The sequence below is a fragment of the Streptomyces sp. HUAS 31 genome, from assembly GCF_028198125.1.
GTDB classification, from domain to species: domain Bacteria; phylum Actinomycetota; class Actinomycetes; order Streptomycetales; family Streptomycetaceae; genus Streptomyces; species Streptomyces chartreusis.
Window position 1 is genome coordinate 5,236,536 of record NZ_CP116353.1, and the last position, 55,614, is coordinate 5,292,149.

The window sequence follows — 55,614 nt, forward strand, 5'->3', positions numbered from 1 at the left end:
GGCGGGCTCTCCGACGAGGTCGCCTACAAGCTGCTGCGCGGCAACGCGATCCGGATGCTCGAACTCCCCTTTGATCAGCAGAAGTAGGAGGGCCGTCACCGGCCGGCGGGCGGGTGGCGCCAGCCGAACGAGCTCAGCGCTCGGGCCCTGGCTGCCACCACCGCCATCCGTGCGGCCCGTTCGGCGGGGTCGATGTGCGCGGCCTGCCCCGTGACCTGGCCGTCCCATTTGCGGTAGAGCAGGCCCGTGCGTGCCGAGAACCAGCCCCGGCTCACGGAGTTCAGCGCCAGCAGCAGGCCGGTGTCCTCCGAGGCGGGCAGGGCCATCCAGCCGCCGAGCGCGAGCAGCAGGTCCCGGCGCACGCACAGGGTCGCCGGATGCACCTGGGCACGGAAGTCGTTGGCCTGCCAGAAGTCGACCACCGCGCCCGGCTCGATCGGCCCGTCGTCGGGGTCGCCGGGGAAACCGGCGGTGCTGCCGTCGGGCAGGAGGTCCAGGGCCCGGGAGGTCGTCCAGCCGACGGTGCGGTCGGCCTCCAGTACGGCGAGGTCCCGGGCCAGCGTCCCCGGGGTGAGCCGGTCGTCGGCGTCGAGGATCTTCACGTACTCGCCCTCGGTGTGCGCCAGCGCGAGGGTGCGGGCCACCCCCGGGCCGCCGGGGCGTCCCTGACGGAAGGTCACCCGGGGATCGTCGGGGACGTGGGGGCGGACGTAGTTAGTGTGGCCGTCCTCCTGTATCACCCAGTGCCACTCCCAGCCGGGCGGCAACTCCTGCGCGCACAGCGACTCGTGGGCCTCGGGCAGAAACCTCGCCGAAGGGGTGTGGACAGCGGTGACGACGATGACGCGCCGGGACACGGCGGCGTTCACCACCCTTCCCTCGTGACTCATCACGTCGAACGGCATCGGACATGAGAAGACCCGATCGCTGGCGACGGGGGATGCACCAGCGATCGGGCTGGGGCCAACAGTAACAAGGCTGCCTGCCTCACGGGAGCCGCCTCATCGGCTGTGAGGAGGCGTTGTGATCGGGATCACGGAAACCGCTGTCCGCAGAGGCCGTTCCGCATCACTTGCGTCGCAGCCCGGTCACGGAGCGCTCCGGACTACCGCGAGCAGGGCGGTTCGTACGACAGCCGGGGCAGGTACTCGTGCCATCTGTCCCGGGTCAGCACGCCCTGGGTCGTCGAGCAGACGCGGCTGATCGCCTGGTCCACGTCGAGGTTCCACAGCCGCACGGTGTCGGTGCCGCTGGAGACGCCGAGCATGTGGCTGGTGGGGCTGAAGGAGAGGAAGTTGCCCGTCTTGGCGTTGGGGCTCATCGCCTGGCCGATCGCGGAGGCGTCGGACGGGGCGGAGACGTTCCACAGCCGGACGGTGTTGTCGTTGCCGCCGCTGGCGAGATAGCGCCCGCCCTTGCTGAACGTCAGCGACACGACCGCCTCGGTGTGCCCGGTGAGCGGGGAGCCCAGCAGGCTCGCCGCGCGCCGGTCGGTGATGTCCCACAGCCGTACGGTGTCGTCGTCGCTGCCGCTGGCGAGCGTGTGGCCGTCCGGGGTGAAGTCGAGCGCGTTGACCGGCCCGGTGTGCCCGGTGAGCCGGGCCAGCGCCTTCGGATGGTCGGGCGCGGCCACGTCCCACAGCCGGACCGTGGAGTCCGCGCTGCCGCTGGCGAGCGTGCGGCCGTCCGGGCTGAAGTCCAGGGAGTTGATGTAGCCGGTGTGGCCGGTGACCGGTTCCCCGAGCGGCACGACCCGGGAGGGGTCGGCGACGTTCCACAGCCGGATCGTGCGGTCGTCGTAGGCGGTGGCCAGGGTGCGGCCGTCCGGGCTGAACGCCAGCGCGTCGGGGCCCATGAACCGGGTGCGCAGGGTGAGCGGCGGGCCGAGCGGGAGCGGCCGGGCCGGGTCGCCGATGTTCCACAGATGGACCTCGCGGCTGCCGGTCAGCACCGCGAGGGTGCGGCCGTCGGGGGAGAACACCAGGGAGCGCTGGCCGCCGTCGCCGGGCATGAAGGGCCTGTTCAGCAGGACGGGCCGGGCGGGCTTCGCCACGTTCCACAGCCGGACGCTGCCGTCGCGGGCCGCGGTGGCGAGCACCTTGCCGTCCGGCCGGAACGCCCCGCTGCGGCCGATCATGTCCGACGTCGGGATCGACCACAGCCGCACCTTGCTGTCGCCGCTGCCGGTTGCCAGGGTGCGGCCGTCGGGGCTGAAGCCCAGCGCGTACATCTCGCCGCTGGCGCCCGCGAGAGGCTCGCCGACCTGCGAGGGATACGCCGGATCGCTGACGTTCCACAGGCTCGCGGTGCTGTCCGCGCTGGCGGCGGCGAGCGTGTTGCCGTCGGGGTTGAAGGCCACCGACCAGATCGGGCCGGTGTGGCCGGTCAGCGGCGCGCCGAGCTGCCGGCCGCGGCGCGGGTCGGCCACGTCCCACAGCCGGATCGTGTCGTCCGCGCTGCCGCTGGCGAGCGTGCGGCCGTCCGGGCTGAAGGCGACCGAGTGCACCAGGTCGGTGTGGCCGGTGAGCGTGGCGAGCCGCTTCGGGCGGCCCGGCGCGGCCACGTCCCACAGCCGGATGGTGTCGTCGTCGCCCCCGGCCGCGAGGGTGTCGCCGTCCGGGCTGAACGCCACGGACCGTACGGCGGCGTCGGCCCCGGCGAGCGTGGCGAGCGGCTCGGGCCGGCGCGGATCGGCGAGGTTCCACAGCCGTACGGTGCGGTCCTCGCTGACGGAGGCGAGGGTGCGGCCGTCCGGGCTGAAGGCGACCAGGTAGATCGTGCCCTCGTGCCCGGTCAGCGGCGCGCCGATCGGCCGCGGCCGGCTCGGCCGGGTGACGTCCCACAGCCGGACCGTGCCGTCGTCGGAGGCGCTGGCGAGAGTGTGGCCGTCGGGGCTGAAGACCGCGCTGCTCACCCAGCTTCTGTGCCCGGTCAGCGGTTTGCCCAGCGGCCTGGGCCGGTCCCGGTCGCTGACGTCCCACAGCCGTACGGTCCGGTCGTAGCTGGCGGTCGCAAGGAGCCGTCCGTCAGGGCTGAAGGAGGTGAGGTAGACCGCGCCGGTGTGGCCGCGCAGGGGCGTGGCCAGCGGGGCGTTCACGATGGAGATCAGCCGGCTGGTGGTGTCCTCGTCGTCCGGGCGCAGCCGGTGCGCCACCAGGTCGAGCTGGGCGGACAGCGAGGGGTCGGTGTACTGGAAACGGTCCGCCTCGGCGAGCACCTGCGCGAACATCGCGTCGTTGCGCTGGTCCCAGGCGACCACCGCCGCGCCGACGGCCAGCATCGCCAGCGCGACCAGCGCCGCGACCGCGCTGCGCAGTATCCACACGGTGCGTCGGCGCAGCCGGACCGAGGCCGCCAGGAACTCCACCGCGCCCCGGGTGAGGAAGGTGTCCCCGGCCGACCGGGCCCAGCCGCGCGCCTGCTCCAGCCGGGAGCCCCGGTACAGCAGCGACGAGTCGCGGTTCGAGGCTTCCCAGGATCGGCCGTCCTCCTCCAGGCGCTGGCGCAGCAGGTTGCCCTGCCGGTCCTCGTCGATCCAGTCCCGCAGCCGGGGCCAGGCGTGCAGCAGCGCCTCGTGGGTGATCTCCACGGTCTCCGCGTCCAGCGTGACCAGCCGGGCGCGCACCAGCGCCTCGAGGGACTCCTCGGTCTTGCCCGGGTTCGTGGACTCGGCCGCGAGCTGGCGTCGGGTCCCGCGGCGCCGGGTCGTCTGGGTGTCCTCGCCGAGCCGGACCAGCCGGAGCAGCAGCAGCCGTGCGGCCGTGCGGGCCGCCGGGTCGAGGCCGGACCAGGCGCGTTCGGCGGTGGCGGCGACGGCGCCCTGGATGCCGCCGGCCGCGCGGTATCCGGCCACCGTCAGCCGGCCGCCCTTGCGCCGCTGCCAGGTGGCGAGCAGCGCGTGCGACAGCAGGGGCAGCGCGCCCGCGTCGTGCTCCCCCACAGCCCTGAAGGCGTGGGAGGTGCCCCCGACGCGCGGCCCGTCCGCGCTGACCTCCCGCACGATCAGCTCGGCCAGGCCCGGCTCCAGCTCCAGCCCGACCGCCTTGGCCGGTCCGGTGACCGCCTCCCGCAGCTCCGTCGTGGTCAGCGGACCGAGCACCATGTGCCGGTGCTGGAGGGCGTCGGCCAGCTCCGGGTGGGCGAGGCACCGCTCGTAGAAGTCGGCGCGGATGCCGAGGACGACCAGGACGGGCGGTGGGTCGCCGGGGTCGGCGGGGGTGCAGGCGGCCTGGAGCAGTTGGACGAAGGTGCGGCGGTCGGACTCGTCCGGGCAGAGGGTGAAGATCTCCTCGAACTGGTCGACGATCAGGACCGCGGGGGCGGTGCCCGGGGCCTCGCGGCGGGCCCATGCGCCGACGGCCTCGCGGGCCGCGCGCACGAAGCCGGCACAGGGCTCGCGGGCGTCGGCGTCGTCGGGCCCCAGCGCGGTGCCGTCCCGGTCGTGCGTGTCCTCGGGCCGGTCGGGGCCCGCCGAGGTGACGACGTCGGAGAGTTCCGGTATCCGCCGGACCAGCTCGGCCAGCGGATCCCCGCCCGGCACGAGCTGCACGACCGAGCCGGACCCGGCGCTCTCACCGCCCAGCGCGCCGTCCCGCAGCGCGGGCACCAGACCGGCGTTCAGCAGGGAGGACTTCCCGGCGCCCGAGGCGCCCACCAGCATGACCAGGCCGCCGCTCTTCTCCACCGCGCGCAGCTGGGCGACCAGGGACCCGGTGCTGCGCTCCCGGCCGAAGAACCACCGGGCGTGCTCCTGCCGGTAGGAGGCCAGTCCCCGGTACGGGCACACACCGCCGGACAGCGCGGTGTCCTCGACCGGAGCCTGCTCCTCCTCTTCCCCGGCCGTCGCCCGCTCCCACAGCCGCTGCCACTGCCCGAGGTCGTAGAGCCCGGCGGACACGGGGGCCGGCCGCTCGCGTCGGGCCTGGGGGATCAGTACGTGCAGGACGGCGGACAGGGCGGCGAACTGGGCGGGTACGTTCCGGGCCCGGCGCCAGTCGCTGATGCGCTGTGCGGAGACCCGTACGGGACGCCCCCGCTCGTCGACCCGATGGAGCCGGACGACCGCCTCGGCCACGCTCTTCAGGGGCGGATTCCCGGCCTCCTTGTAGAGCAGAGCGAGCCGTTCCGCGAAGGCTGTGCGCGCCGACGAGTCGGAACTCAAGGCCTGCACTCCTTTGCTCAGCCGCACTTGGGCATCCGGACCGGAAAACTCACCTTATACGGCTGACCTGCGGTTAATGGGGTCTCCGGAGGCCGGAACCTCCTCGTCGGCACCGTCGGCTGGCAGGATCACGACGCACATGCGCAGCTCTCGCGCGTCGCTCAGGCAGGCCACCAGCCAGGAGCTCGGAGACACCACTCATGGCGCCGAACGTTCTCGGACACCTTTCACCGGATCAACTTCCGCAAGCGCCGAAAGCGCGTCGCGCCGTCCAAGTCCTGCTCGATCCGCTCTGACCCGTCGGCCATCCGGCCGGCAGGTCATGGATCGACGCCGCCCCGCCGTTCGGCACCGGTCCCCACGAGGGGAGGGACCGGTGCCGGACGATGCGGTCAGGAGCCCTGCCGGGGAGTCCGCTTCAGCTCGCGGGTGATCTCCCACGCGTCGGCCACCGGACCCATGTGCGCCAGCTTGTCGGGGTTGAGCACGGCGCGGATCGTCTGGATCCGCCCGTCGAGCACATCGAGCACCAGGGTCTGGAGCACCCTGCCGTCCCGGTCGCGGTACACGGCGCCGGGCTGGCCGTTGATCTCGTGCCGCTCGAACGACACCTCGACCCGGGCCAGCCGCGGGACGACGGAGGCCAGCAGCCGGGCCACGTTCTCCGCGCCGACGACCGCCCTGGCCAGCTGCGGGGCCTTGCCGCCGCCGTCCCCGACGAGCTGCGCGTCGGCGGCCAGCAGATTCCGCAGAGCGCCCACGTCACCGTCCTTCAGCGCCTCGAAGAAGCGGCTCGCGAGCTCCTGGCGCTCCTGCCGGTCGGCCGCGAACCGGGGTCTGCCGGCCGCCATGTGCCGCCGCGCGCGGACCACCAGTTGACGGCACGCCGGCTCCGACCGGTCCACCGCCGCGGCGATCTCGTCGAACCCGAAGCCGAACACCTCCCGCAGCACGAACACCGCCCGCTCCAGCGGACTGAGCCGCTCCAGCAGCAGCAGCGCGGCCATCGACACCGAGTCCGCCAGCTCCACCGCCCGCGCCGGATCCTCGTACGGGTCGCTCAGCAGCGGCTCCGGGAACCACGGCCCGGTGTACTCCTCCCGCCGCACCCGCGCGGAACGCAGCACGTCGATCGAGATCCGCGTGACCGTGGCCGACAGATACGCCTTGGCCGAGGCGGGCCGGGTCGAGGAGCCGTCGTAGCGCAGCCAGGCCTCCTGCACCGCGTCCTCGGCCTCGGCCACGCTGCCCAGGATCCGGTAGGCGATCGAGAACAGCAGCGGCCGCAGCGCCTCGAACTCCTCGACCTTGCTCATGGCATCCCCCTGATGTCGCTGATGTCGCTGGTGTCCCGGCCGGTCAGTGGAACTGGCCGACCTCATAGGCGCCGGCCGGCTGGCGGGTCATGACGTTCAGCCGGTTCGCCAGGTTCATGAACGAGATCAGCAACAGCAGCGCGCCCAGTTGTTCCTCGTCGTAGTGCCGGGCGGCACGCTCCCACACCGCGTCGGAGACCCCGCCCGCCCCGTCCGCGACCCGGGTCCCGGCCTCCGCCAGCTCCAGCGCGGCCCGCTCCGCCTCGGTGTAGACCGTGGCCTCCCGCCAGGCGGCGACCAGGTGCAGCCGTACCGCGCTCTCCCCGGCCGCGGCGGCCTCCTTGGTGTGCATGTCGATGCAGACCGCGCACCCGTTGATCTGGCTCACCCGCAGCGACACCAGCTCCTGGGTCGCGGCCGGCAGCGCCGAGTCCTTGACGACCCTGCCCGCCGCCATGACGTGCTTGAGGGCCTTGCCGGTGACCGGGTCGGCGAAGAAGTTCAGACGCGCGTCCATGGGTGCTCCCTTGGCTGTCGTAGTGGCTACACCCACGGGACGAGATGGACCGAGCCCCTGTGACATGGGCGGATGTGACCTGCGTCTCCTTGCCGTCTGCTCGCCGGAAGGCCGAGGTGGGGCGGCTTTCGGACCTTGACGAGCAGGAATCCGGCAAAGCTGTGATGGTGGTGGGGGGAGCGAATCCCCGATCGCGCAGGGCGGTGAGCGTGGTGGTGGTGAGCGATGAAATCCCCGACGAATCGACCGCCGACCACGTCGATCCGCTGGGCGACCCGTACCTGCGGACCCGGTTCGCACTGCCGGCCAGGCCCGGCACCTTCCTCCGGCGCGAGCGCCTGATCGAGCACCTCGACCAGGCCCTGCGGACTCCGCTGACGATGGTCAACGGCGCCGCCGGAGCCGGCAAGACCCTGCTGGTCGCCGACTGGGCGGCCGGCATCGGACAGCCGGTCGCCTGGCTCACGCTCGACCCGGCCCTGAAGAACCCCGGCATGTTCTGGGCCCATCTCCTCCAAGCCCTGCGCACCCGCGGGGTGCCGGTCGCCGACGACATCCGCTGCCCCGCGACCGGCGTGAGCCGCACCCTGCTGACCCGGCTCGCCGCCCAACTCGGCGACAGCGGCCGCGATGTGACCGTGGTGCTCGACGAGTACGACCGCGTCAGCTCACCGGAGCTCTCGGAGCAACTGGAGTTCGTGCTGCACCACGCCGGGCCCGGGCTGCGCCTGGTCATCGTCACCCGCACCGAGCCGCTGCTGCCGCTGCACCGCTACCGCGCCGCCGGCACGATGACCGAGATCCGCAACGCCGAGCTGGCGTTCACGCCCGAGGAGACCGTCGCCCTGCTGGAACTGCACGGGCTGCGCCTGCCCGTCCACGCGGCGGACGCCCTCGTGGGCCGCACCCGGGGCTGGGCCGCGGGCCTCAGGCTGTGCGCCCTGGCCGCCGGGCAGCAGCCGGACCCGGAGGGCTATCTGAAGGAGTTCGAGGCCGGGCACAGCACGGTCGCCGACTTCCTGCTGGCGGAGGTGCTCAAACGGCAGCCGCCCCCCACCCAGGACCTCCTGCTGCGGGTCAGCGTCCTGGAGCGCTTCTGCGTCGGGCTGGCCAACGAGTTGACCGGGCGCACCGACGCCGAGCCCATCCTCGCCGGGCTGCACCGCGAGAACGCCTTCGTCGAGGACCTGGGGCACACCTGGTACCGGCTGCACCCGCTGTTCCGGGAGATCCTCCGGGCCCATCTGCGCGAGCGCCTGGCGGACCTGGAACCGGAGCTGCACCTGCGGGCCGCGCGCTGGCTGGGCCGCTCCGGGCTGCTGCCGGAGGTGCTGGCCCACGGCGCGGCGGCGGGCGAGTGGGACTTCACCGCCGGCGCCCTCGTCGACGACCTGGCGATCGGTCAGCTCTTCACAGGGCTGCGCTCCGACGAACTGACGGAGCTGTTCTCCGGTATGGGCCCCGGGACCACCAGCCCCGCTGCTGACCTCGTGCGCGCGGCACGCGACCTGTCCCAGTGCGATCTGGACCAGGCATTGGCCCATCTCCAGCACGCCGAGGAGCAACTGGCCGCCGACGACTCACGCCCCGCCGCCGCCCAGCTGAGCTGCGCCTTGCTGCAGGCCCTGGCGGCCCGCCTCGCCGGCTCCCCCCGCCGCGCGGAACAGGCCGTACGGACCGCCCGTGAGCTGGAGGGGGAGGTCCCCGCCCAGCTGCTGGACAAGCACCCGGAGCTGCCCGCGCTGCTGCTGACCCACCTGGGCTCGACACGGCTGTGGGCCGGGCGCTTCGACGCGGCACGGGACGCCCTCGGCACCGTCGCCGACACCACCGCGGGCGCCGCGACGGCCCTGCCGAGGGAGGAGTCCCTGGAGCATCTCGCGCTCATCGACTACCTCGACGGCTGGCCGACCCGGGCGGAACGCAAGGCCGTCGCCGCGCTGACCGAGACCGAACGGTTCAGTCTGCCGCAGGCGTCGGCCTCCGCCCTCGGACGCCTGGTCCTGGCCGCCGTCGCCGTGGACCGGGGCGAGCTGACCGAGGCCGAGGAACTCCTCGACCAGGCCGGCGGATGCGAGGACCGCGACCCGGTCACGGCCGCGGGCCGCTCCATCGCCACCGCCCACCTGCTGCTGGCCCGGGGCAAGGCGCGCGCCGCCCTCACGGCCGCCGAGGCCGCCGTGACCGCGGACGTCGCCTCCCCCTGGGAGCGCAGCCACGCCGCGCTGGTCGCCTCGGCCGCCCATCTGGCCGAGGGCCGCCCGCGCGAGGCCGCCGAGGTCCTTGAGCCGGTCGCCGACCGGCAGCCCACCTGCGCGGTGGGCGCGGCGCGGGCCCACCTCGCGGCGGGCGACCCGGCAACGGCCCTCGAACTGCTCGACGTCGTCGGCACCGAGGAGCGCACCGGCCCCACGCTGCTCGTGCGGGCCACGCTGCTGCGGGCAGAGGCCGCGAACACGGCCGGCGACGCCGCGACCGTGCGCAGGCTGCTGGCCCGGGCGCTGACGGAGGCCCGGCGCGAGCGGCTGCGGCTGCCCTTCCTGGAGGCGGGGGCGTGGGTCGGGCCGTACCTGGCCGCCGCGCCGCTGCGCGGGCTCGCGGCGGGCTGGCTCATGCCGGGGGCTGCCGTCGACGAACCGGCACCGCTGCTCGTGGAGCACCTGAGCGGGCGGGAGCGCGACGTGCTCCAGCGGCTCGCCCAGATGATGTCGACCGAGGACATCGCCGCCGATCTGTACGTCTCCGTGAACACGGTGAAGACCCACCTCAAGAGCGTCTACCGGAAGCTGGCGGTCAACCGCCGGAGCGACGCCGTACGCCGAGCCCGCGAGCTGCACCTGCTGTGACGCACGTGCGCCGACCCCGAGAGGCGGCCATGTCCCGACCCGACTTGCCCACGGCGCGCGAGCGCCGGGCGCAGCATCGAGTGCACGCCGACTACACCGGTGGCGTCTACGGCTCCATGCTCGCCGCCTCCGTGATCATCGGCGCCGGCGCCCTCGGGGACTACTCCCGGGCGGAGCTGGTCGCGCTGTTGCTGGTGACCGGACTGGTCTTCTGGGTTGCGCATGTGCACGCCCAGCTGTTCGGCGCCCGCCTGGCACAGCACCCCCTGAACCGGCGAACGGTGCTGCACGTGTGCCGCGACGAGTGGCCGATCGTGAAGGCGGCCGTCCCGCCGGCCGTGGCGGTGGCCGTCAGTCCGCTGCTGGGGCTGGACGTGTCGGGGGCGGCGTGGCTCGCCCTGTCGGTGGCGGTCGCCGGACAGGTCGGCTGGTCGCTGGCCGCGGCCCGCCGGGCGGGCGCCTCCTGGCCGCTGATGGCCGTCACCGCCTCGGTCAATCTGCTGCTCGGTCTGCTCATCATCGTGTTCAAGCTCGTCGTGACGCACTGACGCCCTCGTCGGAGGTGGGTCACCTGCACCGGGTGAGGTGGCGACCCCCGCCGCGGCGGGACCATGGCGGGGCCAGGTCTGCCAGCGGCTGTCGGCGGGAGGCAGCACATGCGCTACGAGATCCGCGTCGAAGGACATGTTTCGAAGACCCTGGCCAAGGTCTTTCCGGAACTGGATCACGTGGTCATGTCCGGACAGACCGTACTGTTCGGACCCGTCATCGACGACGCCCACCTCTACGGCCTGCTGGCCCGCTGCCAGTCGCTGGGGCTGCGGGTACTGGAGATGCGTCAGTTGCCCGACTGAGCCGCCCGCACCGGACCGCCGACCCGACACCGAACCGCCGACCCGACACCGAACCGCCGACCCGACACCGAACCGCCGACCCGACACCGAACCGCCGACCCGACGCCGAAGCGCCGGACCGGCGGTTGCCTTTTGCCTCCTCAGAGGTCCTTCGCCTGTACCCGTCCCGACCGGGCGGCCACGCGCAGCGCCTCGAAGTCCCGCTCGTTCTGATCGGCGTAGGCCTGTGCGAAGTCGGTCAGCGCACGGTCGAAGCGGTCGCTGCCGCCCAGGTACGCGGAGATGGCGACGGGGTCGCCGGAGCGGGCGTGGGCGCGCGCGAGGCTGTCGCCGCAGACCTTGCCGAACATCCGCAGCAGGTTGGGGTTCCAGGTCTCCGGCCGGGCGATGCCCTTCCAGTCCCGCAGCTGACGTACGTAGAAGTCCCGGTCGCCGCCGTCGAGACCGCTGACGATGTGGGTCCAGCCCAGGAAGATGTCGCTGGTCGTCTGGATCAGCCGCTGCCCCGTCACCACGCGGCGGCCCTGGTTGTCGAAGCGCACGCTGCCGTCGGTGTGCGCGGCCAGGACCGACTCCGTGGCCTCCTTGGCCTGGAGCAGCAGGGGATCGTCGTCGTCCCGGCCCAGCAGCAGGATGATCCAGCAGCGGGTGCCGACGCTGCCGACCCCCACCACCTTCCGGGCGATGTCCACCAGGTGGTAGTGGCTCAGCAGGTGCCGGCGCTCGGAGGACAGGGTCTTCACGTACTCCTCGAAGACGGTCTGGAGCTCCTTCGCCTCGTCGCCCGCGCCGGAGCCCGCCACCAGGTCCCGGAGCGGGATGATCAGCGGGGGATCCGCGGCGATCCGCAGGCCCTCGCCGGTGACATGGGTGAGCTTCTCGAAGGCCTGGACATAGGTGCGGGTCCGTGCCTTGGCGGTGGCCTGGGCCGTGCGGCGCCTGGCCTCCTTGCTCATCGAGGACGCCATCAGCTCACGCATGCTGTCGGCGTCGTCCTGCGCGTACCAGATGTCCAGGGTCCGCATCCCGGCGAACTCCCGCATCCGGGTCCGGTACGCCCGCAGGCACTCCCGTACGGCCGCGTTCTGCTCCGCGGTGGAGAACCCGTTCGCGCGGCCCGCGATCACGAAGCTGGCCGCCAGCCGCTTGACGTCCCACTCGAACGGGCCGGGGAACGTCTCGTCGAAGTCGTTGATGTCGAAGACCAGATGGCGCTCGGGGGAGGCCAGCAGCCGGAAGTTCAGCAGATGGGCGTCTCCGCACAGCTGCACGGTGAGGTCCGTGTGCGGCATCCGGCCCAGGTCCATCGCCATGATGGCCGCGGCGCCCCGGTAGAAGCGGAACGGCGACTCCAGCATCCGGCCGTAGCGGATCGGGACCAGCTCCGGTACCCGCTGGGCCGACTGGCGCTCGATGACCTCGATCGGGTCGGTCCGGTCCCCTCCGTCGTACCGGCCGTGGCCGGAACGCGAGACGCGCCCACGGGCGCTTCTGCCGTAGGCCGCCCGCTGGCCGGGCGACAGCGAGGCCGCGAACGCACTCGGTATCGACATGTCTCACCCTCCACCTCCGGGCGACCGCCGCGCCCCTTCCGCGCGGAACCGGCAGCCCCATCCACCCCACCTCAGCGCCGGCGCCCCGTCCGCGGATCACCCGTGAGGGGTGACCCGGCCCGCCGGGGCGGGCGTGACGCTGGCCCGGTGAGGGTGCCGCACACCGGTCCGTCGGTGGTCCGGTGGCCGTCGGCCGCATCACGCGAGGAGGAGCAATGACCGTGCCGCATGGTCCGGGGCCGGACACCGGACCCGATCCTCTGACCGACGGAACGGGCCCCGCCGCCGATCAGGACGCCGAGCGGCTGCTCGCCGACCTCGGCGGTTCGTGGCTGTGGCTGCTGGGGTCGGCGGTGGCCGCGCTGGTGCCGGGCATCCTCGCCCTGGCCTGGCCGGACGCCAGCCTGCACGTCCTGGCCGTGATCATCGGGCTGTATCTGCTGGTGACGGGCGCCTTCCGGTTCGTCTCGTCCTTCGCCCGGGAACAGGGCGACCGCCATCTGGGGCTGCTCGCCGCGGCCCTGTACGTCCTGGCGGGGGTGCTGTGTCTGCGCAACCCGCTCCAGACGATCGCCGCGCTCTCCCTGATCGTGGGTGCCGTCTGGGTCGTGACGGGCATGCTGACCGCCTGGACGGCCCTGGCGGCCAAGGGCCTGCCGCACCGCGGGTTCGTCCTCGTCGCCGGACTGCTCGGTGTCGTCGCGGGCATCGTGGTGCTGGCCACCCCCAACCAGTCCGCCGTCGTCCTGACCAGGCTGGTCGGCCTGTGGCTCGTGCTGCTCGGGCTGACCGAGCTGGGGCTCGCCCTCGCCTGGCGGTCGGCACTGCACCGGGCAGGCTTCACCCGCCCAGGGTGAGGCCGTTCCTGTTGAGCATGGGCACGCTGAAAGCGGCGGGGACGGCAGCCGAGTACCCCGCTCGGACGGAGGCAGACGATGAGCACACACACGTACCTCGCCTACGACTATCCGCTGTTGAGCATGTTCTGGACGCTCCTGTGGTTCTTCCTGTGGATCATGTGGTTCGTCCTGCTCTTCCGGATCATCGGCGACATCTTCCGCGACGACAGCCTGAGTGGCTGGGGCAAGACCGGCTGGCTGGTCTTCTGCATCGTGCTGCCGTTCCTCGGCGTGTTCGTGTACCTCATCGCCCGCGGCAAGTCGATGGGCCAGCGCGAGATCGAGCATGCCCAGAAGCAGCAGCGGGTGTTCGACGACTACGTCCGCGACCGGGCCGGTGAGGCCAAGAAGCCGAGCAGCGCCGAAGAGCTCGCCAAGCTTTCCGAGATGCGCTCCCACGGCGACATCACCGACGACGAGTTCCGCCGTGCCAAGGAGCTCGTCCTGAGCGGCGCCGGATCCTCGGCCCGCAGCGACTCCGCCACTCCGTCCTGACGCAACACCCGTACGAGCACGCAGAAGGAAGCGAGGTACAACCATGGCCGCCATGCAGACCAATCAGGCGCACGAGACCAAGTACGCCTGGGCCGGGGGCCTGACGGTCTTCGCCGCCGTCATGCTCACCATCGCCGGACTCATCGCCGTCTTCCGCGGCATCATGGGGATCGCCGAGGACGACGTCTTCGTCACCACTCGCAACTACGTCTTCGAGTTCGACCTCACCGGCTGGGGCTGGGTCCATCTCATCCTGGGCGCGGTCGCCGTGATCATCGGCATCGGCCTGTTCCAGCCGGCGATGTGGGCCCGGATCGGTGGTGTGGCCATCGCAGGTCTGATCATCATCGCCAACTTCCTCTCGCTGCCGTACTACCCGGTGTGGTCGGTCGTGATGATCGCGATGTCCGGCTTCATCATCTGGGCACTGTGCGTCGCACGGAAGGAAGACTTCCGCTAGTCCCGTCGCCGAACGCGCCCCGCGGCGGCAGGCGGGCCGGCACACACGCGAGTGCGGGGAGCACGGCGGAGATCCGCTGATGCAGGCCGTCCGGGTCTCCGTCCGCCCACCGTAGGAGGGGCTCGTGAACCAGTACCCACCCATCGCGGACCACGGCATGGTCGGCGATCTCCAGACCACCGCCCTCGTGTCCTCCGAAGGCACCGTCGACTGGTGGTGCACCCCCCGCTTCGACTCGCCCAGCCTGTTCGCCTCGCTGCTGGACAGCGAGCGCGGCGGGCACTGCCGGCTGGCGGTGGAGCTGCCCGACGACGGGATGAGCGTGCGCCAGCTGTATCTGTCCGACACCGCCATCCTGGTCACCCGGTTCATGGCGCCGGGCGGCGTCGGCGAGGTGGCCGACTTCATGCCGCCCGTCGAGTCGCCCGCCGCCACGGACCGGCACACCCTGATCCGGCTCATCCGGGTCGTGCGCGGCAGCCTGCCGTTCGCGCTCGACTGCCGCCCGCGCTTCGACTACGGACGGGCCCCGCACACCCTCAACCGGCCCGACGACCACCGGGCCGTGCTGCGCGGACCCGGCACCGACCTGCATGTGCAGACCAGCGGTGACATCGCCCTGAACGCCGACGGGGACGACGTCACCGCCCGCTTCACGCTCTCGGCCGGGCAGATCGCGGCGGTGGTGCTGACCAGCACGGCCGACGGCGCCGCCGCGCCGCCCCCGCCGTCCCTGGACGGCATGATCGGGCAGCTGGAGCACTGCCGGGCCTTCTGGCTGTCGTGGCTGCGGTCCTGCACCTACCGGGGACGCTGGCAGGACATGGTGAACCGGTCCGCCATCACCCTCAAGCTCCTCACCTACGCGCCCACCGGGGCCCCCGTCGCGGCGGCCACCATGGGCCTGCCCGAGCAGGTCGGCGGCGAGCGCAACTGGGACTACCGCTACACCTGGGTCCGCGACGCCTCGCTGTCGGTTCGCGCGCTGATCGACCTGGGCTTCCAGGACGAGGCGTACGCCTTCCGGCGCTGGCTGCGCGACCGCATCGAGGCCGGCGCCGCCGGCTCGGGGGATCCCCTGCAGATCATGTACCGCGTTGACGGCGACCCGCTGCTGACCGAGGAGATCCTCGACCACCTGGAGGGCTACCAGGGTTCACGGCCCGTCCGGGCCGGCAACGCCGCCGCCGACCAACTCCAGCTCGACATCTACGGCGAGGCCGCCGACGCCCTGATCGTCGGCCGGGACATCGGCGCGCTCCGCGGCTGGAAGACGCTGAGCGGCGTGCTGGACTGGCTGTCCGACAACTGGGACCGGCCCGACGAGGGCATCTGGGAGACCCGCGGCGGACGGCAGAACTTCACCTACAGCCGGCTGATGACCTGGGTCGCGTTCGACCGCGGCATCCGAGCCGCCGTCTACAGCTCCCGCCCCGCCGACACCGAGCGCTGGACCCGGGCCCGTGACGCGGTGTTCCGGCAGATCGTCGAGCGGGGCTGGCACGACAAACGGCAGGCGTTCGTCCAGCACTTCGACACCGACGTCCTGGACGCCTCGCTGCTGCTGATGCCCCGGGTCGGCTTCGTCTCGGCGCACGATCCGGACTGGCTCAGCACCCTCGACGCCATGGAGGACGAACTCGTCAGCGACAGCCTGGTCTACCGCTACGACCCGGCGGCCTCCCCGGACGGCCTGCGCGGTTCCGAGGGCACCTTCAACCTGTGCAGCTTCTTCTACGTCGAGGCCCTCGCCCGCAGCGGCCGGCTGGCCAAGGCCCGGTACGCCTTCGACAAGATGCTGACGTACGCCAACCATGTCGGCCTGTTCGCCGAGGAGATCGGCCCCTCCGGCGAGCAACTCGGCAACTTCCCGCAGGCGTTCACCCACCTCGCGCTGGTCACCGCGGCGATGGCGCTCGACGAGGAACTCGGCAGGGCGGGCACCGACCCGCGAGCGGCCGACCACCTCGACCACCTGCACGTCACCGTCCAGGGCCTGGTCACCCGCCGCGGCTCCAGAAGCTGAGATGCACCCGCCCGTCACTGCCGGGGCTGCTGAGTCCCCTGGCCCTTCGGCTCGTCCGTGCCCGGCGGGACCGTCTCGCCCGGGATCACCCGGGGCGTGGCCGGGTCGTCCTCGTCCTTCATCGCCCTGGCCTCGGCCTTGAGGATGCGTGCCGACTTGCCTGCCGAACGGGTCAGTTCGGGCAGCTTCTTCGCGCACAGGACGGCTATGACGACGATGAGGATGACGGCGAGTTCGCTCAGTCCGAACATGGGGTCCTGTCCTCCAGGTGAGCAGGGACGCTGGGGTGCCGCGGGGGCCGGGTCCGGTCAGACGTTGACGCCGAAGTCCGCGGCGATCCCGGCCAGGCCCGAAGCGTAGCCCTGGCCGACCGCGCGGAACTTCCACTCGGCACCGCTCCGGTACAGCTCGCCGAAGACCATCGCCGTCTCGGTCGAGGCGTCCTCGGACAGGTCGTAGCGGGCGAGCTCGGCGCCGCCGGCCTGGTTGACGACCCGGATGAACGCGTTGCGGACCTGACCGAAGCTCTGACCGCGGTTCTCGGCGTCATGGATGGAGACCGGGAACACGATCCGCTCCACGTCGGCAGGTACGGCCGCCAGATCGACCTTGACGGCCTCGTCGTCGCCCTCGCCCTCCCCGGTGAGGTTGTCGCCGGTGTGCTCGACCGAACCGTCCGGGCTGGTGAGGTTGTTGTAGAAGACGAAATGCCGGTCGGAGGGGACCTTGCCGGCGGCGTCGAGCAGCAGGGCGGAGGCGTCGAGGTCGTAGTCGGTGCCGGTGGTGGTGCGCACGTCCCAGCCCAGTCCGACCAGGACGGCCGTGAGGCCCGGCGCCTCCTTGCTGAGCGAGACGTTGCCGCCCTTGGACAGGGAAACTCCCACTGGTGCACTCCTCTTGCGTCGGATGATGGCGTTGCCGTACCCCTGAAATCTACATCACTGTAGAAATCAGGGAAGGGCGTCCGTGCCGGGCGGCCTCTGCTTTCCTTACGATGTACGGCCCGATGTATCGCACATGACGTGCATGTCAGCGGAAGGGAGACAGGGCATGGCGGATCACCGGCAGGGATCCCGGCGCCGGGGGCAGGGCGAGCTGGAGGCCCTGATCCTGTCGGCGCTGGCGGAGGCGGACGGCCCGGCGACGGCCGGCTGGGTCCAGGAGCGCCTCGGCGGGGACCTCGCCTATACGACGGTGATCACGATCCTGACCCGGCTGCTGGCCAAGGGCGCGGTGACCCGGGAGCGGGCCGGCCGGTCCTTCGCGTGGACGCCGGCCTCGGACCAGGCGGGTCTCGCCGCGCACCGGATGCGCAGGGTGCTGGACGCCGAGAGCGACCGGGAGGCGGTGCTGGCCAGCTTCGTCACGGGCCTCGGACCGGACGACGAGCGGCTGCTGCGCGAACTGCTGGGGCAGACCGGCGTGGCCGAGCACGGCGGCGCGGGTCGGTCCCGGGGCGAAGGGGAAGACTGACGCCTCATGGGGGTCTTCGTCTTTCTGCCGCTCGTCCTGCCGCTCTCGGCATGGCCGATCGCGCGCCTGGCCGAGCAGCATCTGCATCCCCGCACTGCCACCCGGCTGCTCACCGCGGTCGCCGCGGTCATGGCGACGTGCAGCACCGTGTGCCTGGGCCTGGCCATGGTGGTCGGCACCGCCCAACTGCCCGGCAACCCGCTGCCCGACGGCTGGTCGGACCCCGAGGTGCGGGCGGCCGTGCCCTACGACGAGATCGTCGGCAAGGCGGCGATCCCGGCCCTGTGCGCGGTGCTCGTGGCCTGCGCCAGGACCCTGTGGCGGCACGCCCGGGTACGCCGCCACGCCCACCGGGCGCTGACCGGGCTGCCGGGCACCGGTGTGGCCGTACTGCCCGACGCGCTGCCGTACGCGTACGCCCTGCCCGGCGGGCGACGCGATCGCGTGGTGGTGACCACCGGTCTGCTGGACCACCTCCAACCCGCCGAGCGCCGGGCGCTGTTCGCCCATGAGCGGGCCCATCTGACCGAGCGCCACCACCGCTTCCTGCTCGCCGTGCAACTGGCCGCCCGCGCCAACCCGTTCCTGCGCCCGCTGCGCACGGCGGTGTCGTACACGGCGGAACGCTGGGCGGACGAGGCGGCCGCCCAGGCGGTCGGCAGCCGCCGGACGGTGGCGCACGCGATCGGCAGGGCGGCCCTGGTGTCCCGGGGCGCGCCGGTCGCGACGCTGGCCGGTTTCGCGGCGCCGGGGCCCGTGCCCCGCCGGGTCGCCGCGCTGCTCGGGCCGGCCCCGGTGGTGCGCCGCTGGCCGTCGCTGTTCACCTCGGTGGGGCTGGCGGCGTGGTGCGCGGCCGCGGGGACGGCCGTATCGGCGATGTCGTCGGCGAACTCGGCGGTGACGATGGTCCTCATCCTGCACGCGGCCACGCCCCTGTGACCCAGGACCCGATCGGCCGGTCCGGGCAACGCAAGTGAGGGAATTCGCCGTCTGTTCATGGGGGAGACGGCCGGGGCGAGGGGGAGGGACGCTGATGAGCGGACATGGGAAACGGCGGCGCATGTCGGCCGGTACCGGGACGGGCCCGGCACGGCTGACCCGGCGGGGCCGGATACTGGCCTGGAGCGCGGGGGTGACCTCGGTCGTCGTCCTCGGCGTGGCCGGCGTCGGCGCGTGGGTCTACCAGGACCTGAACGACAACATCAGGTCGGCCGACGTCGACGACCGGATCGGCGGTGACCGGCCGGTCAACCTCAGCCCCGGCTCGAAGAACATCCTCGTGGTGGGGTCCGACAGCCGTGACGGCGCCAACGCCAAGTACGGCAAGGACCTGACCACCATGCAGTCGGACACGCTGATGGTGCTGCACGTGCCGGCGAACCGTGAGTGGGCGACGGTCGTGTCGTTCCCCCGCGATTCCTGGGTGGGCATACCGGCCTGCGACAAGGGAGACGGCGGCACCTCCGCCCCGCACCACTTCAAGATCAACGAGGCGTTCGCGATCGGCGGCAGCGGTGGCGAGGTCGCCGGGGCGGCCGCCTGCTCCATCAAGACGGTCGAGGCCAACACGGGCCTGCGGATAGACCACTTCATGTCCGTCGACTTCCAGGGCTTCAAGGGCATGGTCGACGCCCTGGAGGGCATAGAGGTCTGCCCGAAGGAGGCCATCCACTCCGAGAAGGCCCGGCTCGACATGGAGCCCGGCTGCCAGACCGTCCGCGGCGAGCAGGCGCTCGGCTATGTCCGGGTCCGCTACGGCGTCGGGGACGGCTCCGACATCGGGCGCATCGGACGCCAGCAGGAGTTCATGGACGCCCTGGCCGCCAAGGCGAAGGACAAGCTCACCAGCCCGAAGGCCCTCTACGGCTTCCTCCAGTCCGGCACCAAGTCCCTGACCACGGACCCCGATCTGGCCGGCATCAAGCCGCTGTACGGACTCGCCTCGGAGCTCAAGGGCATCCCGAGCGACCGCCTGACCTTCCTCACGGTCCCCAACTACCCGCGCGAGGCGGACATAGCGACCGACAAGGCCAACGTCGTCTGGCAGTACCCGCAGGCCACCGACCTGTTCACCGACCTGGCCAAGGACAGGGAGGTCGACAAGAAACGGCTGGAGGCGGGCGCGAAGAACCCGCTGTACGCCTCCGCCGTGCGCGTCCAGGTCCTCAACGGCACCCCGGTCCAGGGCCTGGCCGGCACCGTCGCGGAGCAACTGCGCACGGCCGGCGTCACGGTCACGGGCACCGGCAACGCGCCCGCCCACGCGGGCGCCACCGAGGTCACCTACCCGCCCGGCCTGGAGAAGCAGGCGAAGGCGCTCGCGGCACGGCTGCCCGGGGTCAAGGCCGTGCAGGCGGCGGACGCCACGGCCGGGGTGGTCACCCTGGTCGTCGGCAAGGACCTCGACCCCGAACGCATCCGCTGACCGGCCCCCTCGTCGAGAGGGGCCGCTCAGGCGCCGGTCGGCTCAGAGGTCGAACTCGTGCGGCGGCAGGCCGAGGGCGTAGCACGCCTCGCGGACCACGGCCTGCTCGTCCTTGTCGAAGTCGCCGTCGGCGCCGCCGATGACGATGCCGATCTGGATGACGGCACGCGCCTCGGCGGGCTTCTTCTTCGCCTTGGCGACCTCCTGCATCACGCTCACCTTGCCGAAGTCGAAGTCGGTGGTGAGCCGGTCGAGGTTCTCCTCGAAGCGGCGGCGCAGATCGTCGGCGGGGAAGTTCTGCAACACCTCGTTGCCGGCGATCAGCTGGGCCACGCGCTGCCGCTCGGAGGGGTCGACGGTGCCGTCCGCGGCGGCGACGAGCGCGCACATGGCCATGCTCGCGTCGCGGAAGGCACCGCTCTTCAGGTCGTTCTTCTTCGCCACCAGCTGGGTCTGCATCGTCGATGCGGACTCCTTGATGCGGTCCCACAGGGCCATGAGAACTCCATACGATCGATAGCTTCTACAGCACTGTAGAAGCTATCAGGTGCGGGCTCGGCGGGATCAGCCCTCCTCGTCCTCCTCCTCGCCCTCGAAGAAGTCCCCGACCTCGTCCACGACCTCGGCCGCGACCATGCCGCCGACCACACCGACCGCGAGCCCGGCAGCACCCGCGGCGACGGCGGTGCCGACGCCGGGCCCGGAGCGGTGCCCGTCGTGATGGTGGCCGTGGTGGCCGTGGTGGTCGTCGTGTCCGTGGCCGTACGCGGCGTGCGATCCGTGCGGCGCCCGGTGCTCCACCAGCCGCTCGATCCAGCCCTCGACCTCGGCGTTCCAGTCGCGGGAGTCGTGGTGGCCGACGGTGAAACTGGTCAGCGCGTCGTGGCCCCCGGAGAACAGCCCGCCGCGCTTGTCGGCCTCCAGGACCACCTCGACCCCGGCCGGGCCGGCGAGGAAGGTCACCTCGATCTCGTTCACCTGGTGCGCGTACCGCGGCGACGGGGTGATCTCGATCTCCTGGTAGAAGGGCAGCCGCTGCCCGGTGCCGCCGATGCGGCCGTACTCCAGGTCGGCGGAGCGGAAGCCGAACCCGAGCTGCCCGAGGGCCTCCAGGACCGCCTCCTGCACGGGCAGCGGGCCGACGGCCAGCCGGTCGAGGTCGCCCTTGTCCTTCGCGCCCGCCACCGACAGCTCGGTGCGCACACCGAGGACGACGCCCAGCGCCTGGCCGTACAGCTCCGTGACCGGCGTCTCCCAGGGCAGCGTCACGCTGAACGGCACGGAGTGCTCCTCGCCCTCGGCGAGCCGGAACCCGCCCCCGACGGCGAACCGCTCGAAGGTGACGGCGCCCTCGCTCTCGCCCTCCTCGTGCTCGGCCTCGACCCGGGCCACCAGTTCCAGGGTGATCGACTCGATCTCGAAGTCGGCGCCGCCGCCCCTGAGTCGGACCTGGCCGGTGAGCGCGCCGCCGGGCAGCGCGGGACCGGGATCGAGGACCGTGTCCACCGTGGGGCCGCCCACGCCGAGCGAGCCGAGCAGTCGTTTGAACACCATCGTGGCGTTCACTCCTTCACGTGCGTACGTGCGTGTCCGTGGGAACAACCGGGGATTCCGAGCCGTTCTCTACAAGCGAGTAGAAGAATAGGATGGCCAGAGCCGCCGGAACCGGTGTCCCGGCCCGCGCTGCGGGAAAGTCCGAAAACGGTCGATGCCTTCCGGCCCACGGGGACGGACGTCGGCCCTCCGGCCCACCGAAGACAGAAGGAGACACGAGCCGCCGATGGGTGAGCCTCCCAGTACCAGCCGTGCCGATTCCCGCCCGCACGAGGGAAGGGGGGCGGCACGGTGACCGAGGTCCTCCTGCTCCTCACGGCCCTCCTCCTCACCCTGGCCTGCGCGCTGTTCGTCGCGGCCGAGTTCTCGCTGACCACCGTCGAACGCGGTGAACTGGAGCGCGCCGCGGCGGCGGGCGAGCGGGGCGCCGAGGGCGCGCTGCGGGCCGTACGCCGGCTGACCCTCCAGCTCTCCGGCGCCCAGCTAGGCATCACCGTCACCTCACTGGTGATCGGCATGCTCGCCGAGCCGTCCCTCGCCGCGCTGCTGCGCGGGCCGTTGGAGGCGGCCGGCCTGGCCGGCGCCGCCCCGACCGTAGCCACCGTGCTGGGCGTGGCGCTCTCCACCGTCGTACTGATGGTCGTCGGTGAACTGGTGCCGAAGAACTGGGCGATCTCCCGTCCGCTGGCCGTCGCCAAGGTGGTCGCGGGCCCGCAGCGCGGCTTCACCGCCGCCTTCGGCCCGTTCATCCGCCATCTGAACGACACCGCGAACCGCTTCGTACGCCGCTTCGGACTGGAGCCCGCCGAGGAGCTCGACTCCGCGCGCAGCCCCGAGGAACTCGTCGCGCTGGCCCGGCACTCGGCGGCCAAGGGCGCCCTGGAGCCGGACTCCGCCGAGCTGTTCGTGCGCACCCTGCACCTGGGCGAGCTGACCGCGGAGAACGTCATGACGCCACGGGTCGACGTACAGGCCCTGGAGGCGCACGCGACGGCCGCCGACGCGGCGAACCTGTCGTACGCCACCGGCCTGTCCCGCTTCCCGGTCTACCGCGACAGCCTCGACGAGGTCATCGGCACCGTCCACATCCGCGACGTGCTGGCCCTGGAGCCCGAGCGGCGCCTGACGACCCCCGTCACCGAACTGGCCACCGAACCTCTCCTCGTCCCCGACAGCCTCACCGCCGACCGGCTGCTGGAGCGCCTGCGGGCCCACCGCACCATGGCCGTCGTCATCGACGAGTACGGCGGCACGGCCGGCGTGGCCTCCATGGAGGACATCGTCGAGGAGGTCGTCGGCGAGGTCCGCGACGAGCACGACCCGGTCGAGGTCCCCGACCTCCAGCCCGCCCGTGCGACCCGCGACGGGCGTGCGGTGTGGGAGGCGGACGGCGGCGTACGCCTCGACGAACTCGCCGGCATAGGACTGACCGCGCCCGAGGGGCCGTACGAGACGATCGCCGGCCTGATCGCCACCCGGCTGGCCCGGATCCCCGCCAAGGGGGACGTGCTCGACCTGGACGGCTGGCGGCTGGACGTCGTGGACGTGGACCACCACCGCGCCGACCGCGTCCGCATCACGCAGCCGGCGCCTGTCGCCGCCCCCGCGGCCCGGCTCACGGAGGACGCCCGATGACCGCGCTGCAACTGGCCATCGGCGCCCTGACGCTGCTGACCAACGCCTTCTTCGTGGGCGCCGAGTTCGCCCTGATCTCCGTACGCCGCAGCCAGGTCGAGCCACGCGCGAAGGACGGCAACAAGCGGGCGCGGATGACCCTGTGGGCCCTGGAGCACCTCTCCGCGATGATGGCCACGGCTCAGCTCGGCATCACCGTCTCCTCGCTGGTGCTGGGCGCGGTGGCGGAGCCGGCCATCGCGCATCTGCTGGAGCCGGCGTTCGAGACGGCCCACGTCCCGCACGCCCTGGTCCACCCGATCGCGTTCGTGATCGCGCTGACGGTGGCCACGTACCTCCACATGCTGATCGGCGAGATGGTCCCGAAGAACATCGCGCTGGCGGCCCCCGTCCCCACCGCGCTGCTGCTCGGCCCGCCGCTGGTCGCCCTCACCCGGGCGCTGCGGCCGTTCGTCTTCGGCATCAACGCCTTCGCCAACGCCCTGCTGAAGCTGCTGCGCGTCGAACCGAAGGACGAGGTCGAGGCCGTCTTCACCGACGACCAGCTCGCGCGCATGGTCGTCGAGGCGGGCGAGGCCGGACTGCTCACCCCGTCGGACGGCGAACGCCTGCGTGACGCCCTGGAGCTGGGCACCCGCCCGGTCGGCGAGATCCTCGTCCCCTCCCAGCGGATGCGGACCGTGGACGCGTCGATCACCCCGGCCCGGCTGGAGCGGGTCGCGGCCGAGGCGGGCTACTCCCGCTTCCCGGTCACCGCACCCGACGGCACCGTCCTCGGCTACCTGCACATCAAGGACACCCTCGGCACGACCGACCGAGACCGCCCGTTCCCGCCGGCCACTCTCCACCCGGTCACCCGGGTCCGCATCGACACACCCCTGGACGACACACTGACGGCCCTACGAGCCGAGGGCAGCCACCTCGCCGCCGTCCTCGGGGAGGGCGGCAAGGTGATCGGTTTCGTGACGATGGAGGACGTCCTGTCAGAACTGGTGGGCCCGGCGCCGGCGGGGGTGTGAGGGGAGGACGGGGCCCTGTTGTGATTCCCGTTGGGGGGAGGGCGGGGCCGTGCCGTGATTCCCGTCGGGGGGAGGACGGGGCCCTGTTGTGATTCCCGTCGGGGGTTGAGCGAGGGCCCGCCGATGTGTTTAGGGTGCTGGCAATGCTGCTCCCCACACACGCCACACCGGTACCAGAGGCCACTGCCGCACCGGAGGGACGACAGGACTCCCTGCCGTCCGCGGAGGCGGGGGAGAGACGGGCACCGACGGGGCAGCGGGTGCCGGGACCGGCACTCGCACCGGCACCGGCATTGACACAGGCACCGGCACTGACACCGGCACCGGTTGCCGCGTCGGGACCGACGGGGCGGGACCCTTTCCTGGACAACGCCAAGTACCTGGCGATCCTCCTGGTCGCGGTGGGCCACGCGTGGGAGCCCCTGCGCGAGGGAAGCAGGACGATCACCGCCCTGTACACGCTCGTGTACGCCTTCCACATGCCGGTGTTCGCCCTGATCGCGGGCTATTTATCGCGAGACTTCGAGGCGACCCCGAGGAAACTCGCCGGCCTGCTGAAGCGCACGGTGCTGCCCTACGTGGTCTTCGAGACGGCGTACACCTGCTTCACCCGCTGGAGCAGTGAGGACCCCGACCGCCCGATCACCCTCCTGGACCCGCTCTACCTGACCTGGTTCCTGGCGGCGTTGTTCATCTGGCGCCTGACCTCACCGCTCTGGCGAACCCTGCGCCATCCACTCCCCCTGGCCCTCACGATCGCGGCCCTGGCGACACTGTCCCCGACCGACGGCAACGACCTGGACCTGCAACGCGTCCTGCAGTTCCTGCCGTACTTCGTACTGGGCCTGTGCCTGAGGCGGGAGCACTTCCGCCTGCTCCACCGCCGCGAGGCCCGCCTCCTGGCAGCCCCGCTCTTCGCCTGCGCGTTGCTGCTGGCGTACTGGGCGGTGCCGAGGATGAACTACGCCTGGTTCTTCCACAACGACAGCGCGACGGCCCTGGGAGCACCGGCCTGGTCGGGCCCGATCATGACACTGGCCACCTTCGGCTGCTCGGTACTGCTGACGGCAGCTTTCCTGGCCCTGGTCCCGAGGGACAGAAGGTGGTTCACCACGCTGGGCTCAGGCACCCTGTACGCCTACCTGCTCCACGGCTTCATCGCCCAGGCAGCCGAACACTGGGGCTGGTACACCTCACCCTGGCTCCACCACCCGACGGGCGTGGCAACGGTCACGCTGCTGGCGGCGGCAATCATGACCCCACTGTGCGCACCGCCGGTGACGCAGACCCTCAGCACAACGCTGGAACACCCAACAAGACGGGTTGCCCGCCGCTGAGCCCCTACCGGGCGGCCCCGCCTTTTCGAGGCTTCCCGTGCACCCTCATTCCCTGGGAGACCGCGACCTTGTTGTCGGAGGGCTCGGCTAGGTTGCGGGGATGACTGCTACGGATCCGCTTGTGCCGGCCCTCGCCGGGCTGGTCGTCGACGCCGTCTGGTTTCTCGAGAGTTGTGGTGATGACGAAGTCGACCCCGACTCGGCCGTGAAGATGATGGAAGGCGTGGGCGGCGAACTACTGCGACTGCCTCTGGACCAGCGTGACCGTCTCTTGCAGGTCCTCACCGACCTGGCCGAAGTAGAGCCGGATCCCGCGCGACGGGAGTTCTTGGAATCATTCCCCTCCGCCTGCGGCCTTGTCGAGGAACAGTAAGGCTGAGCCCAACGTCGTCTGGGAGAGCACCGCTTCAGGAGCGAGGTGGGGAGGGTGCGCCGTGAGCTGCGGCTTCCGGGCCACGGGCGATCGCTTCGAGTTGCCTGCCGCTCGCCGCTGTTCCCCGTGGTTTCCCGCTCGATCCGGCACGGTGGCACGGCACGTAACTCTGTGGCCGCGTTGCGGCGTCCCGCCTGATGATTGGTCCCATGGATGTTGTTGTTCAGCGGATACGCACGTCGTGGACGAAGAAGTCGCGCGGCGGCCCTGGAGCTGCTCGCAGAAACGCCGCACCAACGGCCTTCTCGCTGCCCCCGCGCTTGAATGCCGCCCTTCACGAGGTCGCCATGCAGGAGTCCGACTCCTTCGAACCTCACGTCCAAGTACGGGATCTGTCGGCACCCGGGACGATCCTTCGCGAGGTTGACGGGCTGCTGCGAGTGGACCCGCCAGAGGTGAGCATGTTCGCCATGCCACGACGCGATCGGCGCCCGCCTGGCGTTCGCCTGGCTCCCGGCCAGTGGCTGCAATGGCAGATCAACCACCGGTTCGTCGGCCGTTGTGACGGTGCCTGGTTCTATCGACTGGAAACGTTCAACATCGTTTATGGCTCTGCGGCGCCCGACGTGTTTCTGGGTGTGCCGTCACGCCGTGTAGACGAGCGTCGGGCTCTGCGCTGAACTCTGCGGCGCCGAATCCCCCGTTGCCCACGGACGGCACGGGACGAGAGCCCGAGCCGTCTCATGGTGGCGGGACCTTCTGATCCGTAGCTCTACAGAGATCGGTCACACTGGTCAAGCGGGCGCCCGCGCACGGGTCAAGAGGTCAGGGAACGTTGGTGACGGACTCGCAGCGCCGGGCGACGTCGTGGTTGCCGGCTTCGCCGTCGCAGGAGTCGGTGTTCGCGCCGCCGTCCAGGAGATCGTTGGCGGGGCCTGCAAAGATGGCGTCGTTGCCGGTGTCGCCGCGCAACACGTCCCGGCCGCCGGCCGTGCCGACGCTCGTGTCTCCGTCGAAGTTCACGTTGTCGCCGAAGAGGATGTCGTCGCCGCCGCGTCCGTGGATCACGTCCTTGCCCGCGACCGTCCGGGAGGCATCGCCGACCGAGCTGTCCCCGAAGAGGAGCTCGTCCGCCGTGCCGCCGGTGATCCGGTCGTTGCCCGCCCCGGTCGCCCGCCCGCCCGCAGGGTCGCCGATGTTGTGGTCGCCAATGGCGAAGATGCCGCCGTCGGCGCCGAGATCGATGATGTCGTCGCCGCCGTTTCCATGGACGCCGTCGATGCCTTCGCTGTCCCCGATGATGTTTTCGGCGGTACCCGGTCCGGAACGCAGTACGTCGTCGCCCGCTCCGGTTCCGGAACCCTGGAAGGGCGCGGCCGAGTCGCCGAGCAGGCCGTCGTTGCCGTTGCCGCCGTCCAGATAGTCCCGGCCGCCGCCCTTGGCATTGCCGCCGAGGGCCACGCTGTCGCCGGTGATGTGCTCTTCGTCGCCGTCTTGGCCGTAGATCCGGTCGTTGCCCCCGCCCTTGGCGTTGCCGTCGGCGTCGCTCTCCGAGTCGCCCACCATGAAGTCGGCTCCGTCACCGCCGTACATGACGTCGTCGCCGCCTCCTTCGGCGTTGCCGTTGTCGCTCTTCGAGTCACCCACCATGTCGTCGTCGCCGCCACGGCCGTACAGGACGTCCTTGCCGCCGCCCTTGGCATTCCCGCTCAAGACGGAGACGTCACCGCGGATCGCGTCGTCGCCTTCACCGCCGTCGATCCGGTCGTTGCCGTGGCCGCCGATCAGGCGGTCGTCGCCACCGAGGCCGCAGATGAGGTCGTTGCCGCCGCGTCCGTCGATCACGTCGGCCCCTGTCGAGCCGACGATGACGTCACGCCCCGGCGTACCGGTGAGGGTGCCTGCGCCGGTGAGCGTCGCCCGAATGCCGAAACAGGTGGAAGGAGCGCCTACAGCGGTGGCCGCCGGAATTCCCAGCGTGATCAGAGCCGCCGAGACGATGCCGGCCGTGAGGAGCCGAACCATGCAGGACCTCCGGGCTTGAAGGGGTGACAGGAGGAGGTCTGCCTCACCTCACAACGCTTCGGACAGACGTGAATCCGTTTGCCGCACGCCGTCCCTCGAACGGTCCAGCGGGCATGGCACGGCCGTGATCACAGCAAGAAGCAAGTTCTTCCGGAAGTGAAGGGCCGGGTCTCTGACCTGCTGCCGTGTAATCGATCAACGCTGCGACCTGTGACTCAGCTGTCGGTGGTTGTCAGCGGTGGTCGTCGCCGGGCATCCCCGCACGGCCCGGAGACGGCCCGAACGGGGGTGCCTGCTGGCGGGCCGCCTGGAATCAGCGCGCGAGGCGACCTGGTGGAAGTTCGGGAGTCCGCCAGAACTCAGGGCACTCCCGCCGGCCCCGGCTCCGGAGCCCGGTGAAGTCTTCAGGAGGGCTTATGCGGGTGAGCCGGATCGCTGAGCAGGTCGCGGATCCAGTCGTGCTTGTTGCCCGGGTCGAGATCAGCCAGGAATTCGGGGCGTGTGCCTTCCCAGCTTCGGGTGGCACGGGGCGCAGCCTGGGTAGCGACGTCTGTTCGAGTCTCGTCGTTCTTGCAGCGAACCAGGAGGATGGCTGCGTCCGGGCCTGCTCCGGCGAGGATCGCATGAGCGGCTTCGTCATCCGATGCGACCCGGCCCTTGCGCGTGCGGGCGGCGTGACCTCCACGTACGACAGCCTTCAACATCGACATAACGCCTAGGAACCCGACGATCAGCGCAAGGAGGACGGTGAGGAGGGCGCTTACGACGCCCCCCGCCGTCACCACCCGCGACTGCGTGACTTTCAGCGAATCGTCCTTGTTCCGGCTGATCACGAAAGCGGCCACGTCGCCCCGCCGCGCCTTCTTACGGAACTCCCGCCCGAGTGACGCGAGCATCAACTCGGCGGCGTGGCGGCTCTCGAAACTGGCCACCACCACCGATTCGTGCACGGCGGAATGTGCTGCGGACGCCATGGTTCAAGTATCGCCCCGGTCTGCAGCGGGTGAGCCGGGCCCTGCGCCGCCGCTCGTCCTCGACCACCTCGGTCCCCACCGGGATGGGAGCTCCCTACAGACACCACGACGAGCCGGCACCCGCCAACGGAGCCCTCTTGAATCGCTCGGTCAAGCGGGCCATGGGCGTCCATCCAAGGCGCTCGCCTTCGTCCAGGCTGAGACCGCCCTGAAAGGGGCCAAAGGGACCTCGATGTACGCGTACATCGTCGTCGCACTGCTGACCGGAGCACGTACCGAAGAGCTGCGAGCTCTCACCTGGGATCACGTCTTCCCGAAGGGACGTCCCGAGTTCGATCCGCCGCAGCCCCCGCACATCGCCGTGTGGCGATCGATCCGGCGAAGTGGGGACACCAGGACCCGGAAGTCCCGGCGCACGCTCGCCCTGCCGACGCGCTGCGTCGAAGCTCTCTGGCAGCAATTCGAAGATCAGGGATGGGATCGGCTCACTCTGGGACGGCGGTCACGGAGGAGCTCTACCGGAAGCAAATCCGGCCTGTGATCCAGATCGGGGCCGTGGTCATGGACGGCATCTTCAAACAGGGCCCGGAGGAGAGTCACGCAGATAGACACGCACGCAGAAACAGGTCGAGCACCTACGGAATTCGTAGGTGCTCGACCTGGTGTTTCAGCTGTCGGGGTGGCGGGATTTGAACCCACGACCTCTTCGTCCCGAACGAAGCGCGCTGCCAAGCTGCGCTACACCCCGATGTCGCTGCTTGTCGCGGCGACGACGTTTACTTTAGCCCACTGGTGGCTGGAGACGAAATCCGGTTTTCGGGGCGTGGTGGGCGCGGTGGCGGAGTGGGTTTGGGCGGGCGTGGTCGAGGACCACGAGGAGGATGGCCAGGGCGTAGATGGCGAGGCCGATGAGGAGGGCGTTGCCGAGAACGCTCTTGTAGCCGTGCCGGGCCACGTCGAGGAACGGGTAGAGGTAGCGGGCCGGCGTTCCCGGGACGAGGTACTCGCCTCGGGCGAGGGTGAAGGTCAGGTAGGCCAGGGGGTACAGGAGCCACGTCGTCGCCTGGCGCAGGTGCAGGTGGCCCGACGGTGTGAGGAGCAGCCAGTCCAGTAGGGCGGCTATGGGAGTAACCGTGTGCAGGACCTGGGTGGTGATCGCGTGCCAGCCCGTGGGGGCGGTCGCCGTGCCGGTGAGGACGCCTGGCAGGGCGTAGGAACTTCCCTCGTTCGCCAGGAGCAGGTGGTAGACGAGGCCGGTCGTCACTGCGTAGAGCAGCGTGGCGCCCGTCAGGGTCGAGGGGAGCGGGCGGCGCGCGAACCACGCGAGGCGGGCCGAGAGCGCGAAGACCAGGGCCAGCAGGATGTTGCTCTGGATCGCGAAGTGGCTCAGGGTGCGCAGGGGGCTGCCGAGGACCAGTTCCACGGTCACCGCCGCGGCCGCCACGAGGGCCACCAGCAGGCGGAACACTGCGGCCGGGCGGCGGGGGGTGGGAGCCACCACCGCCGTGGCGGGGACGTGGGAGGGAAACAGGACGGGTATGCCCGGTATCGCGGGTATCTCCGGGATGTCCCTGGGTATCGGGGCGGTCATGCCCTCACGCTAAGCAGCGTGGGCGAAATGGGCGATATGGATGGTCTGGGTGGGTTACGGCGGCGAGGGTGAGGGTGAGTGCGCAGCCCCGGCAGCCCGGCAGCCGCGGTGGACTCGCAGGTACGGCATCCACGGCATCCACGGCAGGTACGGCAGCCCACGGTGGGCGCGCGGGTACGGGACTTGCGGCAGTCTCAGCTTCTGCGTTGCCGCGCGGCCTACCGGCTACCTCCGGCCCGCCGGCCTTATCCCGACCTGCTCCCGGCCTGCCGACCTGCTCCCGGCCCCCCCGGGCACCACTCCCGGCCCACCGGCCCCACTCCCGGCCCGTCGACAGTCCCGACGCACCGATGACCCTCGACGCACCGGTGACCCTCGACCCACCGATGACCCTCGACCCACCGATGCCCCTCGACCCACCGATCACTCCAGGCCCAGCAACTACTCCCGCCCCACCAACGTCAGCAACGTCGCCTCCGGGGGACAAGCGAAGCGGAACGGTGTGTAGCGGCTGGTGCCGCAGCCTGCGCTGACGTGGAGGTAGGACCTACGGCCCTCCGCCGCGTGCCTGGACAGCCCCCTCGCCCGGTCCGTGTCCAGGTCGCAGTTGGTGACCAGGGCGCCGTAGAAGGGAATGCGGAGCTGGCCGCCGTGGGTGTGGCCGGCCAGGATCAGGGGGTAGTCGTCCGCCGCGAACGCGTCCAGGACCCGCAGGTACGGCGCGTGCACCACGCCCATCGCGAAGTCCGCTGCGCCCGACGGACCGCCGGCCACCCGCTGGTACCGGTCCCGCTTGATGTGCGGGTCGTCCACGCCGGTCAGCTCCACCGACATGCCCTCGACCTTCAGCGTGCCGCGGGTGTTCGTCAGGTTCAGCCACCCCGCCGCGTCGAAGCCGTCGCGCAGGTCCTCCCACGGGTTGTGGACCGCGCCGACGACGGGCGCGTTGCCGTTCAGGCCGTGGCGGCCCTGGGCCTTCTCCAGCAGGTACCGGGCCGGGTTGCGCAGCGTCGGGCCGTAGTAGTCGTTCGAGCCGAAGACGTACGCGCCCGGGAACTCCATCAGCGGGCCCAGCGAGTCCAGCACCTCCGGCACGCCCTCGGGGTCCGACAGGTTGTCACCCGTGTTGATCACGAAGTCCGGGCGCAGGCCCGCCAGCGAACGCAGCCAGCGCTGCTTCTTGCGCTGGCCGCCGACCATGTGGATGTCGGAGACCTGGAGCACCCGCAGCGGCCGCATCCCCGCCGGCAGGACGGGGATCGTCACCCGTCGCAGGCGGAAGGAACGGGCCTCGAAACCCGCCGAGTACAGCAGTCCGGCGGCCCCAACCGCCGTGATTCCCAGGGGTACTCCGTATCGCGCGCGCATACGACCATCGTGTCAGACCGGCGCAGCGCTCCGTGCCAGGCGGCCGCCCCCTCCTGGCGGGCCCGCCGCCTTCCGTACGGCGTCCTCCCGCACGCCCCTTGAAATCAACGGGCGTTCCGCGTGCCACACCTGCGACAATCGACGTCATGACCACGCTCAAGTCGAAGCTGCAGGAAGACCTCAACGCCGCGATCAAGGAGCGCGACGAGCTCCGCTCCTCGACGCTCCGGCTGACGCTCGCCGCGATCACCAAGGAGGAGGTCGCGGGCAAGGAGAAGCGCGTGCTCTCCGACGACGAGGTGCAGAAGGTGATCACCCGCGAGGCGAAGAAGCGCCGTGAGGCGGCCGAGGCGTTCGCGCAGGGTGGTCGTGCCGAGCAGGCCGAGCGGGAGAAGGCGGAGGGCGAGGTCCTCGCCACGTACTTGCCGAAGCAGCTCAGCGACGACGAGCTGAACGAGATCGTCGCCCAGGCCGTCCATGAGGCCAAGGCGGCAGGCGCGGAGGGCCCCCGGGCCATGGGTGCCGTCATGAAGATCGTGAACCCGAAGGTCGCCGGTCAGGCCGAGGGCGGTCGCGTGGCCGCGGCGGTCAAGAAGCTCCTCGCGGGCTGACGCTCCCCGCCCGGCGACGTGGGCTGACGCTCCCCGTCCGGCGACGAGGGCGCACGCTCCTCGCCCGGCGACGTGGGTTGACGCTCCTCGCCCGGCGACGAGAGGGTTGCCGCTCCCCGTCCGGCGACGAGGGTTGCCGCCCCCCGGCCCCCCCGCCCGGCAACGAGGGCGGACGCCCCCGCCCGGCGGCCAACGGCCGACGCCCCCACTCCGCGGTCCCACCAACGCCGACGGCCCCCGCCCCCTCCGTACGAGGGGACGGGGGCCGTCGCAGTACTACGGCGCTCAAGTCACCGGCTACGAGCTGCGCCCCGCAAGGCCGCCCAGGTCACGGCCGCCTCAGCCGCGCCCCCCAGTGCCGTTCCCGTTCGTCTGGCCCTGCCACCAGCCCTCGGGGATGGAGAAGGTCGGCGTCGGTTCCGTGCCTCCGTCGGCGCCACCGTTCCCGCCATTGGCACCGTTGCCGCCGCCGTTGTCCCCGCCGCCGAGCAGGCCGCCGATGAGGTTGTCGCCGTTGCCGTTGTCGTCATCGTCGTCGTTGCCCCGGCCCTTGTCACGGCCCTTGTCGCGATCCTCGTCCTCGTCCGGGATGTGGATCGTGTTGAACTCGTCGACCGGCTTGCCCTCCAGCGCGCCGAGCATGGCGTCCCGCCAGATCGGCCCCGGCACCCTGCCGCCGTAGACCAGGTCGTTGTACACACCGCCGATGTAGATGTTGCGCATCTTGACCTTCTGGGTGGCACTGCCGACCCAGACGGCACCGGAGAGGTTCGGCGTGTAGCCGACGAACCAGGCGTTGCGACGCTCGTCCGTCGTACCGGTCTTGCCGGCGCTGTCGCGGTCGGTGAGGCCGGCCTCCTTGCCGGTACCGGAGTCGACCACGCCCTGGAGCAGGCTGTTGACGGTGTCAGCGGTCTGCTCGGACATCGCGCGAGAGCAGGTCGACTTAGGCACCTCCAGCGACTTCTGCTGGCCGCCGACCTTCTGCGAGATCGACTCGATGGCGATCGGCGTGCAGTACATGCCGCGGGAGGCGAAGGCGGCGTACGCGCTCGCCATCGTCAGCGGGGACAGGCCGATCGAACCGAGGGCGATGGCGGGCTTCTCGGGGAGCTTGTCGCCGTTGCCCTGGCGGACCTGGAGCTTGTCGGTGATGTTGACCACCGGGCACAGACCGATGTCGGCGATCATCTGCACGAAGTACGTGTTGACCGACAGCTCCATCGCCTTCTTCAGGCGGTAGGGGCCGTGCTCCGACTCGCTCTCGTTCTCCAGCTTCTCCTTACGCAGGTTGGTCCACGGCGCGCTGTCGCACGTCTGGACCGGGCTCGGGTACTCCATCTGGTACGGCGACGAGTACTGCTGCGTCGGCGGCCGGCCCTCCTCCAGCGCGGCCGCGGCGACGAACGGCTTGAACGTCGAACCGGTCGGGAAGCCGAAGTTGGAGCCGCCGTACTTGGAGTCGACCGAGTAGTTGATCTCGGTCTCGTTCTTGCCGAAGCCGAAGGGCTTCGACTGGCCCATGCCGAGGATCTTGCCGGTGCCGGGCTCGACGAGGGTGGTCGCGGCGGCGACCTTGTCGTCCTGGTAGACGTGATCCTTGAGCGAGGCCTGGACCGACTCCTGGGACTGCGGGTCCAGGGTCGTCGTGATGGTCAGACCGCCCTGGTTCCAGATCTTGGCGCGGGTCTCGCGGTTCTTGCCGAAGACCGGCTCGCTGAGGAAGACCTTCTCGACGTACTTGCAGAAGAAGCCGGCGCCCTTGACCGCGGTGATGCAGCCGTTCTTGGGCTTGCTGACCTTCAGCCCCAGCGGCGTCTCCTTGGCCTTGTCCGCCTCCGCCTGGGAGATGTCGCCCATGTCGGCCATGCGCTGCAGGACGGTGTTGCGACGCTTGGTGGCCTCGGCCTCGTCGTTGACCGGGTCGTAGCGGCTCGGCGACTGGACGATGCCGGCGAGCAGCGCCGCCTCCTGGACCTTGAGGTCCTTGGCGGACTTGGAGAAGTAGCGCTGGGCGGCGGCCTCGACGCCGTACGCCTGCTGGCCGAAGAACGTGATGTTCAGGTAGTTCTCGAGGATCTTCTTCTTGCCGAGCTCCTCCTCCACCTGGATCGCGTACTTCAGCTCCTTGATCTTGCGGCCGAGGGTCTGCTGGGTGGCCTGGGCGACCTTCGTCGGGTCGTCGCCGGCCTCCTCCACGAAGACGTTCTTCACGTACTGCTGCGTGAGCGTCGAGGCGCCCTCGCTGACGCCGCCGCTCTGGGCGTTGCGGTTGAGGGCGCGCAGGACGCCCTTCAGGTCGACCGCGCCGTGCTGGTAGAAGCGGGCGTCCTCGATCGCGACGATCGCCTGCTGCATGTACGGCGAGATGTCCTTGAGGTCGACGACCGTGCGGTCACGTGAGTAGACCGTGGCGATCGTGCCGCCCTTGGCGTCCAGGATCGTGGTGCGCTGGCTCAGCGGTGGCGTCTTGAGGTTGGCGGGGAGTTCGTCGAAGCTCTCGACGGATCCCTTGGCCGCGAGCCCCAGTGCGCCGACGGCGGGCAGCGCGATACCGGCCAGCACGGCTCCCGCGAGCACACTGACACCGAGGAACTTGGCGGCCTGCTGCGTCGGCGACAGACCACCGCCCGAGCGGTTCTTTGGCATGGGGGCAGCCTAAACCGTAGACATGAGCGAACCGAGAGCCGATCGCGCGCGAGCCCGGCACGGCGACGTGAGCCAGGCCATGCGTGCGGATGCGGCCCATTCGCCGGACAGGCGTACAGGCCTTGGCCTAAGCTGCTCTCAACTGTCACAGCAGTGCGGCCACGTATCAATACGTCCGGCGACCCCGAATCGTTCTGGCGGTAGCCCACTTTTTTGGTGGGGGCGTGTCCGAATCCGCCTTGTGTGTCATTCGGCGTCCGTTGTGACTCAACTGAACTGTCCTGGTTTGCCGGGAAAGTCACGCATGTCGCCAGCTCACTCCCCCGGGTGATCTGCCGCTTACGCATAGTCCGTTCGGGCCATTCAAGATTGGGCCCGAAGGGGGTGTTGCGCTGTGCCCACCTTCCGTAACGTCCTCAACTGGCGGCGGTGAATATGCCGCTGCCGCCGTGGGGGAGCCTCGATTCGGGAGAGGACGGCGCCGGTATGGGCTGGGTTACCGACTGGAGTGCGCAGGCGGCCTGCCGCACTACCGATCCGGATGAACTGTTCGTTCAGGGAGCAGCGCAGAACAGGGCCAAGGCGGTGTGCACCGGATGCCCGGTGCGCACGGAGTGCCTGGCGGACGCGCTGGACAACCGCGTCGAGTTCGGCGTGTGGGGAGGAATGACGGAGCGCGAGCGCCGCGCACTGCTGCGCAGGCGGCCGACGGTCACGTCGTGGCGCCGGCTGCTGGAGACGGCACGCACGGAGTACGAGCGCGGCGCGGGTCTGCTGCCGCTCGACGACGACGAGGTGTACGAGAACTTCGCGGCGGTGGGCTGAGGGGGCCTCGAGGGCTCTCCTCGGGCGGATCCGGCAGGTCTGCCTTGTCAGACCTCGGGATCGGGCAGCTCCGGCCGATGGGCCGCGAGCCGGTTCCCGATGTCGCGCAGCCCTGTGAGGTCATGCACATCGCCGGGCAGCGCGGCCACTTCGGCCACCGCCACCTCGGGGTGGAGCGCGGTGAAGCGGTCACGCGTGCGCTGCTCGCGGGAGAGCAGCTGCATGCGCTCGGCGTGCAGCCTCAGCAGGCTTGCTGTGAGCTGGTCGACGGACCGCTCCACATGCGCCCGTGGCTCGTCCGTGGCTGCGGTGTGCTCCAGGTCCGTGACGGCGGGGGAGCCTGCGTCTGGAGCCGGTGCCTCGGAAGCGGCTGATTCTGAACTGTCGTACGTGTCGGGGGAGTTACGAAGTCCAGCTTTCCCGCCCTCCTGATCCACAATGCGGGGCTCTTCAAGATTTTCCGCGGCGGCGAGCGCCCGCTCGGCAGACAGCCGGTCGGCGCCGCTGCCGTGGACCCGGTTGAGCACCAGACCCGCGAGCGGCATGTCCTCGGCGGCCAGCCGCTCCACGAAGTACGCCGCCTCCCGCAGCGCGTCCCGCTCCGGCGCCGCCACGACCAGGAACGCTGTCCCGGGCGCCTGGAGCAGCTTGTACGTGGCGTCCGCGCGCGTACGGAACCCGCCGAACATCGAGTCCATGGCCGCCACGAAGGTCTGTACGTCCTTCAGCAGCTGACCGCCGAGCAGCTTGCCGAGCGCGCCCGTCATCATCGACATGCCGACGTTCAGGAACTTCATCCCCGCACGTCCGCCGACCTTCGCCGGGGCCAGCAGCACCCGGATCAGCTTCCCGTCGAGGAACGAGCCCAGCCGCTTGGGGGCGTCCAGGAAGTCCAGCGCGGAGCGGGACGGCGGGGTGTCCACGACGATGAGGTCCCACTCGTCCCGGGCCCGCAACTGGCCCAGCTTCTCCATCGCCATGTACTCCTGTGTGCCGGCGAAGCCCGCGGAGAGCGACTGGTAGAAGGGGTTGCCCAGGATCGCGGCGGCCCGCTCTGGGTCCGCGTGCGCCTCGACGATCTCGTCGAAGGTGCGCTTCATGTCGAGCATCATCGCGTGCAGCTCGCCGTCGCCCTCCACGCCCTTGACCCGGCGCGGAGTGTTGTCCAGCGAGTCGATGCCCATCGACTGCGCGAGCCGGCGGGCCGGATCGATGGTCAGCACGACGACCTTGCGCCCGCGCTCGGCCGCGCGCAGCCCCAGCGCCGCCGCCGTCGTGGTCTTGCCTACGCCGCCTGAGCCGCAGCACACCACGATGCGGGTCTTCGGGTCGTCGAGCAGCGGATCGAGGTCGAGCACGCGCTGGGCGGAGAGATGGTGGGGCCGACGGGCCGCGTCCTGTGTCTGGGCCGGTTCCGGACGACTCATGACATCCCCTGCTTCCGACGTACCGCGTACGGCTGCTGGCTTTCCGCGTACGGCCTCCGACTTGTGAACGGACTCATGACAGGCCCTGTTCCCGCAGCTCGCCCGCGAGTTCGTACAGGCCCGCCAGGTCCATGCCCTCGGCGAGCAGCGGCAGTTCGTGCACCGGCAGCCCCGACTCGTCCAGGACCGCACGCTGCTCCTGCTCCAGCGCGTACCGCTCGGCGTACTCGTCGGCCTGCGCCAGCAGCGGGGTCACCAGCTTCTCGGCGTTCCCGCCGCGCCGGGCCCCACCCAGCCCGGCCGAGGACAGGGCCTTGGCCACGGCCGTGCGCGGGACACTGCGCACGAGTTCCAGATCGGCCGCGTCCAACACCTCCGGGCGGACCATGTTCACGATGACCCGGCCCACCGGCAGCCGCGCCGCCCGCAGCTCGGCGATCCCGTCCGCGGTCTCCTGGACGGGCATCTCCTCCAGCAGCGTCACCAGGTGCACTTCCGTCTCCGCCGACTTCAGCACCCGCATCACGGCCTGCGCCTGATTGTGTATCGGCCCGATCCTGGCGAGCCCCGCGACCTCGTCGTTGACGTTCAGGAAGCGGGTGATGCGGCCGGTGGGGGGCGCGTCCATGACCACACAGTCGTAGACGAACCGTCCGGCCTTGTCCTTGCGCCGCACGGCCTCGCACGCCTTGCCGGTGAGGAGTACGTCCCTGAGCCCCGGGGCGACGGTGGTGGCGAAGTCGATCGCGCCGAGCTTCTTCAGGGCCCGGCCCGCGCCGCCCATCTTGTAGAACATCTGGAGGTAGTCCAGAAGGGCCAGTTCGGGGTCTATGGCGAGGGCGTACACCTCCCCGCCCCCAGGAGCGACGGCGATCTTCCGCTCCTCATAGGGCAGCGCCTCTGTCTCGAAGAGCTGCGCGATGCCCTGCCTGCCCTCGACCTCGACGAGAAGCGTCCGCTTCCCCTCCGTGGCGAGGGCGAGCGCGAGCGCGGCGGCGACCGTGGTCTTTCCGGTCCCGCCCTTGCCGCTGACGACCTGGAGCCTGCTCACATCTTCGAGCCTAACCAGTCGGTGCGCCGACCACGCAGCAGCCTGTGGATAACTTGAGTGCGGTCGGCCGCGTGGCGGCTTGTGGCCAACGGATAAAGTCGGCCACATGACCAAGTGGGAATACGCAACCGTGCCTCTGCTCGTCCACGCCACGAAGCAGATTCTGGACACCTGGGGCGAGGACGGCTGGGAGCTCGTCCAGGTCGTGCCCGGGCCGAACAACCCCGAGCAGCTCGTGGCCTACCTGAAGCGGGAGAAGGCGTGAGCGCGGCCGAGGCGAAGCTCGCCGAGCTGGGCCTGAGGCTCCCGGAGGTCGTGCCGCCGCTGGCCGCCTACCAGCCGGCGGTCCAGTCCGGCGTGTACGTCTACACCGCCGGCCAGCTCCCCATGGTGGAGGGCAAGCTTCCGGTCACCGGCAAGGTGGGCGCGGAGGTCACGGCCGAGGAGGCCAAGGACCTCGCCCGCATCTGCGCGCTGAACGCCCTCGCGGCCGTGAAGTCCGTGGCGGGTGACCTGGACCGCATCGCGCGCGTGGTGAAGGTCGTGGGCTTCGTGGCGTCGGCGTCCGACTTCACGGGCCAGCCGGGCGTCATCAACGGCGCGAGCGAGCTCCTCGCGGAGGTCCTCGGCGACAAGGGCGTCCACGCGCGCAGCGCGGTGGGCGTGGCGGTGCTGCCGCTGGACGCGCCGGTCGAGGTCGAGGTCCAGGTGGAGCTGACGGGGGCGTAGGCCTCCGGCGGTCAGGCCGTTGTGCGGCGGCCGTCGTATACGGCTGGGCTGCCCATGGCGGTCGTTTGCCGGTCGTTGTGTCGCAGCAGCCTGTCCGGGTGTCCGGGTGTCCGGGTGTCCGGGTGTCCGGGTGTCCGGGTGTCCGGGTGTCCGGGCAGGCTGAGCGGCGTGACGGCGTGACGGCGTGGTGTCGTGGCGCCGGGAAAATGAGCCGCTTCCGGGGCTCCTGGCAGGGCACAGTGGGCCCATGACCGAGACGGTTCCGCGCAGAGGGCTCGATGACCAGGGGTACATCGCCCGCGAAGGGGCTCTCGGGCGGGTCGCGCGGGACTTCAGGCCCGTCGTCGCCGCCGCGCGGGACGGGCTGCTCGACGTGTTCGGGGCGCGGTTGGACAGCGCCTACCTCTACGGGTCGATCCCGCGCGGCACCGCGCGCGCGGGGCACAGCGACCTGGACCTGCTGGTCGCCCTGCGCGCGGAACCGACCGAGGCGGACCGGGCCGACGCCCGTGCGCTCGACGAGGCGCTGGACAAGGAGTTCGCGCAGATCGACGGGGCGGGGACGCTGCTCAGCAGCCGCAGTCGCCTGCTGAGCGACCTGGAGACCTACGACGGCGGCTGGTTCGTCGCCTGCCTGTGCACGCCCCTGCTGGGGGACGACCTCGCCGAGTATCTGCCGCGCTACCGGCCCGACACACTGCTCGCGCGCGAGACGAACGGCGACCTCGGTCTCCTGCTGCCCCGCTGGCGGGCACGGATCGACGGCGCCGACGACAGCGACGACGCCCGCCGGCCGCTCGTCCGGTTCATGTCGCGGCGTCTGGTGCGGACCGGGTTCACGCTCGTCATGCCCCGCTGGGGCGGGTGGACCAGCGACCTCGGGGAGATGGCGGAGGCATTCGGGACGTACTACCCCGCGCGGGCCGAGCAGCTGCGGACGGCGGCCGTGCTCGGGGACGAGCCGACGGCGGACGCGGGCGTTCTGCGGTCGTACGTCGAGGATCTCGGGCCGTGGCTCGCCGAGGAGTACGCGCGCGTGCACGGGATCAAGGCCCCGCGGCCCGACTGAGGATTGACTGGGGCTCGCCTCCTGACCCGCGGCCCGCGGCTCCCGGCTGCCGGGCCCCCGGCCCTGGCATCGGCTAGATGATGCCGTGCTCCTCCAGGTAGTCCAGCTGCGCTCGCACCGACAGCTCGGCCGCCGGCCACAGGGAGCGGTCGACGTCCGCGTACACATGGGCGACGACCTCGCCCGGAGTGCCGTGGCCGTCCTCGACCGCAGTCTCGACCTGGGCGAGCCGGTGGGCGCGGTGGGCGAGGTAGAACTCGACCGCGCCCTGCGCGTCCTCCAGGACCGGCCCGTGGCCCGGCAGGACGGTGTGCACGCCGTCGTCGACCGTGAGGGACCTCAGCCGGCGCAGCGAGTCCAGGTAGTCGCCGAGGCGGCCGTCGGGGTGCGCCACGACCGTCGTGCCGCGGCCCAGGATCGTGTCGCCGGTAAGGACGGCGCGGTCGGCCGGGAGATGGAAGCAGAGGGAGTCGGCGGTGTGCCCGGGAGTCGGTACGACGCGCAGCTCCAGGCCGCCGACGGTGACCACGTCACCGGCGCCGAGGCCCTCGTCGCCGAGCCGGAGCGCCGGGTCGAGGGCACGCACGTGCGTGCCGGTCAGCTCGGCGAAGCGGGCAGCGCCCTCGGCGTGGTCCGGGTGGCCGTGCGTGAGGAGGGTCAGGGCCACGCGCTTGCCGGCCTTCTCGGCCGTCGCGACGACGTTGCGCAGGTGTCCGTCGTCGAGCGGGCCGGGGTCGATGACGACGGCCAGGTCGGAGTCCGGTTCGGAGACGAGCCAGGTGTTGGTGCCGTCCAGGGTCATCGCCGAGGCGTTGGGGGCAAGGACGTTGACGGCGCGCGGGGTCGCTGGGCCGGAGAGGACCTCGCCTCGCGGCTGGCCGGGGAGGGCTGCTGCGTCCGTCATGCGAGGGGGCCTTCCGGGGCGGGGGGTGCGGTGGGCGCGGTAGGCGTTCCGGGCTTTGTGGGCGCCGGGTGCGGGGTCATGCGGGGGTTCCGCCGGTCGGGATGTGCTTGGTGAACTCGTCGTGGCCCGGCCAGGCGAGCACGATCTCGCCGTCCTCGCCGAGACGGGCCTGGGCGAGGACGGGGGTGAGGTCGCGGTCGGGGGCTGCGGTCAGGGTCTGGGCGGCGCTGTCGTACGGCGTCAGCTGACGCAGTGTCGCGATGGTCGGCGGCATCATCAGGAGTTCGCCCTTGTCGTACGAGGCTGCGGCGTCGGTGGGGCGGATCCATACTGTTCGGTCGGCTTCGGTCGAGGCGTTGCGGGTGCGTTGGCCCTCCGGGAGGGCGGCTACGAAGAACCAGGTGTCGTAGCGGCGGGGTTCGAACTCCGGGGTGATCCAGCGGGTCCAGGCGCCCAGGAGGTCGGAGCGGAGGGCCAGACCGCGGCGGTCGAGGAACTCGGCGAAGGAGAGGTCGCGGGCGACGAGGGCGGCTCGGTCGGTCTCCCAGTCCTCGCCGGTGGTGTCGCCCACGACGGAGTCGTCGGTGGGGCCGGCGAGAAGTACGCCGGCTTCCTCGTACGTCTCGCGTACGGCGGCGCAGACGATGGCCTGGGCGGCGGCTTCCTCCAGGCCGAGGCGCCTTGCCCACCACGCGCGCGTGGGGCCCGCCCAGCGGATCTGCTGCTCGTCCCGTGGGTCCACGCCGCCGCCGGGGTAGGCGTAGGCGCCGCCTGCGAAGGCCATGGAGCTGCGGCGGCGGAGCATGTGTACGGACGGGCCGGTGTCGGTGTCCTTGAGCAGCATGACTGTGGCCGCCCGTTTCGGGGTGACGGGGGTGAGACTGCCGTCCGCGAGCGCGCGGATGCGGTCCGGCCACTCCGGTGGGTACCACTGCCCGTTTGCCATGGGCGGAGGCTATCTCGTGACGCGCGGATGTTCGAGGGGTGCCTGCGGCGGCCGGTGCGGGGTGGGTGGGGGGTTCGCGTAGCGCCCGCGGCTGGGCGTGAAACAGGGCCCCACCTCGGATGAGGCAGGGCCCTGATGTCGTACGGGCTAGCGGGAGCGCTTTGCCAGGCGTTCGACGTCCAGCAGGATCACCGCACGGGCCTCCAGACGGAGCCACCCTCGCTGCGCGAAGTCCGCCAGCGCCTTGTTGACCGTCTCGCGCGACGCGCCGACCAGCTGGGCCAGCTCCTCCTGCGTGAGGTCGTGGACGACGTGGATGCCCTCCTCGGACTGCACGCCGAAGCGGCGGGAGAGGTCGAGCAGCGCGCGGGCCACACGGCCGGGGACGTCCGAGAAGACCAGGTCGGACATCGCGTCGTTGGTGCGCCGCAGCCGGCGGGCGACGGCGCGCAGGAGCGCGGTGGCCACCTCGGGGCGGACGTTCAGCCAGGGCTGGAGGTCGCCGTGGCCCAGGCCCAGCAGCTTGACCTCGGTCAGCGCGGTGGCGGTCGCCGTGCGCGGGCCCGGGTCGAAGAGGGACAGCTCGCCGATGAGCTCTCCGGGGCCGACGACGGCGAGCATGTTCTCGCGGCCGTCGGGGGAGGTGCGGTGAAGCTTGACCTTGCCCTCGGTGACGACGTAGAGCCGGTCGCCCGGGTCGCCCTCGTGGAACAGGGAGTCGCCACGGGCGAGCGTCACCTCACTCATGGAGGCGCGCAGTTCCGCGGACTGCTCGTCATCGAGCGCCGCGAAGAGCGGGTTGCGCCGCAGAACGTCGTCCACGAGTTCTCTCCTTGTCGACCTGCTCAGGGGATCACTCCCCTGTGTATCAGGGGACCGTGCTCCCCATTTTGCCGGACGGTCCAAACAGTGTGATCTGTCACAAGGATGCCGCACAGGTGTCCCGAGGTAAGCGGCAGGGGTCCAATTGGGGGCTGATCTTCAGGGTCCGGGGCGGATGTCAGTGCCTGGCTTTAGGCTGGCCGGGTGTCCAAATCGCCGGTGAGAGCACAGGCCAAGGGGGCTGGGCGGGTGGTTGTACGTCGGGATTCCGCTGTGGGCGAACAGGACCCCGGTGGCGGAAGGAAAGCGGCAGAAGCGGCGAAAAGGGCGTCGGGTGGCGCGGCAGCCGGTGGCCGGAAAGCGGCGGCAGCCGCCGGGGCTGGTGCCGCTGAGAAGGCCGCCCCTGCGAAGAAGAAGGCCGCCCCTGCGAAATCGCCGGCCGCCAAGAAGACGGCCGTCAAGAAGACGGCCGGCGCAAAGACGGCTGCCAAGAAGACGGCGACCACGAAAGCAGCCACCAAGAAAGCCGGCGCCACGAACGTGAGCACCAAGAAGGCGATCAAGAAGAAGCCCGTTGCCGTGCCCGAGAAGGGCACCGCCGATGTGAAGGGCGCCTCGGGCGTGAAGACCGTCTCCGCCAAGCCTCCCGCCACCGAGTCCCGCGCCGCTCTCGTGCGCCGTGCTCGCCGTATTAACCGTGAGCTCGCCGAGGTCTTCCCCTACGCCCATCCCGAGCTGGACTTCGACAACCCCTTCCAGCTCGTCGTCGCCACCGTGCTGTCCGCCCAGACCACCGACCTGCGCGTCAACCAGACGACACCGGCCCTGTTCGCCAAGTACCCGACCCCCGAGGACCTGGCCGCGGCCAACCCGGAGGAGGTCGAGGAGATCCTGCGGCCCACCGGGTTCTTCCGGGCCAAGACCAAGTCGGTCATGGGGCTGTCGAAGGCTCTGGTGGAGAACTACGGCGGTGAGGTCCCGGGGCGGCTCGAAGAGCTCGTCAAGCTGCCCGGCGTCGGCCGCAAGACCGCCTTCGTCGTGCTCGGCAACGCCTTCGGGCGGCCCGGGATCACCGTCGACACCCACTTCCAGCGGCTCGTGCGGCGCTGGCAGTGGACCGAGCAGACCGACCCGGACAAGATCGAGGCCGAGATCGGCGCGCTGTTCCCCAAGAGCGACTGGACCGACCTCTCGCACCACGTGATCTGGCACGGCCGCCGTATCTGTCACGCCCGCAAGCCCGCGTGCGGCGCCTGCCCCATCGCCCCGCTCTGCCCGGCGTACGGCGAGGGCGAGACCGATCCGGAGAAGGCCAAGAAGCTCCTCAAGTACGAGAAGGGCGGCTTCCCCGGGCAGCGGCTCAACCCGCCCCAGTCCTACCTGGACGCGGGCGGCAAGCCGGCCCCGCCGCTGGGGGCCGGATGACGGGGCGGGCACAGAACTCGGGGACACCGGCCGGTCGTCGTACGGTCGTCGGGGCTCCGTTCCTGCGGGTGCGGGCCGGTGGTCGTACGGTCGTCGGGGTTCCGATCTCGCGAGCGGGGGCCGGTCGTCGAGGTCTCGTCGCGGAACGATCTATGTGCCCTCGGGCGTTGGAGTGGGCAGGACGACGGGGGTGGCGATGAAGCGGGCGAGCGAAACACAGGACGGGCCGGTGGTGGTCAGCAAGGACGGGTTGCCGCAGTGGCTGGACCCGGTGGTGCGGGTCGTCGAGACCGTCGAGCCGTTGCAGCTGAGCCGTTTTCTGCCGCCGGAGAGCGGCGCGGGACGCCAGTCCGCCGTACTGATCCTGTTCGGTGAGGGCGAGGAGGGGCCCGAGCTGCTGCTCATGGAGCGGGCGAGCTCGCTGCGGTCCCATGCCGGACAGCCCTCCTTCCCCGGCGGCGCCCTCGACCCCGAGGACGGCGACCCGCAGGCCGACGGGCCGTTGCGGGCAGCTCTCCGCGAGGCCGAGGAGGAGACCGGCCTCGATCCGAGCGGCGTCCAGCTCTTCGGCGTCCTGCCGAAGCTGTACATCCCGGTCAGTGGCTTCGTCGTATCTCCCGTTCTGGGTTGGTGGCGTGAGCCCAGCCCGGTCTACGTCGTCGATCCGAACGAGACGGCACGCGTCTTCACCGTCCCCGTGGCGGATCTCACGAATCCGGACAACCGCGCCACCACCGTGCACCCCAGCGGCCACCGAGGACCGGCATTTCTGGTCGAATCGGCACTGGTGTGGGGCTTCACGGCCGGGATCATCGACCGTCTGCTCCATTTCTCGGGCTGGGAGCGGCCCTGGGACCGGGGGAAGCAGGTCCCGCTCGACTGGCGGTCATGACAGGGTGTCTGCCGTGCTGTGTCTTCCCGGGGGCCGTCGTGTCCGAAAGCCGCTGAGTGGCGGGCGGGGCCCGTGGCCGACCTGTGGTGAGCGAAGAGTGACGAGGCGAGGCTCGAACCGGTGAACGTGCTGGACATCCTGTTGCTGGTCGCCGCCGTGTGGTTCGCGATCGTGGGCTATCGCCAGGGCTTCGTCGTCGGCATCCTGTCGGTGATCGGCTTCCTCGGCGGCGGTCTCGTGGCCGTCTACCTCCTCCCGGTCATCTGGGACGCGCTGACCGACAACGCCGAGGTGAGCACCACCGCCGCCGTCGTCGCGGTCGTCGTCGTGATCGTCTGCGCCTCCGTCGGCCAGGCCCTGACCACCCACCTCGGCAACAAGCTGCGCCGGTACATCACCTGGTCCCCGGCCCGCGCCCTGGACGCCACCGGCGGCGCCCTCGTCAACGTCGTCGCGATGCTCCTCGTGGCCTGGCTGATCGGCTCCGCCCTCGCCGGGACCACGCTGCCGACGCTCGGCAAGGAGGTCCGCGGCTCCAAGGTGCTCCTCGGCGTCTCACGGGCACTGCCCGACCAGGCCGACACCTGGTTCGCGGACTTCTCCACCGTCCTTGCGCAGAACGGCTTTCCACAGGTCTTCAGCCCGTTCTCCAACGAGCCCATCAACGAGGTCCAGCCGCCCGACCCGGCGCTCGCCAACAGCCCGGTCGCCACGCGCGCGCAGCGATCCATCGTCAAGGTCATGGGCACGGCGACGAGTTGCGGCAAGGTCCTGGAGGGCACCGGCTTCGTCTTCTCCGACCGCCGCGTCATGACCAACGCGCATGTCGTGGGCGGCGTCGACGAACCCACCGTCCAGATCGGCGGCGAGGGCAAGCGGTACGACGCGACGGTCGTCCTCTACGACTGGGAGCGCGACATCGCCGTACTGGACGTACCCGATCTCGACGCGCCCGCGCTGAAGTTCACGGCCACCGACGCCGAGAGCGGCGACGGCGCGATCATCGCGGGCTTCCCGGAGAACGGCGCTTACGACGTGCGCGCCGCGCGCGTGCGCGGGCGTCTGCCGGCCAACGGACCGGACATCTACCACCGCGGCACCGTGCGCCGTGACGTGTACTCCCTGTACGCGACCGTCCGTCAGGGCAACTCCGGCGGACCGCTGCTGACGCCCGAGGGCAAGGTCTACGGCGTGGTGTTCGCCAAGTCCCTCGACGACGCCGAGACCGGTTACGCGCTGACCGCGGACGAGATCCAGGAGGACATCGTCAAGGGTCGTACCGCCAACCAGCAGGTGGACAGCGACAGCTGCGCACTGTGAGGCCGTGAGGCCGGGGCAGGCACGAGAGCCTGCCCCGGACGGTGGAGACGGTTGAAGAGCGTCGGCCTGTCAGCCGCGCGGGTGGCGCAGGCGCACCGAGACCCAGCGGGCCCGGCGGCGCAGAATACGCGGAATGCCTACCCGGAGGTCCGCGCCCGGCATTTGCGGGGCGCTGCCCCGCTGATGGGAGCTCAGCCCGCTGGCCGAGCGGCGATTGCGTGCTACGTCACTGTAGTCGTGCGTCCAGCCCATACCCCGACGTCTGCCCCTGCCCCATGGTCGATAACCGCCCCCAGGGCCCCCAATTGGCCTATGCGCGAGGCAATTGGCTGTTCGTAGGACAGGTGTTCAGTTCCGGATACCGGGCGCATCGGCGCGGTCACCGATCGGGTTCGGGAGCCTTCGCCGGACGGTCATCGGTCGGGCTCCGGATCCTTGAGCCAGTTGATCAGCTCCGTGGAGAAAGCGACCGGGTCCTCCTCGTGCGGGAAGTGTCCGAGGCCGTCGAACAGGCGCCAGCGGTACGGCGCTTCGACGTACTCGCCCGAACCGGCCGCGCTGCGCGTGCGCATGACGGGGTCGAGGGAGCCGTGCAGGTGCAGCGTCGGTACGCGCACAGGTCGCTTCATGCGGCGGTTGAACTGGATGCCGTCGGGGCGGGCCAGCGAGCGCACCATCCAGCGGTACGGCTCGATGGAGCAGTGCGCGGTCGACGGGATGCAGATCGCGCGGCGGTACATCTCCACCGCGTCGTCGTCCGGCAGCCGCGGGCCGGACCAGTCCCGGACGAGCCGGCCGACGAGCGCGCCGTCGTCGGCCGTCAGCTGCCGCTCGGGGATCCAGGGCCGCTGGAACCCCCAGATGTAGGAGCCGGCACTGGTCTGCTTGACGTCCGAGAGCATCGCCGAGCGCCAGCGCCGGGGATGCGGCATGGACGCGACCGCGAGCCGGCGGACCAGCTTGGGGCGCATCACGGCCGCCGTCCACGCCAGGTATCCGCCCAGGTCGTGGCCGACGAGCGCGGCGTCCGGCTCGCCGAGCGAGCGGACCACGCCGGTGATGTCGAGCGCGAGGTTGGCCGGGTCGTAGCCGCGTGGCGTACGGTCGCTGCCGCCGACGCCCCTGAGGTCCATCGCCACCGCCCGGAAGCCCGCGTCGGCGAGCGCGACGAGCTGGTGCCGCCAGGTCCACCAGAACTGCGGGAAGCCGTGCAGCAGCAGCACCAGCGGACCGTCGCCCAGCTCGGCGATGTGGAAGCGCGCGCCGTTCGCCGCGACGTCCCTGTGGGTCCAGGGGCCGTCCGGGCGTACGACCGAGGAGGGGGTGGCGGGATCCGTCATGACGACGAGCGTGCCACAGCCTCGATGGCCGCGGGCGCCCGGTCCTCCAGCTCCGGCTGCGGGGCGGGACGCGGGTGCGGCTTGGCCTTCTGCAGGACGCCCGCCGTCTCCTTCATCGAGGCGGCGACCTTCTGCGGGCCCTGGCTCTTCTTGGCCTTCTTCGCGAACACGACGCCGATCAGCACGAGGACGAGGGCGATGAGGACGTTCGCCGCGAAGGACAGCAGGAAGCAGAGCGCGAGGTTCCAGTCGCTCCAGGTCCGAATGCCGTACGCGAGGGCGAAGTTCAGCATCGGCAGTGAGAAGACGAGCACGGCGCCCGCCACCGTGAACGCGCCGCCGCTCGTCGCGCCGCGCTTGACGTCCTGCTTGAGCTGCGCTTTCGCCAGTGCGATCTCGTCATGCACCAGCGCCGACATCTCGGTCGTCGCCGAGGCGAACAGCTGGCCGATGCTGCGTTCGGCGCCGACCGGGCTGCCGTCGGGTGCGCTCATCGCGGTCTCCCTCGTCGTGTACGGATCCGTCTTCTGCCTGACTGAGTACGGTTCCGTCTTTTGTACCGTCCCGTCAGATCATGCCCGACGGTGGTCCTCCTCGCCTGCCCTGCCCGCCACTTCGGCAAGCGCGTGGCGTGCGGCGAGCTTCTCCTCGGCGAGGCGGCGGTGCTCGGCGGCCTTGCGCTCGTGGATGGCGGCCATGCGCAGGTGGTACTCCGGCTCGTCCTGCTCGTAGATGTCCGGAATGCCGTCGGCGTCCTCGTCGCGCTCCTCGGCCTCGACCATCCCGCGGTACTTGGCGTTCCGTATCTTCAGCAGCACCGTCGCCAGGATGGCCGCGATCAGGGACCCGATCAGTACGGCCGCCTTCACCTCGTCGGTCAGCGTGGCGTCTCCGGTGAAGGCGAGCTCGCCGATGAGCAGCGAGACGGTGAAGCCGATGCCGGCGAGGGTCGCGACGGCGAACACGTCGGCCCATTCCAGGTCTTCGCTGAGCGAGGCCCTGGTGAAGCGTGCCGTCAGCCAGGTGCCCCCGAAGATGCCGACCGTCTTGCCGACCACGAGGCCGAGGACCACGCCGAGCGTCTCCGGCTGGGCGAAGACATCGCCGAGCGCGCCGCCGGAGACCGTGACACCGGCGCTGAACAGCGCGAACAGCGGGACGGCGAGCCCTGCCGACAGCGGGCGCACCAGGTGCTCGATGTGCTCGCCGGGGGAGTGCTCCTCGCCCTCGCGCCGGGTGCAGCGCAGCATCAGGCCCATCGCGACGCCCGCGATGGTGGCGTGGACGCCGCTGTTGTACATCAGCCCCCAGATCACCAGGGCGAGCGGGACGTACACATACCACCCGCGCACGCCCTTTCTCACGAGCAGCCAGAAGACGGCCAGGCCGACCACGGCGCCGCCGAGCGCGGCGAAATTGATCTGCGACGTGAAGAAGATCGCGATGATCAGGATCGCGAACAGGTCGTCGACGACGGCGAGCGTGAGCAGGAAGGCGCGCAGGGCGCTGGGCAGGGAGGTTCCGATGACGGCGAGCACCGCGAGCGCGAAGGCGATGTCCGTGGCCGTCGGAACCGCCCAGCCGGCCGAGGAGCCGTGCCCGGTGACATTGGTCAGGGTGTAGACCAGCGCGGGCACCGCCATGCCGCACAGTGCGGCGACGACCGGCAGCGCGGCCGCCCTGGGGTCCTTGAGATCGCCGGCGACCAGCTCGCGCTTGAGCTCGATCCCGGCGACGAAGAAGAAGATCGCGAGCAGCCCGTCGGCCGCCCAGTGCTCGACGGACAGGTTCAGCCCGAGGGCCTCGGGGCCGAGGTGGAAGTGGCCGACGCTCTCGTAGCTGTCGTGCAGTGCGGGTACGTTCGCCCAGATCAGCGCGGTGATCGCGGCGAGCAGCAGCAGGACACCGCCGACGGTCTCGGTGCGCAGCGCGTCCGCGACGAAGGTCCGCTCGGGGAGCGAGAGCCGTCCGAGGACCTTGCGGACGGGAGCGGGGGTGCGGGGCGCGGTCACGGGGAGACCTCCGGTCGGTGGGCAGGACGGAGCACTTGCCGACCAGACTTCCCGGCGCACCTATGCGTGATGTTCGCTTTGTTTAGTTTACCTAAGGGTGCGCCGGATCGCATCCGTCGGATTCCACCGTACGTACGTGAGGGGCACCCGGCGCGGTCGCCGGGTGCCCCTCACGCTGGTTCCTTACTCAGTCCTCGCTCGGCGCGGCCGGCAGCTTCGACTGGATGAGGTCCATGACGGTCGAGTCGGTCAGCGTCGTCACGTCACCGAGCTGACGGTTCTCGGCGACGTCCCGCAGCAGCCGGCGCATGATCTTGCCGGAGCGGGTCTTCGGCAGCTCGGCCACCGGCAGGATCCGCTTCGGCTTGGCGATCGGGCCGAGGGTGGCGCCGACGTGGTTGCGCAGGTCGGCGATGAGGTTCTCGTCGTCGGCGTTCGCCGTGCCGCGCAGGATCACGAAGGCGACGATCGCCTGCCCGGTCGTCTCGTCGGCGGCACCGACCACGGCCGCCTCGGCGACGGACGGGTGCGAGACCAGCGCGGACTCGACCTCGGTGGTCGAGATGTTGTGGCCGGAGACGAGCATGACGTCGTCCACCCGGCCCAGCAGCCAGATGTCGCCGTCGTCGTCCTTCTTCGCACCGTCGCCCGCGAAGTACTTGCCCTCGAAGCGCGACCAGTAGGTGTCGAGGAAGCGCTGGTCGTCGCCCCAGATGGTGCGCAGCATCGACGGCCACGGCTCGGTCAGGACCAGGTAGCCGCCACCGCCGTTGGGGACCTCGTTCGCCTCGTCGTCGACGACGGTCGCGGAGATGCCGGGCAGCGGGTTCTGCGCGGAGCCGGGCTTGGTCTCGGTGACACCCGGCAGCGGCGAGATCATCATCGCGCCGGTCTCGGTCTGCCACCAGGTGTCGACGACCGGGGTCCGGTCGGCGCCGATGTGCTTGCGGTACCAGACCCAGGCCTCGGGGTTGATCGGCTCGCCCACGGAACCCAGCACCCGCAGGCTGCTCAGGTCGAACTTCGCGGGGATGTCGTCGCCCCACTTCATGAACGTACGGATAGCCGTCGGCGCCGTGTACAGGATGGTGACCCCGTACTTCTGCACGATCTCCCAGAAGCGGCCCTGGTGCGGGGTGTCCGGCGTGCCCTCGTACATCACCTGCGTCGCGCCGTTCGCCAGCGGCCCGTACACGATGTACGAGTGGCCGGTGACCCAGCCGACGTCGGCCGTGCACCAGTACACGTCCGTCTCCGGCTTGAGGTCGAAGACCGCGTGGTGGGTGTACGACGTCTGGGTGAGGTAGCCGCCGGAGGTGTGCAGGATGCCCTTGGGCTTACCCGTCGTACCGGACGTGTACAGGATGAACAGCGGGTGCTCGGCGTCGAAGGCCTCGGGGGTGTGCTCGGCGGACTGCCGCTCGACGATCTCGTGCCACCACACGTCACGGCTGTCGTCCCAGGCGACGTCCTGGCCGGTGCGGCGCACGACGAGCACGTGCTCGACGTTGTCGACCTTGCCGATCGCCTCGTCCACGGCCGGCTTCAGCGCGGACGGCTTACCGCGCCGGTAGCCGCCGTCGGAGGTGATGACGACCTTGGCGTCCGCGTCCTGGATACGGGTGGCCAGCGCGTCCGCGGAGAAGCCGCCGAAGACGACCGAGTGCGCGGCGCCGATGCGCGCGCAGGCCAGCATCGCGACCGCCGTCTCGGGGATCATCGGCATGTAGACGGCGACCCGGTCGCCCTTGCGCACGCCCAGCTCCAGCAGGGCGTTGGCGGCCTTGGAGACCTCGTCCTTGAGCTCGGCATAGGTGACGGCGCGGCTGTCGCCGGGCTCGCCCTCGAAGTGGATGGCGACACGGTCGCCGAGCCCGGCCTCCACATGCCGGTCCACGCAGTTGTACGCGACGTTGAGCTCGCCGTCCTTGAACCACTTGGCGAACGGCGGGTTCGACCAGTCCAGCGTCTCCGTCGGCTCCTTGGCCCAGGTCAGCCGACGGGCCTGCTCGGCCCAGAAGCCGAGCCTGTCAGCCTTGGCCTGTTCATACGCCTCCGCCGTGACGTTGGCGTTCGCGGCCAGGTCGGCGGGGGGTGCGAACCTGCGCTCTTCCTTCAGCAGGTTGGCCAGGCTTTCGTTGCTCACGACATCTCCCTTTCCCAGGGTGTCCGTTGTGTCCCAGGCCACAGCTCATCAGACCGGGGGGCCCGATGACAAGGGTCGCCGGAAAATTGGTTTAGACCTGTCAACGGGATGGGCCCCGAGCTGCGGTTTGTGCCGGGGTTATCCGTTCCCACGGACGCCGGCCGAGGGCGGTTCAGGTCTGTAACCCCTCTCACATCCGGGCGGGGGTGAGGCGCGACGTCGATCACGTCGGAGGGCGGCGGTCGGCCACACGGGAGTTCTGCAGGTGGGCCACATGGGAGCGCGGGCAGTCGGACTCTGGGGGAGCGCGGGCAGGCGGACTCCATGGGAGCGCGGCCCCGCCGAGCAGCGGGGCCGCGCACGGCTGCCTGCGTCAGGCCGACAGGTCCGCCACACCCACGTGGTCGAACACCCGGTCCTCGTGGCCCTCGGCCAGCAGGTACGCCTGTGCCTCGCCCACGTGGAAGTACATCCCGTGCAACTCAAGCTGGCCCGCGCGCAACGCCCGGGCCACCGACTCGTGGGCGCGCAGGTGCTCCAACTGCTGCACCACGTTGGTCAGACAGAGCTGCTCGACCGCGTCGGCCGGTGCCCGACCGGCGAGCCTGGCCCAGGGCCGGTCCTCGTCGGACATCCGCTCCAGGCTCGGCTCCCCGTGCCGCAGCCACCGCCTGAGCGGGGTCTGCGCGGCGCCCGGCTCTGAGGCGAGCAGCGCCTGCATGGCCCCGCAGCCGGAGTGCCCGCACACCGTGATCGACCGCACCTCGAGCACGTCCACCGCGTACTCGATCGCGGCCGCCACCGAGTCGTCCCCGCTCTCCCGGCCCGGCAGCGGAACGAGGTTGCCCACGTTGCGCACCACGAACAGGTCGCCGGGACCACTGGAGGTGATCATCGACGTGACCAGCCGGGAGTCCGCGCAGGTGAGGAACAGCTGGGACGGCTGCTGCCCTTCACGCGCCAGCCGCGCCAGCTCACCCCGCACCAGGGGGGCGGTGTTGCGCTGGAACGCGCTGATGCCACGGGCCAGTTGACGGGCGCTGGGGCGGCTGGTGTCGGTGGCTGCGCCGGTGCCGGTGCCGGTGCCAGTGCCGGTGTCTGCGGCTGCTCCGGTGCGTGCGCCGGTGCTGGTGCCTGCGCCTGTATCGGCGCCCGGGCCTGCACCAGTGCCGGTGGCAGTGCTTGTGCCGGTGTCTTCGCTCGCGTCGGCGGTGTCGTCCTCGGACGCGTCGGGTCGAGCGAGGGCGTCTGCGCCGCCGCCGGTTGGACTCGGCTCGCCGGCCTTGTCGGGCTCGCCGGTGCCGCCGTGACCTCCAGTGCCGCCGTGATCTCTGATGCCGCCGTGACCTCCGGTGCTGTCGGTGCCGTCCGCGCGAAGGGCACCGTCGGCGTCCGAGGGCGCCGCGCCTCCACCGGCGTCGTCGGCCCCCGTCGCCTGAGCGTCCCCGGGCTGCCCGTCGCGGAGCAGGGCGGCCTCCGGGATCTCGCACTGGTGGTTGCGCCAGGGCGTCCAGGGGTGGCAGCGGCAGTCGGCACTCTCCTCCGCGGCGACCCCGGTGAGGGCCTGGAGGCCGGTCGGTCCCGTGGGCTCACCGATGCGGACCCCGGACCTGCGGCCGACGAGCTCGACGGTGCCGCCGTGCACGGTGTGCGTGTTCTGCCAGTCCTGAAGCGACTCGTAGGCCGCGTGGTCCATGAACGACCCGTCCAACTCCACGACGACGTCGGCGCCCTGGGGCACGAGATGCAGGGTCCGGCTCAGACGCGGCACCGCGAGGAACGTCAACTGCCCTCGTACATGTACGTGATGGACTCCTTCCGTCTCGTCGTGCGTGATGCGGGTGCGGGTGAGGCGGTGCAGGGCGACCCCGACGGCCATGGCGATGCCCAGGGTCACGCCTTCCAGGACGCCGAAGAACACCACGGCGAGGGTGGTGACGGCGTACACCAGAACCTCGCGGTGGCGGGTCACCGTGCGGATGTGGTGCAGGGACACCATCTGGATGCCGACGGCCATCACCAGGGCGGCGAGCGAGGCGAGCGGGATGAGCTCCAGGATCGGGACCATCAGCAGCGCGGCGACCACTACGAGAACGCCGTGCAGCATCGTGGAGTTCCGGCTCACGGCACCGGCGTGAACATTCGCCGAACTGCGCACGGCCACACCCGCGATGGGCAGTCCGCCGAGCGCGCCGGAGACGACGTTGGCGGCTCCCTGGCCGAGCAGCTCGCGGTTCAGGTCGGAGCGCCCGACCTGGGCGGACTGCTCCGGCCGGCCGGCGACCAGCTTGTCCACGGCGACCGCGCCGAGCAGCGACTGCACGCTGCACACCAGCGTGATGGTGAGCACGGCGGCGACGAGGCCGAGCACCGGCCCGTCGGGGAGGGCGGCCAGTGCGTGGCTGCTCCAGGACGGCAGGTCGACCTTGGGCAGGCTCAGGCCCAAGAGCGAGGCGGTCGTGGTCGCGACGGCGACGGCGACGAGCGGGGTCGGCACCTTGCGCAGCAGCTTGCCGGCCCGGCCGGGAAGTCTGGGCCAGAGCACCAGCAGGGCGAGGGTGAGCACGCTCACCGCCAGGGCGGCGGGATGCACTCGGGCCAACTGGGCGGGCAGTTCGCGAAGGTTGTCCAGGACCGAGCTGTGCGGGACGCCGCCGAGGACGATGTGCAGCTGGGCCACGGCGATGGTGACGCCGATGCCGGCGAGCATGCCGTGCACGATCGCGGGGCTGACGGCGAGCGCGGTGCGGGCCACGCGCAGGAGGCCGAGGCCGAGTTGGGCGAGGCCGGCGAGGACGGTGATGGCACAGGTCGTGCGCCATCCGTACTGGTGGATGAGCTCGGCGGTGACGACCGTGAGTCCGGCGGCGGGGCCGCTGACCTGGAGCGGGGCGCCGCCGAGCCGTCCGGCGACGAGGCCTCCGACGGCGGCGGCGACGAGGCCGGCCTGAAGGGGCGCGCCGGTGGCGAGGGCGATGCCGAGGGAAAGGGGGAGTGCGATCAGGAAGACCGCGATGGAAGCCGAGACATCGGCACCCGCGAGGCGCGGGCGGCGGGCCGGCGGTGGGCTGTGTGGTTCGTGGCTGTGCTCTTCTCGACGTGGCTCGTCGGCGCGGGTCGGAACGCAGGCTGACATGTTTCCCGTCTCCTCCGGGCAGCGCGGCCGCGAATCTGGCGGTCCCCTCGGGGCGGGGGTCGGGTCGCGGCCGAGTGGTCACGGCATACAGCGGCGGGATGCATCAACTGTCGGTAAACGGATCGTAATGCAGAGTAAAGTGACGGAATAGATTTTCCGAGCAAATGGACTAATAAATCCCTCTCAAGAGTGAAGCGGTTAATTAGTCGGCTTGTCGTATTAATTCCTTTCTCGGTCCCGTGCGACCTTGGCGGCGCTGTCGCCCTCCGAGAGAAGGAAGTAGGTGGACCGAACATGGCCGCCACTCGCAGGTTCGCCGCCCCCCGAAAAACCGCCGCGACACAACGAATTGCCGCGGGTACCGCTGCCGCCGCGGTCTGTGCCGCATCGCTCGCCGGCTGTGCGAGCC

Annotated in this window: 50 protein-coding genes, 1 tRNA gene and 1 pseudogene (2 of these 52 running past the window's edge); 26 read left to right on the forward strand and 26 right to left on the reverse strand. The window is 71.0% G+C overall.

Annotation, left to right across the window (positions count from 1 at the left end):
- A protein-coding gene (locus tag PGH47_RS23365; protein WP_271665074.1) for an amidohydrolase family protein crosses the window boundary here: on the forward strand, window positions 1-87 show its 3' portion. It extends 1,134 nt beyond the left edge of the window; only the last 87 of its 1,221 coding nucleotides appear in the window; its start codon lies off the left edge, out of view; the stop codon is at window positions 85-87.
- 8 nt (window positions 88-95) lie between these two features.
- Here PGH47_RS23365 and PGH47_RS23370 read toward each other — a convergent pair whose 3' ends face one another.
- From PGH47_RS23370 to PGH47_RS23385, 4 genes are all read right to left on the reverse strand, one after another.
- The gene (locus tag PGH47_RS23370) at window positions 96-869 is read right to left on the reverse strand and encodes a glycosyltransferase family 2 protein (RefSeq protein WP_271665075.1); all 774 of its coding nucleotides are present in this window, start codon (window positions 867-869) and stop codon (window positions 96-98) included.
- 236 nt (window positions 870-1,105) lie between these two features.
- Complete coding sequence (locus PGH47_RS23375) at window positions 1,106-5,170, reverse strand: WD40 repeat domain-containing protein (protein WP_271665076.1); 4,065 nt, start codon at window positions 5,168-5,170, stop codon at window positions 1,106-1,108.
- Window positions 5,171-5,553: 383 nt separating this feature from the next.
- On the reverse strand, window positions 5,554-6,477 hold the full coding sequence (locus tag PGH47_RS23380) for an RNA polymerase sigma-70 factor (protein ID WP_271665077.1): 924 nt from the start codon (window positions 6,475-6,477) through the stop codon (window positions 5,554-5,556).
- 43 nt (window positions 6,478-6,520) lie between these two features.
- Window positions 6,521-6,994 (reverse strand): carboxymuconolactone decarboxylase family protein, encoded by a 474-nt coding sequence (locus PGH47_RS23385; protein WP_271665078.1) that lies wholly within the window; start codon window positions 6,992-6,994, stop codon window positions 6,521-6,523.
- 164 nt (window positions 6,995-7,158) lie between these two features.
- On the opposite strand from PGH47_RS23385, the gene PGH47_RS23390 reads away from it, so the two are divergent.
- The 3 genes from PGH47_RS23390 to PGH47_RS23400 all read left to right on the forward strand — a co-directional run bounded on the left by PGH47_RS23390 (window position 7,159) and on the right by PGH47_RS23400 (window position 10,694).
- A complete protein-coding gene (locus tag PGH47_RS23390; protein WP_443048524.1) occupies window positions 7,159-9,840 on the forward strand; it encodes a LuxR C-terminal-related transcriptional regulator in 2,682 nt (893 codons plus the stop codon).
- Window positions 9,841-9,869: 29 nt separating this feature from the next.
- Window positions 9,870-10,388, forward strand: a complete 519-nt coding sequence (locus tag PGH47_RS23395) for a hypothetical protein (protein WP_271665080.1) — start codon at window positions 9,870-9,872, stop codon at window positions 10,386-10,388.
- Window positions 10,389-10,496: 108 nt separating this feature from the next.
- Window positions 10,497-10,694: a hypothetical protein gene (locus tag PGH47_RS23400; RefSeq protein WP_030953188.1), complete on the forward strand. Its 198-nt coding sequence runs from the start codon at window positions 10,497-10,499 to the stop codon at window positions 10,692-10,694.
- Between the two features lie 140 nt (window positions 10,695-10,834).
- Here the strand turns inward: PGH47_RS23400 and PGH47_RS23405 are convergent, their stop codons facing one another.
- Window positions 10,835-12,247, reverse strand: a complete 1,413-nt coding sequence (locus PGH47_RS23405) for a DUF2252 domain-containing protein (protein ID WP_271665081.1) — start codon at window positions 12,245-12,247, stop codon at window positions 10,835-10,837.
- A 215-nt stretch (window positions 12,248-12,462) separates the two neighbouring features.
- On the opposite strand from PGH47_RS23405, the gene PGH47_RS23410 reads away from it, so the two are divergent.
- The 4 genes from PGH47_RS23410 to PGH47_RS23425 all read left to right on the forward strand — a co-directional run bounded on the left by PGH47_RS23410 (window position 12,463) and on the right by PGH47_RS23425 (window position 16,127).
- Window positions 12,463-13,104, forward strand: a complete 642-nt coding sequence (locus PGH47_RS23410; protein ID WP_271665082.1) for an HdeD family acid-resistance protein — start codon at window positions 12,463-12,465, stop codon at window positions 13,102-13,104.
- Between the two features lie 78 nt (window positions 13,105-13,182).
- Window positions 13,183-13,641 carry an SHOCT domain-containing protein gene (locus tag PGH47_RS23415; protein WP_271665083.1) on the forward strand — a complete coding sequence of 153 codons (459 nt, stop codon included), beginning with the start codon at window positions 13,183-13,185 and terminating at the stop codon, window positions 13,639-13,641.
- Between the two features lie 43 nt (window positions 13,642-13,684).
- On the forward strand, window positions 13,685-14,101 hold the full coding sequence (locus PGH47_RS23420) for a DUF7144 family membrane protein (RefSeq protein WP_376053647.1): 417 nt from the start codon (window positions 13,685-13,687) through the stop codon (window positions 14,099-14,101).
- Between the two features lie 124 nt (window positions 14,102-14,225).
- Entirely contained in the window at window positions 14,226-16,127 is a 1,902-nt protein-coding gene (locus tag PGH47_RS23425) for a glycoside hydrolase family 15 protein (protein WP_271665085.1), read from the forward strand.
- A 14-nt stretch (window positions 16,128-16,141) separates the two neighbouring features.
- Here the strand turns inward: PGH47_RS23425 and PGH47_RS23430 are convergent, their stop codons facing one another.
- Window positions 16,142-16,378, reverse strand: coding sequence for a twin-arginine translocase TatA/TatE family subunit (locus tag PGH47_RS23430; protein WP_271665086.1), 237 nt, complete (start codon window positions 16,376-16,378; stop codon window positions 16,142-16,144).
- A gap of 57 nt (window positions 16,379-16,435) precedes the next feature.
- Window positions 16,436-17,011 carry a TerD family protein gene (locus PGH47_RS23435; protein ID WP_271665087.1) on the reverse strand — a complete coding sequence of 192 codons (576 nt, stop codon included), beginning with the start codon at window positions 17,009-17,011 and terminating at the stop codon, window positions 16,436-16,438.
- Between the two features lie 166 nt (window positions 17,012-17,177).
- On the opposite strand from PGH47_RS23435, the gene PGH47_RS23440 reads away from it, so the two are divergent.
- The 3 genes from PGH47_RS23440 to PGH47_RS23450 all read left to right on the forward strand — a co-directional run bounded on the left by PGH47_RS23440 (window position 17,178) and on the right by PGH47_RS23450 (window position 20,025).
- Window positions 17,178-17,600: a BlaI/MecI/CopY family transcriptional regulator gene (locus PGH47_RS23440; RefSeq protein WP_271665088.1), complete on the forward strand. Its 423-nt coding sequence runs from the start codon at window positions 17,178-17,180 to the stop codon at window positions 17,598-17,600.
- 6 nt (window positions 17,601-17,606) lie between these two features.
- Window positions 17,607-18,539, forward strand: coding sequence for a M56 family metallopeptidase (locus PGH47_RS23445; RefSeq protein ID WP_271665089.1), 933 nt, complete (start codon window positions 17,607-17,609; stop codon window positions 18,537-18,539).
- A 94-nt stretch (window positions 18,540-18,633) separates the two neighbouring features.
- Window positions 18,634-20,025, forward strand: coding sequence for an LCP family protein (locus tag PGH47_RS23450; RefSeq protein WP_443048526.1), 1,392 nt, complete (start codon window positions 18,634-18,636; stop codon window positions 20,023-20,025).
- A 42-nt stretch (window positions 20,026-20,067) separates the two neighbouring features.
- Here PGH47_RS23450 and PGH47_RS23455 read toward each other — a convergent pair whose 3' ends face one another.
- Window positions 20,068-20,523 carry a tellurite resistance TerB family protein gene (locus tag PGH47_RS23455; protein WP_271665090.1) on the reverse strand — a complete coding sequence of 152 codons (456 nt, stop codon included), beginning with the start codon at window positions 20,521-20,523 and terminating at the stop codon, window positions 20,068-20,070.
- Between the two features lie 66 nt (window positions 20,524-20,589).
- A complete protein-coding gene (locus tag PGH47_RS23460) occupies window positions 20,590-21,579 on the reverse strand; it encodes a sporulation protein (protein ID WP_271665091.1) in 990 nt (329 codons plus the stop codon).
- A gap of 291 nt (window positions 21,580-21,870) precedes the next feature.
- On the opposite strand from PGH47_RS23460, the gene PGH47_RS23465 reads away from it, so the two are divergent.
- The 5 genes from PGH47_RS23465 to PGH47_RS23485 all read left to right on the forward strand — a co-directional run bounded on the left by PGH47_RS23465 (window position 21,871) and on the right by PGH47_RS23485 (window position 26,623).
- Window positions 21,871-23,214 carry a hemolysin family protein gene (locus PGH47_RS23465; protein WP_271665092.1) on the forward strand — a complete coding sequence of 448 codons (1,344 nt, stop codon included), beginning with the start codon at window positions 21,871-21,873 and terminating at the stop codon, window positions 23,212-23,214.
- Window positions 23,211-24,233, forward strand: coding sequence for a hemolysin family protein (locus PGH47_RS23470; protein ID WP_271665093.1), 1,023 nt, complete (start codon window positions 23,211-23,213; stop codon window positions 24,231-24,233). The genes PGH47_RS23465 and PGH47_RS23470 overlap by 4 nt, the downstream gene beginning before the upstream one ends.
- Window positions 24,234-24,526: 293 nt before the next feature.
- On the forward strand, window positions 24,527-25,570 hold the full coding sequence (locus PGH47_RS23475) for an acyltransferase family protein (protein ID WP_271665094.1): 1,044 nt from the start codon (window positions 24,527-24,529) through the stop codon (window positions 25,568-25,570).
- Between the two features lie 100 nt (window positions 25,571-25,670).
- Window positions 25,671-25,943 carry a hypothetical protein gene (locus PGH47_RS23480; RefSeq protein WP_271665095.1) on the forward strand — a complete coding sequence of 91 codons (273 nt, stop codon included), beginning with the start codon at window positions 25,671-25,673 and terminating at the stop codon, window positions 25,941-25,943.
- Between the two features lie 209 nt (window positions 25,944-26,152).
- Window positions 26,153-26,623: a hypothetical protein gene (locus PGH47_RS23485; protein WP_271665096.1), complete on the forward strand. Its 471-nt coding sequence runs from the start codon at window positions 26,153-26,155 to the stop codon at window positions 26,621-26,623.
- Between the two features lie 145 nt (window positions 26,624-26,768).
- Here the strand turns inward: PGH47_RS23485 and PGH47_RS23490 are convergent, their stop codons facing one another.
- Both PGH47_RS23490 and PGH47_RS23495 read right to left on the reverse strand, forming a co-directional pair.
- Window positions 26,769-27,968: a calcium-binding protein gene (locus PGH47_RS23490; protein ID WP_271665097.1), complete on the reverse strand. Its 1,200-nt coding sequence runs from the start codon at window positions 27,966-27,968 to the stop codon at window positions 26,769-26,771.
- Between the two features lie 404 nt (window positions 27,969-28,372).
- Window positions 28,373-28,942, reverse strand: coding sequence for a hypothetical protein (locus tag PGH47_RS23495; RefSeq protein WP_271665098.1), 570 nt, complete (start codon window positions 28,940-28,942; stop codon window positions 28,373-28,375).
- Window positions 28,943-29,084: 142 nt separating this feature from the next.
- Between PGH47_RS23495 and PGH47_RS23500 the strand changes: the two are divergent.
- Window positions 29,085-29,530: pseudogene (locus tag PGH47_RS23500) on the forward strand (hypothetical protein); the annotation flags it as partial.
- Between the two features lie 86 nt (window positions 29,531-29,616).
- On the opposite strand, the gene PGH47_RS23505 reads toward PGH47_RS23500, so the two are convergent.
- The 3 genes from PGH47_RS23505 to PGH47_RS23515 form a co-directional block, all read right to left on the reverse strand.
- A tRNA-Pro gene (locus PGH47_RS23505) sits at window positions 29,617-29,690 on the reverse strand.
- A gap of 33 nt (window positions 29,691-29,723) precedes the next feature.
- On the reverse strand, window positions 29,724-30,533 hold the full coding sequence (locus tag PGH47_RS23510) for a Pr6Pr family membrane protein (RefSeq protein ID WP_271665099.1): 810 nt from the start codon (window positions 30,531-30,533) through the stop codon (window positions 29,724-29,726).
- 441 nt (window positions 30,534-30,974) lie between these two features.
- The gene (locus PGH47_RS23515; RefSeq protein WP_271665100.1) at window positions 30,975-31,901 is read right to left on the reverse strand and encodes a metallophosphoesterase; all 927 of its coding nucleotides are present in this window, start codon (window positions 31,899-31,901) and stop codon (window positions 30,975-30,977) included.
- 146 nt (window positions 31,902-32,047) lie between these two features.
- Here PGH47_RS23515 and PGH47_RS23520 point away from each other — a divergent pair, with 146 nt between their 5' ends.
- Window positions 32,048-32,512: a GatB/YqeY domain-containing protein gene (locus tag PGH47_RS23520; RefSeq protein ID WP_271665101.1), complete on the forward strand. Its 465-nt coding sequence runs from the start codon at window positions 32,048-32,050 to the stop codon at window positions 32,510-32,512.
- 339 nt (window positions 32,513-32,851) lie between these two features.
- On the opposite strand, the gene PGH47_RS23525 is transcribed toward PGH47_RS23520, so the two are convergent.
- A complete protein-coding gene (locus tag PGH47_RS23525) occupies window positions 32,852-35,161 on the reverse strand; it encodes a transglycosylase domain-containing protein (RefSeq protein WP_271665102.1) in 2,310 nt (769 codons plus the stop codon).
- 486 nt (window positions 35,162-35,647) lie between these two features.
- On the opposite strand from PGH47_RS23525, the gene wblA reads away from it, so the two are divergent.
- Window positions 35,648-35,986, forward strand: coding sequence for a transcriptional regulator WblA (gene wblA / locus PGH47_RS23530; RefSeq protein WP_030943388.1), 339 nt, complete (start codon window positions 35,648-35,650; stop codon window positions 35,984-35,986).
- Between the two features lie 47 nt (window positions 35,987-36,033).
- Here wblA and PGH47_RS23535 read toward each other — a convergent pair whose 3' ends face one another.
- Window positions 36,034-37,413, reverse strand: coding sequence for an ArsA family ATPase (locus tag PGH47_RS23535; protein WP_271665103.1), 1,380 nt, complete (start codon window positions 37,411-37,413; stop codon window positions 36,034-36,036).
- 73 nt (window positions 37,414-37,486) lie between these two features.
- Window positions 37,487-38,464 (reverse strand): ArsA family ATPase, encoded by a 978-nt coding sequence (locus PGH47_RS23540; RefSeq protein ID WP_030943394.1) that lies wholly within the window; start codon window positions 38,462-38,464, stop codon window positions 37,487-37,489.
- A gap of 106 nt (window positions 38,465-38,570) precedes the next feature.
- On the opposite strand from PGH47_RS23540, the gene PGH47_RS23545 reads away from it, so the two are divergent.
- From PGH47_RS23545 to PGH47_RS23555, 3 genes are all read left to right on the forward strand, one after another.
- Window positions 38,571-38,729: a DUF4177 domain-containing protein gene (locus tag PGH47_RS23545; protein WP_003967454.1), complete on the forward strand. Its 159-nt coding sequence runs from the start codon at window positions 38,571-38,573 to the stop codon at window positions 38,727-38,729.
- Window positions 38,726-39,193: a RidA family protein gene (locus PGH47_RS23550; protein ID WP_030943397.1), complete on the forward strand. Its 468-nt coding sequence runs from the start codon at window positions 38,726-38,728 to the stop codon at window positions 39,191-39,193. The genes PGH47_RS23545 and PGH47_RS23550 overlap by 4 nt, the downstream gene beginning before the upstream one ends.
- A gap of 247 nt (window positions 39,194-39,440) precedes the next feature.
- Window positions 39,441-40,262, forward strand: coding sequence for a nucleotidyltransferase domain-containing protein (locus PGH47_RS23555; protein ID WP_271665104.1), 822 nt, complete (start codon window positions 39,441-39,443; stop codon window positions 40,260-40,262).
- A gap of 73 nt (window positions 40,263-40,335) precedes the next feature.
- On the opposite strand, the gene PGH47_RS23560 is transcribed toward PGH47_RS23555, so the two are convergent.
- From PGH47_RS23560 to PGH47_RS23570, 3 genes are all read right to left on the reverse strand, one after another.
- Window positions 40,336-41,166 (reverse strand): MBL fold metallo-hydrolase, encoded by an 831-nt coding sequence (locus tag PGH47_RS23560; protein WP_107904626.1) that lies wholly within the window; start codon window positions 41,164-41,166, stop codon window positions 40,336-40,338.
- Between the two features lie 76 nt (window positions 41,167-41,242).
- Window positions 41,243-42,112: an NUDIX hydrolase gene (locus PGH47_RS23565; RefSeq protein ID WP_271665105.1), complete on the reverse strand. Its 870-nt coding sequence runs from the start codon at window positions 42,110-42,112 to the stop codon at window positions 41,243-41,245.
- A 147-nt stretch (window positions 42,113-42,259) separates the two neighbouring features.
- Window positions 42,260-42,934, reverse strand: coding sequence for a Crp/Fnr family transcriptional regulator (locus tag PGH47_RS23570; RefSeq protein ID WP_030943409.1), 675 nt, complete (start codon window positions 42,932-42,934; stop codon window positions 42,260-42,262).
- A gap of 273 nt (window positions 42,935-43,207) precedes the next feature.
- Here PGH47_RS23570 and nth point away from each other — a divergent pair, with 273 nt between their 5' ends.
- The 3 genes from nth (at window position 43,208) to PGH47_RS23585 (ending at window position 46,571) form a co-directional block, all read left to right on the forward strand.
- Window positions 43,208-44,359 carry an endonuclease III gene (nth, locus tag PGH47_RS23575; RefSeq protein ID WP_443048527.1) on the forward strand — a complete coding sequence of 384 codons (1,152 nt, stop codon included), beginning with the start codon at window positions 43,208-43,210 and terminating at the stop codon, window positions 44,357-44,359.
- A gap of 196 nt (window positions 44,360-44,555) precedes the next feature.
- Window positions 44,556-45,251: an NUDIX hydrolase gene (locus PGH47_RS23580; RefSeq protein ID WP_271665107.1), complete on the forward strand. Its 696-nt coding sequence runs from the start codon at window positions 44,556-44,558 to the stop codon at window positions 45,249-45,251.
- 120 nt (window positions 45,252-45,371) lie between these two features.
- The gene (locus tag PGH47_RS23585; protein ID WP_126902868.1) at window positions 45,372-46,571 is read left to right on the forward strand and encodes a MarP family serine protease; all 1,200 of its coding nucleotides are present in this window, start codon (window positions 45,372-45,374) and stop codon (window positions 46,569-46,571) included.
- 69 nt (window positions 46,572-46,640) lie between these two features.
- Here PGH47_RS23585 and PGH47_RS23590 read toward each other — a convergent pair whose 3' ends face one another.
- The 6 genes from PGH47_RS23590 to PGH47_RS23615 all read right to left on the reverse strand — a co-directional run bounded on the left by PGH47_RS23590 (window position 46,641) and on the right by PGH47_RS23615 (window position 55,205).
- Window positions 46,641-46,823, reverse strand: coding sequence for a hypothetical protein (locus tag PGH47_RS23590; protein ID WP_093746816.1), 183 nt, complete (start codon window positions 46,821-46,823; stop codon window positions 46,641-46,643).
- 161 nt (window positions 46,824-46,984) lie between these two features.
- Complete coding sequence (locus PGH47_RS23595; protein ID WP_030943422.1) at window positions 46,985-47,911, reverse strand: alpha/beta fold hydrolase; 927 nt, start codon at window positions 47,909-47,911, stop codon at window positions 46,985-46,987.
- Window positions 47,908-48,405: a phage holin family protein gene (locus PGH47_RS23600; protein WP_271665108.1), complete on the reverse strand. Its 498-nt coding sequence runs from the start codon at window positions 48,403-48,405 to the stop codon at window positions 47,908-47,910. The genes PGH47_RS23595 and PGH47_RS23600 overlap by 4 nt, the downstream gene beginning before the upstream one ends.
- 78 nt (window positions 48,406-48,483) lie before the next feature.
- Complete coding sequence (gene nhaA, locus PGH47_RS23605; protein WP_271665109.1) at window positions 48,484-49,923, reverse strand: Na+/H+ antiporter NhaA; 1,440 nt, start codon at window positions 49,921-49,923, stop codon at window positions 48,484-48,486.
- 187 nt (window positions 49,924-50,110) lie between these two features.
- Complete coding sequence (gene acs / locus PGH47_RS23610; RefSeq protein ID WP_271665110.1) at window positions 50,111-52,069, reverse strand: acetate--CoA ligase; 1,959 nt, start codon at window positions 52,067-52,069, stop codon at window positions 50,111-50,113.
- Between the two features lie 373 nt (window positions 52,070-52,442).
- On the reverse strand, window positions 52,443-55,205 hold the full coding sequence (locus tag PGH47_RS23615) for a bifunctional SulP family inorganic anion transporter/carbonic anhydrase (protein WP_271665111.1): 2,763 nt from the start codon (window positions 55,203-55,205) through the stop codon (window positions 52,443-52,445).
- 294 nt (window positions 55,206-55,499) lie between these two features.
- Between PGH47_RS23615 and PGH47_RS23620 the strand changes: the two genes are divergently transcribed.
- A protein-coding gene (locus PGH47_RS23620) for a hypothetical protein (RefSeq protein ID WP_271665112.1) crosses the window boundary here: on the forward strand, window positions 55,500-55,614 show its 5' end (the start). Its footprint extends 1,193 nt past the window's final position; 115 of the gene's 1,308 nt are visible here — the first part of the coding sequence; its start codon is at window positions 55,500-55,502; its stop codon lies beyond the right edge, outside the window.

What these genes read in the sequence shown, in the direction of transcription:
- PGH47_RS23545 (WP_003967454.1), top strand. Translation starts at nt 38,571, where the DNA reads ATGACCAAGTGGGAATACGCAACCGTGCCTCTGCTCGTCCACGCCACG.
- PGH47_RS23470 (WP_271665093.1), top strand. Translation starts at nt 23,211, where the DNA reads ATGACCGCGCTGCAACTGGCCATCGGCGCCCTGACGCTGCTGACCAAC.
- PGH47_RS23595 (WP_030943422.1), bottom strand. Translation starts at nt 47,911, where the DNA reads ATGACGGATCCCGCCACCCCCTCCTCGGTCGTACGCCCGGACGGCCCC.
- PGH47_RS23490 (WP_271665097.1), bottom strand. Translation starts at nt 27,968, where the DNA reads ATGGTTCGGCTCCTCACGGCCGGCATCGTCTCGGCGGCTCTGATCACG.
- PGH47_RS23395 (WP_271665080.1), top strand. Translation starts at nt 9,870, where the DNA reads ATGTCCCGACCCGACTTGCCCACGGCGCGCGAGCGCCGGGCGCAGCAT.
- PGH47_RS23495 (WP_271665098.1), bottom strand. Translation starts at nt 28,942, where the DNA reads ATGGCGTCCGCAGCACATTCCGCCGTGCACGAATCGGTGGTGGTGGCC.
- wblA (WP_030943388.1), top strand. Translation starts at nt 35,648, where the DNA reads ATGGGCTGGGTTACCGACTGGAGTGCGCAGGCGGCCTGCCGCACTACC.
- PGH47_RS23380 (WP_271665077.1), bottom strand. Translation starts at nt 6,477, where the DNA reads ATGAGCAAGGTCGAGGAGTTCGAGGCGCTGCGGCCGCTGCTGTTCTCG.
- PGH47_RS23580 (WP_271665107.1), top strand. Translation starts at nt 44,556, where the DNA reads ATGAAGCGGGCGAGCGAAACACAGGACGGGCCGGTGGTGGTCAGCAAG.
- PGH47_RS23560 (WP_107904626.1), bottom strand. Translation starts at nt 41,166, where the DNA reads ATGACGGACGCAGCAGCCCTCCCCGGCCAGCCGCGAGGCGAGGTCCTC.
- PGH47_RS23520 (WP_271665101.1), top strand. Translation starts at nt 32,048, where the DNA reads ATGACCACGCTCAAGTCGAAGCTGCAGGAAGACCTCAACGCCGCGATC.
- PGH47_RS23515 (WP_271665100.1), bottom strand. Translation starts at nt 31,901, where the DNA reads ATGCGCGCGCGATACGGAGTACCCCTGGGAATCACGGCGGTTGGGGCC.
- PGH47_RS23445 (WP_271665089.1), top strand. Translation starts at nt 17,607, where the DNA reads ATGGGGGTCTTCGTCTTTCTGCCGCTCGTCCTGCCGCTCTCGGCATGG.
- PGH47_RS23440 (WP_271665088.1), top strand. Translation starts at nt 17,178, where the DNA reads ATGGCGGATCACCGGCAGGGATCCCGGCGCCGGGGGCAGGGCGAGCTG.
- PGH47_RS23525 (WP_271665102.1), bottom strand. Translation starts at nt 35,161, where the DNA reads ATGCCAAAGAACCGCTCGGGCGGTGGTCTGTCGCCGACGCAGCAGGCC.
- PGH47_RS23565 (WP_271665105.1), bottom strand. Translation starts at nt 42,112, where the DNA reads ATGGCAAACGGGCAGTGGTACCCACCGGAGTGGCCGGACCGCATCCGC.
- PGH47_RS23410 (WP_271665082.1), top strand. Translation starts at nt 12,463, where the DNA reads ATGACCGTGCCGCATGGTCCGGGGCCGGACACCGGACCCGATCCTCTG.
- PGH47_RS23600 (WP_271665108.1), bottom strand. Translation starts at nt 48,405, where the DNA reads ATGAGCGCACCCGACGGCAGCCCGGTCGGCGCCGAACGCAGCATCGGC.
- PGH47_RS23420 (WP_376053647.1), top strand. Translation starts at nt 13,685, where the DNA reads ATGGCCGCCATGCAGACCAATCAGGCGCACGAGACCAAGTACGCCTGG.
- PGH47_RS23405 (WP_271665081.1), bottom strand. Translation starts at nt 12,247, where the DNA reads ATGTCGATACCGAGTGCGTTCGCGGCCTCGCTGTCGCCCGGCCAGCGG.
- PGH47_RS23485 (WP_271665096.1), top strand. Translation starts at nt 26,153, where the DNA reads ATGGATGTTGTTGTTCAGCGGATACGCACGTCGTGGACGAAGAAGTCG.
- PGH47_RS23535 (WP_271665103.1), bottom strand. Translation starts at nt 37,413, where the DNA reads ATGAGTCGTCCGGAACCGGCCCAGACACAGGACGCGGCCCGTCGGCCC.
- PGH47_RS23615 (WP_271665111.1), bottom strand. Translation starts at nt 55,205, where the DNA reads ATGTCAGCCTGCGTTCCGACCCGCGCCGACGAGCCACGTCGAGAAGAG.
- PGH47_RS23480 (WP_271665095.1), top strand. Translation starts at nt 25,671, where the DNA reads ATGACTGCTACGGATCCGCTTGTGCCGGCCCTCGCCGGGCTGGTCGTC.
- PGH47_RS23390 (WP_443048524.1), top strand. Translation starts at nt 7,159, where the DNA reads ATGGTGGTGGGGGGAGCGAATCCCCGATCGCGCAGGGCGGTGAGCGTG.
- PGH47_RS23555 (WP_271665104.1), top strand. Translation starts at nt 39,441, where the DNA reads ATGACCGAGACGGTTCCGCGCAGAGGGCTCGATGACCAGGGGTACATC.
- PGH47_RS23455 (WP_271665090.1), bottom strand. Translation starts at nt 20,523, where the DNA reads ATGGCCCTGTGGGACCGCATCAAGGAGTCCGCATCGACGATGCAGACC.
- PGH47_RS23460 (WP_271665091.1), bottom strand. Translation starts at nt 21,579, where the DNA reads ATGGTGTTCAAACGACTGCTCGGCTCGCTCGGCGTGGGCGGCCCCACG.
- PGH47_RS23510 (WP_271665099.1), bottom strand. Translation starts at nt 30,533, where the DNA reads ATGACCGCCCCGATACCCAGGGACATCCCGGAGATACCCGCGATACCG.
- PGH47_RS23385 (WP_271665078.1), bottom strand. Translation starts at nt 6,994, where the DNA reads ATGGACGCGCGTCTGAACTTCTTCGCCGACCCGGTCACCGGCAAGGCC.
- PGH47_RS23590 (WP_093746816.1), bottom strand. Translation starts at nt 46,823, where the DNA reads ATGGGCTGGACGCACGACTACAGTGACGTAGCACGCAATCGCCGCTCG.
- PGH47_RS23400 (WP_030953188.1), top strand. Translation starts at nt 10,497, where the DNA reads ATGCGCTACGAGATCCGCGTCGAAGGACATGTTTCGAAGACCCTGGCC.
- PGH47_RS23415 (WP_271665083.1), top strand. Translation starts at nt 13,183, where the DNA reads ATGAGCACACACACGTACCTCGCCTACGACTATCCGCTGTTGAGCATG.
- PGH47_RS23450 (WP_443048526.1), top strand. Translation starts at nt 18,634, where the DNA reads ATGAGCGGACATGGGAAACGGCGGCGCATGTCGGCCGGTACCGGGACG.
- PGH47_RS23430 (WP_271665086.1), bottom strand. Translation starts at nt 16,378, where the DNA reads ATGTTCGGACTGAGCGAACTCGCCGTCATCCTCATCGTCGTCATAGCC.